General features: G+C 68.5%; 50 protein-coding genes and 1 pseudogene (2 of these 51 running past the window's edge). 26 read left to right on the forward strand and 25 right to left on the reverse strand.

Annotation, left to right across the window (positions count from 1 at the left end):
- Positions 1–578 carry the 3' portion of a polyphosphate kinase 2 gene (ppk2, locus tag DFLDMN_RS17955; RefSeq protein ID WP_423196218.1) on the forward strand. The gene continues 361 nt to the left of window position 1, outside the view, so 578 of the gene's 939 nt are visible here — the last part of the coding sequence; its start codon lies beyond the left edge, outside the window; the stop codon is at positions 576–578.
- Positions 579–616: 38 nt separating this feature from the next.
- Here the strand turns inward: ppk2 and DFLDMN_RS17960 are convergent, their stop codons facing one another.
- The gene (locus DFLDMN_RS17960; RefSeq protein ID WP_423196219.1) at positions 617–1,705 is read right to left on the reverse strand and encodes a substrate-binding domain-containing protein; all 1,089 of its coding nucleotides are present in this window, start codon (positions 1,703–1,705) and stop codon (positions 617–619) included.
- Positions 1,706–1,896: 191 nt separating this feature from the next.
- Between DFLDMN_RS17960 and DFLDMN_RS17965 the strand changes: the two genes are divergently transcribed.
- From DFLDMN_RS17965 to DFLDMN_RS17985, 5 genes are read left to right on the forward strand one after another with little or no spacing between them, the layout of a single operon-like run.
- Positions 1,897–2,487: a formate dehydrogenase subunit gamma gene (locus tag DFLDMN_RS17965; protein WP_423196220.1), complete on the forward strand. Its 591-nt coding sequence runs from the start codon at positions 1,897–1,899 to the stop codon at positions 2,485–2,487.
- Positions 2,484–4,040: a formate dehydrogenase beta subunit gene (locus DFLDMN_RS17970; RefSeq protein ID WP_423196221.1), complete on the forward strand. Its 1,557-nt coding sequence runs from the start codon at positions 2,484–2,486 to the stop codon at positions 4,038–4,040. Before DFLDMN_RS17965 ends, DFLDMN_RS17970 begins: the two co-directional genes overlap by 4 nt.
- 52 nt (positions 4,041–4,092) lie before the next feature.
- The gene (gene fdhF / locus DFLDMN_RS17975; RefSeq protein WP_423196222.1) at positions 4,093–6,975 is read left to right on the forward strand and encodes a formate dehydrogenase subunit alpha; all 2,883 of its coding nucleotides are present in this window, start codon (positions 4,093–4,095) and stop codon (positions 6,973–6,975) included.
- A 28-nt stretch (positions 6,976–7,003) separates the two neighbouring features.
- Entirely contained in the window at positions 7,004–7,867 is an 864-nt protein-coding gene (fdhD, locus tag DFLDMN_RS17980) for a formate dehydrogenase accessory sulfurtransferase FdhD (RefSeq protein ID WP_423196223.1), read from the forward strand.
- Positions 7,868–7,878: 11 nt separating this feature from the next.
- On the forward strand, positions 7,879–8,151 hold the full coding sequence (locus DFLDMN_RS17985) for a formate dehydrogenase subunit delta (protein WP_423196224.1): 273 nt from the start codon (positions 7,879–7,881) through the stop codon (positions 8,149–8,151).
- Position 8,152: 1 nt separating this feature from the next.
- On the opposite strand, the gene DFLDMN_RS17990 is transcribed toward DFLDMN_RS17985, so the two are convergent.
- Positions 8,153–8,623: an MgtC/SapB family protein gene (locus DFLDMN_RS17990; RefSeq protein WP_423196225.1), complete on the reverse strand. Its 471-nt coding sequence runs from the start codon at positions 8,621–8,623 to the stop codon at positions 8,153–8,155.
- A 99-nt stretch (positions 8,624–8,722) separates the two neighbouring features.
- Entirely contained in the window at positions 8,723–9,418 is a 696-nt protein-coding gene (locus DFLDMN_RS17995; protein ID WP_423196226.1) for a transglycosylase domain-containing protein, read from the reverse strand.
- Between the two features lie 230 nt (positions 9,419–9,648).
- Between DFLDMN_RS17995 and DFLDMN_RS18000 the strand changes: the two genes are divergently transcribed.
- The 4 genes from DFLDMN_RS18000 to DFLDMN_RS18015 all read left to right on the forward strand — a co-directional run bounded on the left by DFLDMN_RS18000 (position 9,649) and on the right by DFLDMN_RS18015 (position 12,686).
- Positions 9,649–10,389, forward strand: a complete 741-nt coding sequence (locus DFLDMN_RS18000; protein ID WP_423196227.1) for a tyrosine-protein phosphatase — start codon at positions 9,649–9,651, stop codon at positions 10,387–10,389.
- Between the two features lie 224 nt (positions 10,390–10,613).
- Positions 10,614–11,399, forward strand: a complete 786-nt coding sequence (locus DFLDMN_RS18005) for a TOBE domain-containing protein (protein ID WP_423196228.1) — start codon at positions 10,614–10,616, stop codon at positions 11,397–11,399.
- 136 nt (positions 11,400–11,535) lie between these two features.
- Positions 11,536–12,150 (forward strand): LysE/ArgO family amino acid transporter, encoded by a 615-nt coding sequence (locus DFLDMN_RS18010; protein ID WP_423196229.1) that lies wholly within the window; start codon positions 11,536–11,538, stop codon positions 12,148–12,150.
- Positions 12,151–12,161: 11 nt separating this feature from the next.
- A complete protein-coding gene (locus tag DFLDMN_RS18015) occupies positions 12,162–12,686 on the forward strand; it encodes a class IV adenylate cyclase (RefSeq protein ID WP_423196230.1) in 525 nt (174 codons plus the stop codon).
- Here the strand turns inward: DFLDMN_RS18015 and DFLDMN_RS18020 are convergent, their stop codons facing one another.
- From DFLDMN_RS18020 to modA, 3 genes are read right to left on the reverse strand one after another with little or no spacing between them, the layout of a single operon-like run.
- The gene (locus DFLDMN_RS18020; RefSeq protein WP_423196231.1) at positions 12,687–13,409 is read right to left on the reverse strand and encodes a sulfate/molybdate ABC transporter ATP-binding protein; all 723 of its coding nucleotides are present in this window, start codon (positions 13,407–13,409) and stop codon (positions 12,687–12,689) included.
- A gap of 7 nt (positions 13,410–13,416) precedes the next feature.
- The gene (modB, locus tag DFLDMN_RS18025; RefSeq protein ID WP_423196232.1) at positions 13,417–14,136 is read right to left on the reverse strand and encodes a molybdate ABC transporter permease subunit; all 720 of its coding nucleotides are present in this window, start codon (positions 14,134–14,136) and stop codon (positions 13,417–13,419) included.
- A 20-nt stretch (positions 14,137–14,156) separates the two neighbouring features.
- Positions 14,157–14,942, reverse strand: coding sequence for a molybdate ABC transporter substrate-binding protein (gene modA, locus DFLDMN_RS18030; RefSeq protein WP_423196233.1), 786 nt, complete (start codon positions 14,940–14,942; stop codon positions 14,157–14,159).
- Positions 14,943–15,262: 320 nt separating this feature from the next.
- Here modA and DFLDMN_RS18035 point away from each other — a divergent pair, with 320 nt between their 5' ends.
- Positions 15,263–15,565, forward strand: coding sequence for a hypothetical protein (locus tag DFLDMN_RS18035; protein WP_423196234.1), 303 nt, complete (start codon positions 15,263–15,265; stop codon positions 15,563–15,565).
- 299 nt (positions 15,566–15,864) lie between these two features.
- Positions 15,865–16,419 (forward strand): nucleoside 2-deoxyribosyltransferase, encoded by a 555-nt coding sequence (locus DFLDMN_RS18040; RefSeq protein ID WP_423196235.1) that lies wholly within the window; start codon positions 15,865–15,867, stop codon positions 16,417–16,419.
- 14 nt (positions 16,420–16,433) lie between these two features.
- On the opposite strand, the gene DFLDMN_RS18045 is transcribed toward DFLDMN_RS18040, so the two are convergent.
- From DFLDMN_RS18045 to DFLDMN_RS18070, 6 genes are all read right to left on the reverse strand, one after another.
- Complete coding sequence (locus DFLDMN_RS18045; protein WP_423196236.1) at positions 16,434–17,117, reverse strand: PqiC family protein; 684 nt, start codon at positions 17,115–17,117, stop codon at positions 16,434–16,436.
- Positions 17,117–18,751, reverse strand: coding sequence for an intermembrane transport protein PqiB (locus DFLDMN_RS18050; RefSeq protein ID WP_423196237.1), 1,635 nt, complete (start codon positions 18,749–18,751; stop codon positions 17,117–17,119). The genes DFLDMN_RS18045 and DFLDMN_RS18050 overlap by 1 nt, the downstream gene beginning before the upstream one ends.
- Positions 18,732–19,469: a paraquat-inducible protein A gene (locus DFLDMN_RS18055; RefSeq protein WP_423196238.1), complete on the reverse strand. Its 738-nt coding sequence runs from the start codon at positions 19,467–19,469 to the stop codon at positions 18,732–18,734. The genes DFLDMN_RS18050 and DFLDMN_RS18055 overlap by 20 nt, the downstream gene beginning before the upstream one ends.
- Positions 19,466–20,146 (reverse strand): paraquat-inducible protein A, encoded by a 681-nt coding sequence (locus DFLDMN_RS18060; protein WP_423196239.1) that lies wholly within the window; start codon positions 20,144–20,146, stop codon positions 19,466–19,468. The genes DFLDMN_RS18055 and DFLDMN_RS18060 overlap by 4 nt, the downstream gene beginning before the upstream one ends.
- Positions 20,143–21,246 (reverse strand): AI-2E family transporter, encoded by a 1,104-nt coding sequence (locus DFLDMN_RS18065; RefSeq protein ID WP_423196240.1) that lies wholly within the window; start codon positions 21,244–21,246, stop codon positions 20,143–20,145. The genes DFLDMN_RS18060 and DFLDMN_RS18065 overlap by 4 nt, the downstream gene beginning before the upstream one ends.
- Before the next feature lie 168 nt (positions 21,247–21,414).
- Positions 21,415–22,503: an HPP family protein gene (locus DFLDMN_RS18070; protein ID WP_423198462.1), complete on the reverse strand. Its 1,089-nt coding sequence runs from the start codon at positions 22,501–22,503 to the stop codon at positions 21,415–21,417.
- A 293-nt stretch (positions 22,504–22,796) separates the two neighbouring features.
- On the opposite strand from DFLDMN_RS18070, the gene DFLDMN_RS18075 reads away from it, so the two are divergent.
- Positions 22,797–24,497, forward strand: coding sequence for a chloride channel protein (locus DFLDMN_RS18075; RefSeq protein WP_423198463.1), 1,701 nt, complete (start codon positions 22,797–22,799; stop codon positions 24,495–24,497).
- Between the two features lie 31 nt (positions 24,498–24,528).
- Here the strand turns inward: DFLDMN_RS18075 and DFLDMN_RS18080 are convergent, their stop codons facing one another.
- On the reverse strand, positions 24,529–24,951 hold the full coding sequence (locus DFLDMN_RS18080; RefSeq protein ID WP_423196241.1) for an Lrp/AsnC family transcriptional regulator: 423 nt from the start codon (positions 24,949–24,951) through the stop codon (positions 24,529–24,531).
- Positions 24,952–25,085: 134 nt separating this feature from the next.
- Here DFLDMN_RS18080 and DFLDMN_RS18085 point away from each other — a divergent pair, with 134 nt between their 5' ends.
- Both DFLDMN_RS18085 and DFLDMN_RS18090 read left to right on the forward strand, forming a co-directional pair.
- On the forward strand, positions 25,086–25,970 hold the full coding sequence (locus DFLDMN_RS18085) for a dimethylarginine dimethylaminohydrolase family protein (protein WP_423196242.1): 885 nt from the start codon (positions 25,086–25,088) through the stop codon (positions 25,968–25,970).
- A gap of 27 nt (positions 25,971–25,997) precedes the next feature.
- Entirely contained in the window at positions 25,998–27,095 is a 1,098-nt protein-coding gene (locus DFLDMN_RS18090) for an ornithine cyclodeaminase (RefSeq protein ID WP_423196243.1), read from the forward strand.
- A gap of 111 nt (positions 27,096–27,206) precedes the next feature.
- Here the strand turns inward: DFLDMN_RS18090 and DFLDMN_RS18095 are convergent, their stop codons facing one another.
- The 5 genes from DFLDMN_RS18095 to DFLDMN_RS18115 all read right to left on the reverse strand — a co-directional run bounded on the left by DFLDMN_RS18095 (position 27,207) and on the right by DFLDMN_RS18115 (position 36,661).
- Positions 27,207–27,806 (reverse strand): helix-turn-helix domain-containing protein, encoded by a 600-nt coding sequence (locus DFLDMN_RS18095; RefSeq protein WP_423196244.1) that lies wholly within the window; start codon positions 27,804–27,806, stop codon positions 27,207–27,209.
- Positions 27,807–28,329: 523 nt separating this feature from the next.
- The gene (locus DFLDMN_RS18100; RefSeq protein WP_423196245.1) at positions 28,330–29,688 is read right to left on the reverse strand and encodes a sigma-54-dependent transcriptional regulator; all 1,359 of its coding nucleotides are present in this window, start codon (positions 29,686–29,688) and stop codon (positions 28,330–28,332) included.
- Complete coding sequence (locus DFLDMN_RS18105) at positions 29,681–31,555, reverse strand: sensor histidine kinase (protein ID WP_423196246.1); 1,875 nt, start codon at positions 31,553–31,555, stop codon at positions 29,681–29,683. Before DFLDMN_RS18105 ends, DFLDMN_RS18100 begins: the two co-directional genes overlap by 8 nt.
- 110 nt (positions 31,556–31,665) lie before the next feature.
- Positions 31,666–32,976 (reverse strand): dicarboxylate/amino acid:cation symporter, encoded by a 1,311-nt coding sequence (locus DFLDMN_RS18110; protein WP_423196247.1) that lies wholly within the window; start codon positions 32,974–32,976, stop codon positions 31,666–31,668.
- A gap of 271 nt (positions 32,977–33,247) precedes the next feature.
- Positions 33,248–36,661: a diguanylate cyclase gene (locus tag DFLDMN_RS18115; protein WP_423196248.1), complete on the reverse strand. Its 3,414-nt coding sequence runs from the start codon at positions 36,659–36,661 to the stop codon at positions 33,248–33,250.
- 356 nt (positions 36,662–37,017) lie between these two features.
- Between DFLDMN_RS18115 and DFLDMN_RS18120 the strand changes: the two genes are divergently transcribed.
- From DFLDMN_RS18120 to DFLDMN_RS18130, 3 genes are all read left to right on the forward strand, one after another.
- Positions 37,018–37,911 (forward strand): c-type cytochrome, encoded by an 894-nt coding sequence (locus DFLDMN_RS18120; protein WP_423196249.1) that lies wholly within the window; start codon positions 37,018–37,020, stop codon positions 37,909–37,911.
- A 202-nt stretch (positions 37,912–38,113) separates the two neighbouring features.
- Positions 38,114–38,572: a (2Fe-2S)-binding protein gene (locus DFLDMN_RS18125; protein WP_423196250.1), complete on the forward strand. Its 459-nt coding sequence runs from the start codon at positions 38,114–38,116 to the stop codon at positions 38,570–38,572.
- Between the two features lie 10 nt (positions 38,573–38,582).
- Entirely contained in the window at positions 38,583–40,880 is a 2,298-nt protein-coding gene (locus DFLDMN_RS18130) for a molybdopterin cofactor-binding domain-containing protein (RefSeq protein WP_423198464.1), read from the forward strand.
- 148 nt (positions 40,881–41,028) lie between these two features.
- On the opposite strand, the gene DFLDMN_RS18135 is transcribed toward DFLDMN_RS18130, so the two are convergent.
- Together DFLDMN_RS18135 and DFLDMN_RS18140 are read right to left on the reverse strand one after the other, a co-directional pair.
- Entirely contained in the window at positions 41,029–41,916 is an 888-nt protein-coding gene (locus tag DFLDMN_RS18135) for an anti-sigma factor family protein (RefSeq protein WP_423196251.1), read from the reverse strand.
- Entirely contained in the window at positions 41,903–42,472 is a 570-nt protein-coding gene (locus DFLDMN_RS18140; protein WP_423196252.1) for an RNA polymerase sigma factor, read from the reverse strand. The genes DFLDMN_RS18135 and DFLDMN_RS18140 overlap by 14 nt, the downstream gene beginning before the upstream one ends.
- A gap of 208 nt (positions 42,473–42,680) precedes the next feature.
- Between DFLDMN_RS18140 and DFLDMN_RS18145 the strand changes: the two genes are divergently transcribed.
- On the forward strand, positions 42,681–43,580 hold the full coding sequence (locus DFLDMN_RS18145) for a metallophosphoesterase family protein (RefSeq protein WP_423196253.1): 900 nt from the start codon (positions 42,681–42,683) through the stop codon (positions 43,578–43,580).
- 11 nt (positions 43,581–43,591) lie between these two features.
- Positions 43,592–43,978 carry a cupredoxin domain-containing protein gene (locus DFLDMN_RS18150; RefSeq protein ID WP_423196254.1) on the forward strand — a complete coding sequence of 129 codons (387 nt, stop codon included), beginning with the start codon at positions 43,592–43,594 and terminating at the stop codon, positions 43,976–43,978.
- Positions 43,979–44,061: 83 nt separating this feature from the next.
- Here DFLDMN_RS18150 and DFLDMN_RS18155 read toward each other — a convergent pair whose 3' ends face one another.
- From DFLDMN_RS18155 to DFLDMN_RS18165, 3 genes and pseudogenes are all read right to left on the reverse strand, one after another.
- Positions 44,062–47,250 (reverse strand): efflux RND transporter permease subunit, encoded by a 3,189-nt coding sequence (locus DFLDMN_RS18155; RefSeq protein ID WP_423198465.1) that lies wholly within the window; start codon positions 47,248–47,250, stop codon positions 44,062–44,064.
- Positions 47,251–47,385: 135 nt separating this feature from the next.
- Positions 47,386–48,495 (reverse strand): annotated as a pseudogene (locus DFLDMN_RS18160) (efflux RND transporter periplasmic adaptor subunit); the annotation flags it as partial.
- Positions 48,496–48,500: 5 nt separating this feature from the next.
- Positions 48,501–50,072 carry an efflux transporter outer membrane subunit gene (locus DFLDMN_RS18165; protein ID WP_423196255.1) on the reverse strand — a complete coding sequence of 524 codons (1,572 nt, stop codon included), beginning with the start codon at positions 50,070–50,072 and terminating at the stop codon, positions 48,501–48,503.
- 275 nt (positions 50,073–50,347) lie between these two features.
- Here DFLDMN_RS18165 and DFLDMN_RS18170 point away from each other — a divergent pair, with 275 nt between their 5' ends.
- From DFLDMN_RS18170 to groL, 5 genes are all read left to right on the forward strand, one after another.
- Positions 50,348–50,758 (forward strand): ArsR/SmtB family transcription factor, encoded by a 411-nt coding sequence (locus DFLDMN_RS18170; RefSeq protein WP_423196256.1) that lies wholly within the window; start codon positions 50,348–50,350, stop codon positions 50,756–50,758.
- Positions 50,755–51,192 (forward strand): SRPBCC family protein, encoded by a 438-nt coding sequence (locus DFLDMN_RS18175; protein ID WP_423196257.1) that lies wholly within the window; start codon positions 50,755–50,757, stop codon positions 51,190–51,192. The genes DFLDMN_RS18170 and DFLDMN_RS18175 overlap by 4 nt, the downstream gene beginning before the upstream one ends.
- Before the next feature lie 22 nt (positions 51,193–51,214).
- Positions 51,215–51,895: a DUF899 family protein gene (locus DFLDMN_RS18180; protein ID WP_423196258.1), complete on the forward strand. Its 681-nt coding sequence runs from the start codon at positions 51,215–51,217 to the stop codon at positions 51,893–51,895.
- Between the two features lie 284 nt (positions 51,896–52,179).
- Positions 52,180–52,470 carry a co-chaperone GroES gene (gene groES / locus DFLDMN_RS18185; protein ID WP_423196259.1) on the forward strand — a complete coding sequence of 97 codons (291 nt, stop codon included), beginning with the start codon at positions 52,180–52,182 and terminating at the stop codon, positions 52,468–52,470.
- A gap of 39 nt (positions 52,471–52,509) precedes the next feature.
- On the forward strand, positions 52,510–54,153 hold the full coding sequence (groL, locus tag DFLDMN_RS18190; RefSeq protein WP_423196260.1) for a chaperonin GroEL: 1,644 nt from the start codon (positions 52,510–52,512) through the stop codon (positions 54,151–54,153).
- A gap of 141 nt (positions 54,154–54,294) precedes the next feature.
- Here groL and DFLDMN_RS18195 read toward each other — a convergent pair whose 3' ends face one another.
- A complete protein-coding gene (locus DFLDMN_RS18195; RefSeq protein WP_423198466.1) occupies positions 54,295–55,776 on the reverse strand; it encodes a YncE family protein in 1,482 nt (493 codons plus the stop codon).
- Positions 55,777–55,804: 28 nt separating this feature from the next.
- On the reverse strand, positions 55,805–56,248 hold the full coding sequence (locus DFLDMN_RS18200; RefSeq protein WP_423196261.1) for a DUF305 domain-containing protein: 444 nt from the start codon (positions 56,246–56,248) through the stop codon (positions 55,805–55,807).
- 296 nt (positions 56,249–56,544) lie between these two features.
- On the opposite strand from DFLDMN_RS18200, the gene DFLDMN_RS18205 reads away from it, so the two are divergent.
- Positions 56,545–56,644 carry the beginning of an RNA polymerase sigma factor gene (locus tag DFLDMN_RS18205; protein WP_423196262.1) on the forward strand. It continues 452 nt past the right edge of the window, so only the first 100 of its 552 coding nucleotides appear in the window; it begins with the start codon at positions 56,545–56,547; its stop codon lies off the right edge, out of view.

The following is a 56,644-nucleotide window of genomic DNA, read 5'->3' on the forward strand; positions in this document are numbered from 1 at the left end:
CGGCCCCCAACGATCGCGAGCGCACGCAGTGGTATTTCCAGCGCTATGTCTCGCACCTGCCGGCCGCCGGCGAGATCGTGCTGTTCGACCGCAGCTGGTACAACCGCGCGGGCGTGGAGCACGTAATGGGGTTCTGCAGCGACGACCAGTACGAGGAATTCTTCCGCTCGGTGCCCGAGTTCGAACGCATGCTGGTGCGCTCGGGCATCCAGCTCATCAAGTACTGGTTCTCGATCTCCGACGACGAGCAGCACATGCGCTTCCTGAGCCGGATCCACGATCCGCTCAAGCAGTGGAAGCTGAGCCCGATGGATCTGGAATCGCGCCGCCGCTGGGAAGACTACACGCGCGCGAAGGAAGTCATGCTGGAACGCACCCATATCGCCGAAGCCCCGTGGTGGGTGGTCCAGGCCGTCGACAAGAAGCGTGCGCGCCTGAACTGCATCCACCACCTCCTCCAGCAGATGCCCTACGTGGAGCCGGCCCAGCCGAGCATCGTGCTGCCGGAACGCGAACGCCACGCCGACTACGTGCGCCAGCCGGTGCCATCGAACATGATCGTGCCGGAGATCTATTAAGACCGCACGGCGGGTTCACTCGCGGGCGGGCCGGTCTCCTACAGTGCCCGCGGAAAGGCCTGCTCCATGGTCTGTACCACCCCCGTGAACTCGCCGTCGTACCCCGGCAGCGCATCCACGCGCTCGCGGAACGATTTGCTCTTGAGCGCGGAGACGGCGCCGGCCAGGGCCGGGCTTTGCAGCATCTTTTCCTCGATGGCGAAGAAGTAGCGCTCCTTCAGGACCGGGACGAATTCGAGGCCGAAGCGGCGCGCGGCGGTTTCCACGCCGAAGCCGACGTCGGCCATGCCGCTGCCGATATAGGCTGCCACCGCGGCATGCGTGAATTCGCCATTGCTGTAGCCGTCGATATGGTTGGGATCGATGTTGCGCCGCGCCAGCATCAGGTCGAGCAGCAGACGGGTGCCGGACCCCACCTGGCGATTGACGAAGCGCACGTCCGTGCGCACCAGATCTTCCAGGGACTGCACGCCCAGCGGGTTGCCGGGGCGGACGAAGAGCCCCTGGGTGCGGACCGCGAGGTGGATCAGGCAATGGGTATCGGGGCGCAGCCACGTCATGATGCGACGCAGCATATCCTGCTCGAGCTCGCCCATCGGCACGTGAAAGCCGGCAATGTCGCAGGCGCCTTCCGCGAGCGCGGCCACCGCTTCGAGGCTGCCGCAGTACTTGAGGTCGTGGCGCACCTTGTGCTCGTCGAGAAACTCGCGCAGCGCCGCCACGGCGAACCCGTGGCTGGCATGGAGCCGGACCGCGGGGTCGGATTCCGCCATCAGTTTCTTCAGTTCGATCTCGAGTTCCGACGCCAGGCTGTCGAGCGTGGGCGACAGGCGTGCGGCAATACGCTTGCTGGCCCACACCAGCTGCTGCGCCAGCGGCGTCAGCGTCGACCCGCGGCCACGGGTCTTGGCGATCAGCGCGCCGCCAAACAGCGTCTCGGCGTCGCGCAGGATGCCCCAGGCGTAGCGGTATGACAACGCCACGGCTTCGGCGGATTGCGCGATGTTGCCGGTGGCTTCGATATGGCTCAGCAGGGCCACGAGACGGGACACATCCAGCGTGGGCGCGGGTGTCGCGGCCGCATCGTCGCGGATCTGCAGATGGGGGAGGATCGATATGCGTAGCATATGCGGAAAATAGCATATTGATGGCCGCAAAACACGGGCCTATAGTCGCACAAACGAGACGGAAAGCCTGAAAAGCTGTCTCGTAATATGAAAAAAAGAGCCTATATCGCGCCGCCTGGGCGGTGCGTCGGGCCGGTAGGAGACACCCCCACCGGCGCCGGGCTTCGACGACACAAGAGCACGGAGACGCCATGCCAGAGAACGTCATCCCCACAAGCAGCACCGGTGCGACCACCGGCACCCCGGGCAGCGGCACCGTCGCGACTGTCACCATCGAGGCCGCGCGGCAACTCGTGTCGATCGCGCAGACCGTGAACGCGCGCCGCGATCTGCCTGGCGCGTTGCTGCCGATCCTTCATGACCTGCAGGACAAGCACGGTTTCATTCCGCCCGAATCGGTGCCCGTCATCGCGCAGGCATTGAACCTGTCGCGCGCCGAGGTGCATGGGGTCATCACCTTCTATCACCACTTCCGCGAGAAGCCGGCTGGCCGGCATGTGGTGCAGGTCTGCCGCGCCGAGGCATGCCAGTCGGTGGGCGCCGATGCGCTCGTCGACCATGCCAGGCGCGTGCTCGGCTGCGATTTCCACGAGACCACCGCCGACGGCAACTTTACGCTGGAGCCGGTGTTCTGCCTGGGCCAGTGCGCATGCGGTCCGGCCGTGATGATCGATGACCAGTTGCACGGTCTGGTCGATGCGAAGCGCTTCACGCGCCTGATCGAATCCCTGCGCGAATCGATGCGCGCCGAACCTGCCAGCCACGCGGAGGCCCACGCATGAGCATCACCGTTTTTGTTCCGCGCGATTCCACCGCGCTGGCGCTCGGCGCCGAGGACGTGGTTCGCGCGCTGGAGCGCGAGGCTGCCGCGCGCGGTGCCGATCTGCGTATCGTGCGCAACGGTTCGCGCGGCATGTTCTGGCTCGAGCCGCTGGTCGAGGTGAAGACCGACGCCGGCCGCATCGGTTATGGCCCGGTGACGGCCGACGACGTGCCGGCGCTGTTCGATGCCGGCTTCCTGCAGGGCGGCCAGCATGCGCTGTCGCTCGGCGTGGTCGACGAGATCCCGTTCCTGAAGCAGCAGGAGCGCCTGACCTTTGCGCGCGTGGGCATTACCGATCCGCTCTCGCTGGAGGACTACATCGCGCATGAAGGCTTTGCCGGCCTCACGCGCGCGCTGGCGATGGCGCCGGAGAAGATTGTCCAGGAAGTCACCGACTCGGGCCTGCGCGGCCGTGGCGGCGCGGCGTTCCCGACCGGCATCAAGTGGAAGACCGTGCTCGGCGCGCAAGCGGCCGTCAAGTACATCGTCTGCAACGCCGACGAAGGCGACTCCGGTACGTTCTCCGACCGCATGGTGATGGAGGACGATCCGTTCATGCTGATCGAAGGCATGACGATCGCCGGCCTCGCCGTGGGCGCGGAGCAGGGCTACATCTATACGCGTTCCGAATACCCGCACGCGATTGCCGCCACCGAGGAAGCGATCCGCATCGCCACCGCGGCGGGCTGGCTCGGCGACAACATCCGCGGCAGCGGCCGCCGCTTCCATCTGGAAGTGCGCAAGGGCGCCGGCGCCTATGTGTGCGGAGAAGAAACCGCGCTGCTGGAAAGCCTGGAAGGCCGCCGTGGCGTGGTGCGCGCCAAGCCGCCGCTGCCGGCGCTGGAAGGCCTGTTCGGCCAGCCCACCGTGATCAACAACGTGATCTCGCTGGCCACGGTACCGATCATCCTGGCCCGCGGCGCCGCGTTCTACAAGGACTATGGCATGGGCCGCTCGCGCGGCACGCTGCCGTTCCAGCTGGCCGGCAATATCAGGCAGGGCGGCCTGGTGGAAAAGGCGTTCGGGGTGACGCTGCGCGAGTTGCTGTACGACTACGGCGGCGGTACGCGCAGCGGCCGCACGGTGCGCGCGGTGCAGGTCGGCGGCCCGCTCGGCGCCTATCTGCCGGAGTCGCGCTTCGATACCCCGCTCGACTACGAAGCCTATGCGGCATTCGGCGCGGTGGTGGGACACGGCGGCATCGTGGTGTTCGACGAGACCGTCGACATGGCAAAGCAGGCGCGCTACGCGATGGAGTTCTGTGCCATCGAGTCGTGCGGCAAGTGCACGCCGTGCCGGATCGGCTCCACGCGCGGCGTCGAGGTCATGGATCGCATCATGGCGGGCGACCAGCCCGTCAAGCACGTGGCGCTGGTGCGCGACCTGTGCGACACCATGCTGTATGGCTCGCTCTGCGCGATGGGTGGCATGACGCCGTATCCGGTGCTGTCCGCCCTCAATGAATTCCCCGAAGACTTCGGCCTGGCGCCGAAGCCGGCCCGCGCCGCCTGACCCGCGCGTCGCAGAGCACCATCCCACAAAACAGAAGACCGGGAGACATCCCTTGAACGCTCGAAACGAACTCGACTACGGTACTCCGGCCAGCGAATCGGAGACGCAGGTTACGCTGGAAATCGACGGCGTCGCCGTTACCGTGCCGGCCGGCACCTCGGTCATGCGCGCCTCGGTGGAAGCCGGCATCAGCGTGCCCAAGCTGTGCGCCACCGACTCGCTGAAGTCGTTCGGCTCGTGCCGGCTCTGTCTCGTGGAGATCGAGGGCCGCCGCGGCTATCCGGCCTCGTGCACCACCCCCGTGGAAGCGGGCATGAAGGTGCGCACGCAGAGCGACAAGCTCGGCGACCTGCGCCGCGGCGTGATGGAGCTCTATATCTCCGACCACCCGCTCGACTGCCTCACCTGCCCCACCAACGGCAACTGCGAACTGCAGGACATGGCCGGCGCGGTGGGTCTGCGCGAAGTGCGCTACAGCGATGGCCATACCGGCACGCCGGCAATCGCCACGCACACGCACATGGCCAAGGACGAATCGAATCCGTACTTCACGTACGACCCGTCCAAGTGCATCGTCTGCAATCGCTGCGTGCGCGCGTGCGAGGAAACCCAGGGCACGTTCGCGCTGACCATCAGCGGCCGCGGCTTCGACTCGCGCGTGGCGGCCGGCACCAGCCAGCCGTTCATGGAGTCGGACTGCGTGTCGTGCGGCGCCTGCGTGCAGGCCTGCCCGACCGCCACGCTGACCGAGAAGACGGTGATCCAGCTGGGCCAGCCGTCGCACGATACGGTCACCACCTGCGCATACTGCGGTGTGGGCTGCTCGTTCAAGGCCGAGATGAAGGGCAACGAGGTCGTGCGCATGGTGCCGTACAAGGACGGCCAGGCCAACGAGGGCCACGCCTGCGTGAAGGGCCGCTTTGCCTGGGGCTACGCCACGCACAAGGACCGCATTCTCAAGCCGATGATTCGCGCGAAGATCACCGATCCGTGGCGCGAAGTGTCGTGGGAAGAAGCGATCGGCTATGCGGCTGCGGAATTCAAGCGGATCCAGGGCAAGTACGGCCGCGATTCGATCGGCGGCATCGTCTCGTCGCGCTGCACCAACGAGGAAGACTACCTCGTGCAGAAGCTGGTGCGCGCCGCCTTCGGCAACAACAACGTCGACACCTGCGCCCGCGTGTGCCACTCGCCGACCGGCTACGGCCTCAAGTCGACGCTGGGCGAATCGGCCGGTACGCAGACCTTCCGCTCGGTGGCCAAGGCCGACGTCATCATGGTGATCGGCGCCAACCCGACCGACGGCCACCCGGTGTTTGCGTCGCGCATGAAGCGCCGCCTGCGCGCGGGCGCCAAGCTGATCGTGATCGATCCGCGCCGCATCGACCTGGTCGACTCGCCGCATATCCGCGCCGACTACCACCTGCAGCTGCGCCCCGGCACCAACGTGGCCGTGGTGACCGCGCTTGCGCACGTGATCGTGACCGAGGGCCTGCTCGACGAGAAGTTCATTGCCGAGCGCTGCGAGGATGTGCCGTTCCAGCAATGGCGCGACTTCGTTGCGCTGCCCGAGAACTCGCCTGAAGCGCTGGAAGCCGAGACCGGCGTGCCGGCCGACCAGATGCGCGGTGCCGCGCGCCTGTATGCCACCGGCGGCAACGCGGCCATCTACTATGGCCTGGGCGTGACCGAGCATGCGCAGGGTTCCACCACCGTGATGGGCATCGCCAACCTCGCCATGGCCACCGGCAACATCGGTCGCGAAGGCGTGGGCGTGAACCCGCTGCGTGGGCAGAACAACGTGCAGGGTTCGTGCGACATGGGTTCGTTCCCGCACGAGCTGCCAGGCTACCGCCACGTGTCGGACTCGACCGTGCGGGGCGAGTTCGAGGCCGCCTGGGGCGTCAACATCAATCCCGAGCCGGGTCTGCGCATTCCCAACATGTTCGATGCCGCCGTGGGTGGCAGCTTCATGGGCCTGTATTGCCAGGGCGAGGACATCGTGCAGTCGGACCCGAACACCCAGCACGTGGCGCAAGCGCTGTCGTCGATGGAATGCATCGTGGTGCAGGACATCTTCCTCAACGAAACCGCCAAGTACGCGCACGTGTTCCTGCCGGGCGCCACGTTCCTGGAGAAGGACGGCACGTTCACCAACGCCGAACGCCGGATTTCGCGCGTGCGCAAGGTGATGCCGCCCAAGGCCGGCTACGGCGACTGGGAAGCGACCATGATGCTGTCGAACGCGCTCGGCTATCCGATGCACTACAACCATCCGTCCGAGATCATGGACGAGATCGCGCGGCTGACGCCGACCTTCGCGGGTGTGAGCTACGCGAAGCTCGACAAGCTGGGCAGCATCCAGTGGCCGTGCAACGACGCCGCGCCGACCGGCACGCCGATCATGCACATCGACGAGTTCGTGCGCGGCAAGGGCAAGTTCATCATCACCAAGTACGTGGCGACGACCGAGAAGGTCAACCGCAAGTACCCGCTGATCCTGACCACGGGCCGTATCCTGTCGCAATACAACGTGGGCGCGCAGACCCGGCGCACGCACAACTCGGAGTGGCACGCCGAGGACCGCCTGGAGATCCATGCGCACGATGCCGAGGAGCGTGGCATCAAGACCGGCGACTGGGTCGGGGTGCAGAGCCGTGCGGGCGAGACCGTGCTGCGCGCGATCGTGAGCGATCGCATGCAGCCGGGGGTGGTGTACACCACGTTCCACTTCCCCGAGTCGGGCGCCAACGTGATCACCACCGACAACTCGGACTGGGCCACCAACTGCCCCGAGTACAAGGTGACGGCGGTGCAGGTCATGCCGGTGGCGCAGCCGTCGACATGGCAGCGCAACTACCAGGACTTCAGCGACCGCCAGATGGAACTGTTGCGCGCGGCCAGCGCGCCGGCCGCGCCGGCTTCGGCCGAGTAGTCCCGGCGCTCCGCACGATGGCCCGGCCATGAAACGCTGCATGCTGCCGCAGGAGACCGCGCCCGACGGGGACGAAGGGGGCGGTCTGCCCGCCACGCACAGCACGTTCGCGGTCCATCGCTGGCGCGACGGCCGGCCGGCGATCGTGCCCGACGAAATCGCGGAAGAAGTCCCGGTCGCGCTCGAGTACAACGGCATCTCGCATGCGGTGATGCTGGCCACGCCGGCGGACCTGGAAGACTTTGCGCTCGGCTTCAGCCTGACCGAGGGCATCGTCGCCGGCCGCCGCGATGTCTACGACATCGAGTGCGAACGCCGCGAGAACGGCGTGGCGGTCAAGCTGGAGATCGCCGCCGAGGCCTTCGTGCGGCTCAAGGAACGACGCCGTGCGCTGGCCGGCCGCACCGGCTGCGGGCTGTGCGGCACCGAGTCGCTCGACGAGGTCATGCGCATGCCGGCCGCGGTGGCCAGCGAGGCCGCCTTCGACCTGCATACCGTGCAGGACGCGTTTCACCGGCTGCAGGAGCGCCAGGCGCTGTTGCGCGATACCGGTGCCACGCACGCCGCCGCCTGGCTGCGCGCCGATGGCACGGTGACACTGGTGCGCGAGGATGTGGGCCGGCACAATGCGCTCGACAAGCTGGTGGGCGCATTGGCGCGTGGCGATGCCGGCCAGGAAGAGATTGCGCGCGGCGCCGTCATCGTGACGAGCCGCGCGAGTTATGAAATGGTGCTCAAGACCGCGACCATCGGCGCCGGCGTGCTGGCTGCCGTCTCGGGCCCCACCGCGCTGGCGGTGCGGCTGGCCGAGGCCGCCGGCGTCACGCTGGCCGGCTTTGTCCGCGACAGCGGTCTCGTGGTCTACGCACACCCCCAACGATTGCACGCCTGAGAGTGCCTGCCATGCATATTGAAAACCTGATCAAGATGGCGAACCAGATCGGCAGCTTCTTCGAAGCGATGCCCAACCGCGAGGAAGCCGTGGCCGATATCGCCAGCCATATCAAACGCTTCTGGGAACCCCGCATGCGTCGCGAACTGCTGGCGCATGTGGATGCGACCGACGGCGGCGTGGGCCTGGACCCGATCGTGCGCGAAGCCATCGCGACCCATCGCGCCAGGCTGGAGCCGGCGCCGGTGGCCGCTCCCGCGGCGGCGCCGACGGCGGCGGCCTGAGCTACTTCTTCAGCCAGTAGAGCACCTGGAGGATCAGCAGGCCGAACAGCGTGGCCACCAGAGCCGTCGATTCGCGGCCGAGCCCGCACGCCACGCCGATGGCCGCCACGGTCCAGATGCTGGCTGCGGTGGTCAGGCCGCGGATATCTGCCTCGCTGTCGAGCTTGATGATGGCGCCGGCGCCGATAAAGCCGATGCCGGCGGTCAGTCCCTGCAGGACCCGGCTCATATCCCCCAGCGCCACGCCGGCCTGCAAGGGGACCAGCACGAACAGCGCCGAGCCGAGCGCGACCATCATGTGGGTGCGCAGGCCCGCGGCCTTGCCGGCCCACTCGCGCTCCATGCCGATCAGCCCGCCCAGCACCACGGCCATGGTCAGCCGCACCAGAATGCGGGTCAGCTCGCCGACATTGGGTACGTCGGCAAACTCCTGGCGCAGCGTGCCGTAGATCTCACCCCACACACCTTCCATGATGTCCTCCTGCCCTGGCGGTACCCGGGTCACCGCGTTGCAAGACGCTAGCACGCGAGCGGGCGGCGCGCAGTCGGACGTCCGCTGACAGGGTCGCGCTCAGCGCAGCCGCAGCGGCTCCAGCAACGCGCTGTCGTACTGCGGCCGTGTGATGCGGCCGAGTTCCAGCATGCGCAGCAGGATATAGGCCTGGCGCTGGCGCGCGCGGCGCGGATTGACCACGGGATTGTTGGCCGAAGGCGCCTTGGGCAGGCCGGCGAGCATCGCGCACTCGGCCAGTGTGAGTTCGCCCACGGGCTTGCCGAAGTAGGTCTCGGCCGCTTCGCCAAAACCGTACGCACCTTCGCCGAGATAGATCTTGTTGAGATACAGCTCGAGGATCTCGTCCTTGCCGAGCGCGCTCTCGATGCGATAGGCCAGCAGGGCCTCGTACAGCTTGCGCGTATAGGTCTTCTTGCGCGACAGGAAGAAGTTGCGCGCCACCTGCATGGTGATGGTGGACGCGCCTTGCGACAGGTCGTCCGACAGGTTGGCGATGCCGGCGCGCAGTACACCCACATAGTCGACGCCGTCATGCAGGTAGAAGCGGTCGTCCTCGATCGCCACCACCGCCTCAGGCAGCGCGGCGGGGAACTGGCGCAGCGGCACATAACCAGGCGAGGCGCGGAACGCGGTGAGCGCATCGAGCGACGGAAGCTGGCGGTCGGCGACGATGACCGCGAAGGCAATGAGCAGCGCGCCACCGACGATGGCGAGCAGCGCGAGCTTGACGAAGGCGGACCAGAGGCGTTGCATGGGCGATATTGTGCCATTGCCGCGCGATGGTTCCTGCATGGCGCCTGCGGGCGCCTGCCACCGGGCGCGCGCGATCTGAAAGATTTGCCGCGGATGTTGCATGTTTTTGCGCTGTACCCGGGACGCAACGCCCGCGCACGCGGTTGGAGCGGACCGCCGCCGCGCGCGATAATGGCGGGTGATCCTGCGCACGATGCCCCATACCCGCGTACTCCATACCCGACAAGCCGATGAGACCCTGCCTGCCGCTCGACACCATCTGCAATGCCCGCGACCTCGGCGGCCTGGTCGGCGCCAACGGCCGCCAGGTGCGGCACGGCCGGCTGTACCGCAGCGCCAACCCCGCGCTGGCCAGCGTGGCGGACCTCGATCGCCTGCATGCGCTCGGGCTCGATATCGTGGTGGACTTCCGCGCGGCCGACGAAAAATCGGCGCAGGAACGCGCGTTTGCCGAACGCTTCCGCTGGATCCCGGTGCCGGTGCTGGAAGGCAATATGGCGATGGACACGGTGTTGCAACACCTGCGCGACAAGTCGCCCGCGCACGTGGAGGCGTTCCTGCTGAACGTCTATCGTGAGTTTCCGCTGCGCTACGCCGATGCCTTCGGCGACTTCCTGCGCCATGCGGAACAGGGGGCGACGCTGCTTTACCACTGTACCGCGGGCAAGGACCGCACCGGGTTTGCCTCGTTGCTGCTGCTGTCCGCGCTTGGCGTGGCGCAGGACGATATCCTGGCCAACTATCTCGAATCGAACCACTGGAACCGCGCTTTCAACGAGGCTCTGCTGACGCGCGCCGCGCACGCTGGGGTGCGGGCGGAAGTCATGATGCCGCTGCTCGAAGTCCGTGCCGACTACCTGGCGGCGTCGCTCGATACCATCGAGCGTATGCACGGCAGCGTGGCGCGCTATGTCGGCGACGCGCTCGGAGTCGATGTGTCGCGCTTGCGCGCGCATTACCTGGAGGCCTGACCGCCGCGGGCGAACCTGGCCCAGCCTGAGCCGACCTTGCCCACGTGGCCGCGTCGCCCATATGACCCACATCGCCCACATGGCCCGGCCCGGCGCAACCGGAGGCCCACCCAGACCAGGGTGCAGGCAATGTGCCAGGGGCAGAGGCGCTACGGGGCGCAACGTGGTGGGATGCGGCGCGACAGCGGTAACATGGCGCCATCGTCCATTTTCTCCACATCTCCATGCTCGAACTCGAAGGCGCCATCTGGTTCCGCGCCGGTGCCCGCGACTGGGGCGGCAAGGACCGCATCGCGCTGCTGGCTGCAATCGGCGAGCACGGCTCGATCACCGCGGCCGCGCGCGCGGTCGGCCTCAGCTACAAGGCCGCGTGGGATGCCATCGACGCGATGAACAACAGTGCCGGCGAGGCGCTGGTCGAGCGCGCCGCGGGCGGCAAGGGCGGCGGCGGCACGCGCCTGACCGCGCGTGCCGAGCGGCTGATCGCGACCTATCGCGCGCTGGAAGCCGAGCACCAGCGTTTTGTGGCGTGGCTGGGCACGCGCGCCGATGCCGAGGACCTCGATGTCATGCGGCGCTTCATGGTCAGGACCAGCGCGCGCAACAAGCTGTTCGGCACGGTCGAGGCCATCAGTGCCGGCGCCGTCAATGACGAGGTCACGCTGCGGCTGGCAGGCGGGCAGGCCATCGTTTCCACCATTACGCACGAGAGCGCCGAGACGCTCGGGCTGGCACCGGGCGTCGAGGCGTTTGCGCTGGTCAAGGCGTCGTCGGTGCTGGTGGGGGTGCCCGATCCCCGCGCGTTGCTGTCGGCGCGCAACCAGTTGCCGGGCGTGGTCGCGCGCATCGTGCCGGGCGCGGTCAGCGCCGAGGTGGTGCTCGATCTCGCCGGCGGCGGTACCGTGGCCGCCATCGTGCCCGATACCGCGATCGCGGACCTCGGCCTGGCGGAGGGCAGGCCGGCGCTGGCGATCTTCAAGGCGTCGAGCGTGATCCTTGGCACCCTGTAGAATTCGCGGTTTTGCCGCTTGCAGGGGATGCCATGGATAGGGACGCAGGCTGGGCGGGGTGGAACGGTGCCGGCCGGCACGGTGTGGCCGCGACCGGTGTGGCTGCAAGAGGTACGGCCGCGAGCGATGTGGGCGCATGGGTGTAGACCGCTTCGATGCCGCCATGGCCGGCTTCAGCCTGGGCCTGTCGCTGATTCTCGCCATCGGATCGCAGAACGCCTTCGTGCTGCGCCAGGGTTTGCGCCGCGAGCATGTGTTCTGGGTCTGTCTGGTCTGCGCGGTGTCCGATGCCGCGCTGATCGCGATGGGCGTCTCGGGCTTTGCCGTCGTCATCCGCCAGTTGCCGTGGCTCGGCGCTGCCATGCGCTATGGCGGGGCCGCCTTCCTGCTCTGGTACGGCGCGCGCAGCCTCTGGACGGCGTGGCGCTCGCGTGCGGTGCTGGCACCGAGCGATGCGCCGCCGCGCCCGCTCGGCGCGACGCTTGCCGTCTGCCTTGCCTTCACCTGGCTCAATCCTCACGTCTATCTGGACACGCTGATGCTGATCGGCTCGGTATCGACGCATTTCGCCGGCAGCGAAGTGCAGTTTGCCGTTGGCGCGATGACCGCATCGTTCGTCTTCTTCTTTGCGCTCGGCTATGGCGCGGCGTTGCTGCGCCCGGTCTTTGCGCGGCCGCGCGCCTGGCAGGCGCTGGAGGTCGTGATCGGCATCACGATGTGGGGCATCGCGGCAAAGCTGCTGCTCGGCTGACAAGGAAACGTATGGCACGCAATATCGAGATCAAGGCCCGCATCGACAGCGTGGAGGGCGTGGCGCCGCGCGTGGCGGCGCTGGCGCAGCACGGCCCCGAGCGGATCGAGCAGGACGACACCTTCTTTCCGTGCGCCCGCGGCCGCCTCAAGCTGCGCGCGTTCGACGCGGCGCGCGGCGAACTGATTTTCTACGCGCGGCCCGATCAGGCCGGGCCCAAGGAGAGCTTCTATATCCTCTCGCCGACGGCGTCGCCCGATACGCTGCGTGCGGCGCTGGCCGCCGCGCATGGCGAGGGCGGTCGGGTGCGCAAGGTCCGCACGCTGTTCCTGGTGGGCCGCACGCGCGTGCACCTCGACCGCGTGGAGGGGCTCGGTGATTTCCTCGAGCTGGAGGTAGTGCTCGCCGACGACGAACCGGCGCAGGCGGGGGTGGCGGAAGCCCATGCGCTGATGGACGCGTTGGGCGTCGCACGCGCCGGCCTGATCGAGGGCGCCTATGTCGACCTGCTGGCTGCCGCCGCGCGGGTCGCCTGATCAGACCGCGTGCGGCGACGCCGGCGCGTACACGGGTGGATGCTGGCGGCCATGGCCGCTGCCGAAGATGCGGCCTTCGCGCACCTCGAGCACATGATCGGCCAGCACCTCGACATCGTCGGGGTCGTGCGAGATGACCACCATCGGCACGTCGAGATGGCTTTGCAGCGCGCGCAATTCCTGGCGCATATGCTGGCGCAGCGCCGGATCGAGCGCCGAGAACGGTTCGTCGAGCAGCACGATGTCGGGGCGCGCCACCAGCGCGCGCGCCAGTGCCACCCGCTGTTTCTGTCCGCCCGAAATCTCGGCGGGATACTGGCCGACGATGTTGCGCAGGCCGAACGCATCGATCCAGCGATCCGCTTCCGCATGCCGCGCGCGCCGGGCGGGATTGCGCCAGCCGCGGTCGAGGCCGAACGCCACGTTCTGCGCCACCGTGAGGTGCGGAAACAGCGCGTAGTCCTGGAACAGATAGCCGACGCGGCGCTCCTGCGGGCGGATATCGATGCCCGCGTCGGCATCGAACAGCGTACGGCCGTTGAGCACGATGCGGCCGGCATCGGGTGCCAGCAGACCGGCGATGGCACGCAACGTGAGGCTTTTGCCGGCCCCCGACGGCCCGAACAGCGCGATGCGGCGGCTGGCCGATGCAAAGTCGATATCGAGCGCGAACCGGCGCTCGCCCGAGCGCATCTGCTTGCGGATGGTGACGTGCATGCCCATGGTGGTCTCAGCGGGGGCGGGCGGCACGGGCGCGGAAGCGGCGCCGCTCGTAGACTTCGCCGGCGCCGCGCGCGAGCGGCGGCACCAGGCGGCCCGCCACTACCAGCAGCAGCACGCAGGTGAGCGAGGTCACCAGTACCAGCAGGTTGGCGGTATGGTCGTCGCCGGCCTGCACGGCTTCATAGATCGCCACGGAAAGCGTCTGGGTCCGTCCGGGCAGGTTGCCGGCGATCATCAGCGTGGCGCCGAATTCGCCGAGCGCCCGCGCGAACGCCAGCAGCACGCCGGCGATGATGCCGCGGGCCGCGAGCGGCAACGTGACGCGGAAGAAGATGCCGGTCTCGGAGACGCCGAGCACGCGCGCGGCATTTTCCAGCTGGTGGTCGACGCCCTCGAACGCGGCGCGCGCGGACTTCAGCACGAGCGGAAAGGCGACCACGGTCGAGGCCAGTACCGCACCCTGCCAGGTGAAGACCAACTCGATGCCCAGCGACGCCAGCCAGTCGCCCAACACGCCGCGACGTCCCACCAGCACCAGCAGGTAGTAGCCGAGCACGGTGGGCGGCAAGACCAGCGGCAGGGTGAGGATCGCGTCCACCACGTCGCGTGCCGGCGAGCGCCAGCGCGCCAGCGCAAAGGCGGCGGCAACGCCCAGCACGCCGTTGAGCAGCGTGGCCCAGCCGGCGACCTTGAGCGAGAGCAGCAGCGGTACCCAGACGGCATCCATGGCGGCGCGTGCGAAACGTCTCAGGGCTTGAGGAAGCCGTAGCGCGACAGCACGGCCTGGCCCTCCGCCGACAGCACGTAGTCGACAAAGACGCGGGCCGCGGCGGCCTGCCCGGTCTGGGCCGTTACTGCAATCGGATAGGTCACCGGCGTGCGGCTCGGCACGCGTACGGCTACCTTGACCTTGTCTGGCATGACCGCGGCGTCGGTGGCAAACACGAAGCCGGCGTCGACTTCGCCGCGCGCCACGTAGTCCAGGCTCTGGCGCACGTTCTGCGCCGGCACGCCCTTGGCGGCCACCGCATCCCACAACTGCTCGGCCGCGAGCGCGTCGCGCGTATAGCGGCCGACCGGCACCGACGACGGATTGCCGTAGGCGACGCGCTTGACCTCGGGCCGGGTCAGGTCCTTGAGCGTGGCCAGGCCGAGCTTGCTGTCGGCGGGCACGATCATCACGATCTGGTTGGCGGCGAAGTTCTTGCGCGAGGCGGGCGCGATCACCTTCTCCTGCTCGGCCTTGTTCATCGCCTCCTGGTCGGCCGAGGCGAACACGTCGGCCGGCGCGCCCTTGACGATCTGCTGCATCAGCACGTCGGACGCGCCGAAGTTCAGGACGACCTTGGTGCCCGGGTGGCTTTTCTCGAACTGCCCGGCGAGCGCCTTGAAGGCATTGGTGAGGCTGGCGGCGGCCGAGACCACGAGGTCGGCGGCAAAGACGGGGGACGCTGCCAGGGTCAGCACCGCGAACGCGGCTGCCGCGGCGGCAGGGCGCGCGGCGCGGCGCAGGAAGCCAGGGCGGGCGGGCATGGGCAGGGATGGTCGCATGGATAGGGGCGATGGCAGGGAATGATCTGGCAACAAGCGGTGTCAGGGCGGGCGCAGTGGCACGCGCGCCACAATCGTCGACCATGCGCAATATAAGTCGGTATATAGCGAAGGTCAATCCGGCTGTGGGTGGGGCGGCCGGCCGGGACGCCCGGCCCTGCCGCACACCGACACACCGACACACCGACACACCGACACACCGACACACCGACACACCGACACGCCGATGTCATCCGGGCGCCCGACAATCGCCATGCGGCCCGATGCCGACGCGGTCGCCACCGACTCTGCCCTTCAGCACCATGACCACCGCGACCGCAGCTACCTGTCCGCTTGCCTCGACCCGCCTGACTGACCCGACCGAGCCGATCGAGCCGATCGAGCCGATACGTCCCGCTGCCGCGCGCGGCGAGCGTCTTGTGCACGGGCGGGCTTCCCGCCGGCGGCGGCGGGCGCATCCGCTGCTGCTTGCCACCACGCTCGCGGTGGCCGTGGCGGCGGCGAGCGTGGCCGGTGCGGCGGCGTGGCGCGAGCATGGTGGAGCCGCGCGCACCTTGCCGACAGACACCGCACCCGTCCAGCCGCGCGCGCCGCTCGGCCGCTGATCGGCGCGCACGCATTGCCCGCATATTGCCGGCCATCGCTGGCACCTCGGTCGCCCTGCCGTCGCCGCGCCGTCGCCCCGCAGTCACGATCGCGGGTCGTCCTGCGGTGAACGGTTGCGGTATGCTGGGTCCGCCCGTACCGGCCACAGCTGCCCGATGCCAGCCGGGTGCCGCCGACACGGCACCAGAAGGGCACCCACGGGGCATCCCCGAGGACACCCCTGAGGACACCGGACACCCCTGAGGACACCCCTGAGGACACCCCTGAGGACACCCACAAGCCTACCCATGAGGGCGACATGAAAGCGATCTATCTCGCCGGCTTCGACGTATTCCGCAAGGATGCACGCGCCCATGGCGAGCGGCTCAAGGCGCTCTGCGCCCGCCATGGCTTTGAGGGACTGTATCCGCTCGACAAGTCCGCCCCGGCAGGGCTGTCGGGGCCCGACACCGCGCGCTGGATCTACGAGGCCAATCTGGCATTGATTCGCCGCGCCGATATCGTGATGGCCAACCTCGACGACTTTCGCGGTCCCGGCGAGCCGGACTCGGGCACCGCGTTCGAGGTCGGTTTTGCCGCCGCCTTGCAGAAGCCGGTCTGGGCCTATGCCACCGAGGGCGATACCCTGCGCGACCGTGTCACGGTCAGTGTCGATGCCGAAGGCAATGCGCTCGATGCGCGCGGCTATGTGGTGGAGGATTTCGGGCTGTCGAAGAACCTGATGCTGGCCTGCAGCGTCAAGCTCGTGCAGGGCGACGCGGAGGCCTGCCTGGCTGCGATGGTGGAAGCCGACCGCCGGCGCATGGCACGGCGCGCGGCCGCAGAGGCGTCGCAGGGCGACGCGGAGGATTGAGCAGGCCGATCGCCTTAGCGTCCCAGCGATCTCACGCCCGCGGCGATCTCGTCCGCCGCGCTGGCGACGATCTGGCGGTAAGCGGCCACCATGCCGTCCACCTGGCCCGGCGCCGGCACCTCGGCCAGCGTGCGGCCGCTGACCACCTGGCCATCGGGCAGGCGTCGCACGGTCCAGGTAATGGTGGCGCCGGCCCGTTCGCCCAGGCTGCCGTCCAGGCGCACCACCTCGGTCGTCACGCGGTAGACCGGCGCCACATCCGAGAGTCCCTGCTGGTAGGTATCCACCGCGCCGAGCGTGGCCTGAAGGCGCTGCGACAGCGCATCGCGCAACTCATCGGGCAGCGGCGCGGACCAGCGGTCGAGCTCCAGCAGCCGGAGCTGGCCATCGGCACCGTCGTTCACCACGATCTGCGGGCGATTGAGCCGTTCCGGCACCCGCACCGGGGCCACCTCGATCCATAGCCGCCCCGCGGACGCGGTGCCGGTGCCGGTGGCAGTCGTCACGGCGGACGGCGTCGACACGGGAGTCATCGGCGCGGCCGGCGTGGCCGAAGCGGACGCAGTGGACGCAGTCGACGAAGTCGACGAAGTGGCCAGCGAGTAATAGCGCGGATCCGGCGAAGCGCACGCCGCCAGCAGCGCGACGGTGGTGGCGGCCCGCAGGGTGCCGCGCGAGATCAGCCAGCGTGTGGTCATCAGTCTTTCTCCGCCTTGCCGCGTAGCAGCGCCTCGGGATGGCGCTCGAGATAGTCGGTCAGCGCGCGCAGCGAGACCGCCGTGCGCGTGAGTTCCTGCATCATGCGGCGCGTGTCCTGCTGCAGGGGGGCGTCGGACGCCAGCGTGCCGTTGGCCGCATTGAGCGTGCGGCGCGCGTCCTGCAGCGCGGAGACCACCTGCGGCGCCACGTCGCCGTGCAGTTGCGCCACCAGCTTGTCCGCGTTGTCGAGCATGCGGTTCAGCGAGGCCATCGACGTGCGCAGGTCCTGCCCGATCTGCTCGAACGGCACCTTGTCGATCTTGTTGACGATGTCGCCGAGCTTGGCCTGCAGTTCATCGAACGTGCCCGGCGTGGTCGGCAGCTCCGGCAACGCGGCGTCGATATCGACATTGACCGGCGCCGCCTTCGGGAAGAAGTCGAGCGCCACGTAGAGCTGCCCCGTCAGCAGGTTGCCGGTACGCAGCTGGGCGCGCATGCCGCGCCGGATCAGCGCCTGCACGATATTGCGCTTCTGCTGCTCCTCGGCCACGTCGCGCTGCCGGAAGCCCATGCGCGATGGATAGAGCTCCACCACCACCGGCAGGCGGAACGCCTTCTTGTCGCGCTGGTATTCGATGCCGATCGAGCGCACCTGGCCCACCACCACGCCACGGAAGTCGACCGGAGCCCCGGGGGCGAGGCCGCGCACCGACTGGTCGAAATTGAGCACCGCCAGCGTCGGCGCCAGCTCCTCGGGCTCCTTCATGGCCTCGGACTGGTCGCTCGCGAGCAGGAACTGCGTATTCTCCGCCGCCACCGGCGCGGCGCCGCTGTGATCGGGCGCCTGGAATGCGACGCCGCCGAGCAGCACCGTGACGAGCGATTGCGTCGACAGCTTGAGACCGCTGGCATCGAGCTTGAGGTCGACCCCGCTCGCATGCCAGAAGCGCGTATTGGCCGTCACCAGCCGGTCGTATGGCTTGTTGACGAAGACGCGCAGCGTAATGTCGCGGCCGTTGGGCTCCAGCTGGAACGCCACCACCTGCCCGACCTGCACGCGGCGGTAGTAGACCGGCGAACCGATATCGAGCGAGCCGAGGTCCTGCGCGCGCAGCACGAACTGCTTGCCGGACGCATCGGTGGTGACCACGGGCGGTACTTCCAGGCCCGTGAACGCCGTCTTGCGCTCGGCCGACTTGCCGACGTCGACGCCGATATAGGAGCCCGACAGCAGCGTCTCGAGCCCCGACACACCGCTTACCGCCAGGCGCGGCCGTACCACCCAGAAGCGCGTGTCGGCCACCGCGAAGTTTTCCGCGTCCTTGGTCAGGTCGATGCGCGCGATGACATGCGAGCGATCCTGCGAGAGACGCACCGCCTTGACCAGGCCGATATCGACGTCCTTGTAGCGCACGGGCGTTTTGCCGGGCGTCAGGCCCTCGGCCGTACGGAACGTGACCTCGATCTCGGGCCCGCGCGAGGCGATGGTATTGATCAGCAGCGAGATGCCGACCACCGCGGCGACGATCGGGATCAGCCAGACCAGCGATGGCAGCCAGCGCGCGCGGCGCCGCAGCGCCGGGCGCGGCAGGCCGGAGGGCGGTGGGGGAGTGTCAGGAGGATGGTCGGGCATCGGTGTGTTCGGTTGGTTCCAGCGAATCCCACAGCAGGCGCGGGTCGAAGCTCAGCGATGCGAGCATGGTCAGTACCACCACCGAGCCGAACGCCAGCGCGCCCGGGCCGGGGACGATGGTGGCGAGCGCGCCGGCACGCACCAGCGAGGCCAGCAGCGCCACCACGAAGATATCGAGCATGGACCAGCGTCCGATCAGTTCCACCAGTCCGTATAGCCGGGTTTGCTGCCGCACGCGCCAGGTGGTGCGCAGGTGCACCGAGACCAGCAGCATCGTCAGAATCGCCATCTTCAGCAGGGGCACCACGATGCTGGCGATCAGCACCACGCCGGCCAGCAGGTGCGACCCCGTCAGCCACAGATAGATCACGCCGGAGAAGATGGTGTCTTCCTGGGTGCCGAGCAGCGACTGCGTGATCATCACCGGCAGCAGGTTGGCGGGAATATAGAGGATGTACGCCGCCAGCAGGAAGGCCCATGTGCGTGCCACGCTGGCTGGCTTGCGGTGGTGCAGCATGGCGCCGCAGCGTGGGCAAGGCTCGCCTTCCAGTGTGCGCGGACTGACCAGGTCGCAGGCATGGCACGCGATCAGCCCGAGCGAGGTGGCCGTGGGCACCGCCGCGAGCGGCGTGCGTTCGTCGTCATCGGTCAGCTCCGCCACCGAGCGGTAGACCATATCCGCGGCGGCGCGTCCGGAGCGGGCGAGATGCCGCTTCATTGGTCTGCCTCCGCCGGGGCTTCCAGATACTCCCACAGCGCGCGCGGGTCGAACGACAGCATCGCGGCGAGCACCACCACGAGCGCGCCAAACGACCACAGCGCGACGCCGGGCAGCACCTCGGCCATGGTGGACAGTTTGACCACCGTTACCAGCACGCCGATCATGAAGACTTCGATCATGCCCCACGGCCGCGTCTGGCGGATGCCGCGCACGATGCGATCGAACCCCGGCGGCATGTGCCGGCGCGCCATCGGCACCAGCAGATAGCACATCATCAGCATCTCGCTGAGCGGAAACAGGATCGTGGTGGCGAACACCAAGGCCGCCACCAGATCCATGCGGTCGGCATGCAGGGCCCGCACGGCGCCCAGCAGCGTGGTCTCGGTGCGCACGCCCTGCAGGTCCATGGCGACGATCGGATAGCTGTTGGAGATCAGGAACAGGATCAGCGCGGTGACCACGAGCGGCAACAGGCGCCGGTAGGCGCGGCGGCTTTCGCGATAGAGCGCGCCACCGCAGCGCAGGCATTCGGCGCGCTGGCCCGGTGCCAGGGCGGCGCGCTCGTACACCGCATCGCAGTACTCGCACGCAATGAGCCGGTGCATGGCATCCGGCGCGGCGCCCGCGGCGGGTGGCGGGGGTGGGGTATCGTGCTGGCGCGCGTCGGCGGTCATGCGTCGGAGTCGAGCTGCGGTGGCGGCGTGGCGGACACCGCGGTGATCGGCATGGCGGTCTGCGAGCCGATGGTCCAGTCGCGCAGCAGCGCGTAAGCCACCGCGAGCACGGTCGGGCCGATAAAGACGCCGAGAAAACCGAAGGCCAGCGCGCCGCCGAGCACACCCATCATGATCCAGATGAGCGGCAGGCCGGTGCCCTTGCTGATCAGCAGCGGCTTGATGACGTTGTCGGCCATGCCCACCACGACCACGCCCCACACCACCATGAAGATGGCCCAGCCGGTGCCGCCGGAGTGATAGAGCCACAGTGCGGCGGGAATCCACACCAGCGGCGGGCCGATCGGTATCACCGACAGGAAGAACGTGACAAAGGCGAGAATCGCGGCGCCCGGTACGCCCGCGATCCACAGGCCGATGCCGGTCAGCACGGCCTGGACAAAGGCGGTGCCGAGCACGCCGTAGACCACGCCCTTGACGGTGCTGCCGGCCAGCGCGAGCAGGTGGTCGGCGCGTTCGCCGGCAATGCGGCGCATGCCGCCGCGCAGCCATGCCACGGCCAGTTCGCCACCGGTATAGAAGAAGAACGCGAGCACGATCGAGAGCGCGAGCTGCCCCAGCCCCGCGCCGATCGACAGGCCCGCGCCGAGCAGCACGTGGCCCACCGGCGCCACCAGCTTGCGCAGGTTGGCGATCATTTCGGAATCGGCATGGATTACCTGATTCCAGGTGTTCTGCAGATAGGGGCCCACGTAGGGCAGGCTCGACAGCCACTCCGGCAACTGCGGCACGCCGCGTTCGACGTAGCGGTCCACCAGCGCGGTCAGTTGCGGCAGGTGGGCCGAGAAGCTCGCGCCCGCATAGACGAACGGACCCAGCACGATCACCACGGCCAGCAGCACGCATATCAGCGCGGCCAGCCCGCGCCGGTTGCCGAGCCAGCGCGACAGCACGGTGTACGGATACCACGAACTGAACGCCAGGATCGCCCCCCACAGCAGCGCCGTGGCAAACGGCGCCAGCACCAGCATCGAACCGCCGATCAGCAGGATCAGCGCAAATACCGCGGCAAGCTTCTCAATCAGTTGTCCGGAACTCATTACGCGGATCTCCCTGGGCGGCTCTGGCCCTGCCATGTGACCAATACGGCCGTAAGCATAGCGGAAATCCATGACCGCCCCGCCGCGTCGGCGGGAGGGCGGCTGGCTGCCTTGCAGAGTGTTATAGGCGATGCGGTCAGGAGGCACGCCGCGCGCGCCGGGCTGGCGCTACGCCGTGGTGGCGTGGCTGCGCAGGAGCGCGGCGACCAGGTCGGACTGGGTGACCATGCCGGCCACGCGCTTGTCGGCATCGAGCACGGGCACGTGATGCAGCCCGCCATCGGAAAACGCGCGTGCGAGTTCGACCATGGGCTGGTCGACGCGCGCTACCGTGACCGCGTGGGTCATGAGCTCGCGCACGCTGCCGTTGGCGCGGCGCGAGCCGGCGCGCTGCGCCGCAAAAAAGTCGCTCTGGGTGACGATGCCAAGCAGCCGCCGTTGCGCGTCCACCACCGGCAGCGCCTTGATGTGATGGCGCACGAGCAGGGCCGCCGCCTCGCTCGCGGGCATGTCGGCGGTGGTCAGCACCACGTCGCGCGACATGATGTCGCCGCACAGGATATCGCCAAAGCGGCGCCGGAACGCGCGCAGCTCGGCGGCGACGAGAATGGCCTCGAGGTCGTCTTCCTCGATGTCGAGGAATTCGCCGCGCGCTTTCAGCACCGCATCGAGGTCGCCGCGCGTAAAGCCGACGCGCTGGGTCGGCGGCACATCGCGCGTGTGATGCTGCGTTGCGGTATCGGGCGGGCGGTGCGGGTAGCGCCGCTGCATCAGATTGTTGAAGGCGAGGGCCACCAGCACCAGCAGCATGGAATTGACGGCCACCGGCATCACGATAAAGCCGAACCCCAGCGCCTTGACCGCCGGGCCGCCGAGCACGGCGGTGGCGGCCACCGCGCCGCTGGGCGGATGGACGCAGCGCAGCGGAAACATCAGCGCGATGGCCAGCGCCACCGCGAGACCGGCGGCCAGGCCCGTGTCGGCAATCAGCAGCGCGCATGCCACGCCGACCGACGACGCCACCAGGTTGCCGCCGATGATCGACCACGGCTGCGCAAGGGGGCTGGCCGGTACCGCGAACAGCAGTACCGCCGAAGCACCCATCGGCGCGATAAACCACGGGTTGAAGCCGCCCAGCAGGCGCCGCGAAATCCACTCGGTCAGGAACAGGCCCAGCAGGGCGCCCACGCTGCTCTTGAGCCGCTCATGCCGGCCCGCGACGATCGGGGCGGGCACGAACGTGCGCAGCCACGCCATGAACTGGCGCGGCAACGGTTGCGCCGGAACGACGGGCGCGGACGTCGCGGACGCGCCAGGCGTCTTGGGGGGCACAGCGGACGACTCGGGGGTTGGCGGGGGCATGGGCGGGGACCGGGTAAGTTGTCGTGTCGGATACAGGCAGCTACCAGATGAAGCGGTGAAATATATCATGCCGTGATATATTGTGCGGCTGCCCGTCCCAAAGAGGAGTATCGATCATGTCCGCCCCCGGAGTGCACTTCGAAAAGAGAGACTATACGGTCGACGGGCGGCTGCCGCTGCTGGCCGGCATGGCACTGTTGCTTGGCGGCGTCAGCACGCTCGCGGCCTGCGTGCTGGTCAACCTGATTCGTTTCTTTACCAACGTCTTCTTCTATCAGTCGCTGTCGCTGGCCGAGCGCTCGCCGGCCCATCATACCTTGGGCGCCTGGGTGATCGCCCTGCCGGTCATCGGCGGCCTGATCGTCGGTTGCATGGCGCGTTATGGCAGCGAGAAGATCCGCGGGCATGGCATTCCGGAGGCGATCGAGGCGGTACTGTTCGGCCGCAGCCGCATGTCGCCGAAGGTGGCCATCCTCAAGCCGCTCTCGTCCGGCATCGTGATCGGCAGCGGCGGGCCGTTCGGGGCCGAGGGGCCGATCATCATGACCGGCGGCTCGATTGCCTCGCTGATCGCACAGTTGCTGCACCTGAGCGCCGCCGAGCGCAAGACGCTGCTGGTGGCGGGCGCGTGCGCCGGCATGACGGCGATCTTCGGCACGCCGGTGGCGGCGGTGTTGCTCGCCATCGAGCTGCTGCTGTTCGAATTGCGTCCGCGCAGTCTGTTGCCGGTGGCGCTGGCCTGCGCCGTGGCCGGCTTCCTGCGCCCGTTCCTGTTCGAGGCCGGACCGCTGTTTCCGCTGCAGACCGCGCCGGCGTCCACCGCCGCGCTCGGGTCGTGCGTGCTGGCCGGGCTGCTGTGCGGTGTGCTCGGTGCCGGGCTGACGCTGGCGCTCTATCGCACCGAGGACGCGTTCGGGCGCCTGCGGCTGCACTGGATGTGGTGGCCGGCGCTGGGCGGGCTGGTGGTCGGCATCGGCGGCTATTTCGAGCCGCGCGCGCTCGGTGTCGGGTATGACGTGATTGGCGATCTGCTCAACAATCGGCTCGCGGTGGAAGTCGCGGTGGCGCTGCTCGCGGTCAAGGCGGTGATCTGGATTGCGGCGCTGGGATCGGGCACCTCGGGCGGCGTGCTGGCGCCGCTGCTGATGCTGGGGGCCGGACTCGGCGTGGTGCTCGCGCCGTGGCTGCCGGGCGGCTCGCCGGACCTGTGGGCGCTGGTCTGCATGGCGGGAGTGCTGGGCAGCGTGCTGGGCGCGCCGCTGACGGCGATCGTGTTTGCCTTCGGCCTGACCCACGACAGCGAGGCGTTGCTGCCATTGCTGTTGACCACCGCGGTGGCGTACGGGTTTTCGGTGCTGACCATGAAGCGTTCGATCATGACCGAGAAGATCGCCCGGCGTGGCCTGCATATCTGGCGCGAGTTCGGCGTGGATCCGCTGGAGCGTGCGCACGTGGCGGAGCTGATGACACGCGACGTGGTGGCGATCGATGGCGACCTGCCGGTGGCCGAGGTGGTGGCGCGCTACTTCGGCGCGCAGGCGCCGCATCGCGCCTATCCGGTGGTCAGCGCCGGACGCGTGATCGGCATGCTCGATCGTGCCTCGATCGACGCCGCCACGCGCGCACTGTCCGCCAGCCACGATCCGGCCTCGATGCCCTGTCGCGACCTGATTCCGGCCGGCACGGCGGCGGTCCTGCTGCCGTCCCAGACCGGGCGCACGGCGGCAGGCAGCATGGCGACGCTGAGCGTGGCGCGCCTGCCGGTGGTCGACAGCCTGGCGTCGATGCGGCTGGTCGGCATCGTCTCGCTGCGCGATCTGGTGGCGCCGAGCGGCAAGGTGCTCGACGAGGAAACGCGGCGCGAACGGCCGCTGGCGCGCTTGCGCTGATCGCCCGCGCGCGGCCCGGCAGGCGCCGGGCCTACAGCTTGTGGGTCGACAGCAGGATGCTGGTCTCCGTGGCCGAAATCCCGTCGATCAGGCGAATCCGGTCGAGCGTGCGGTCGAACGCCTCGAGCGTATCCGCGCGCAGCTCCGCGATAATGTCCCAGCGGCCGTTGGTGGTATGCAGCGCCTGCACGTTGGGCTCGCCGCGCAACGCCTGCAGGACCTGGCGCGCCTTGTTGCCTTCCACCGCCACCGTCATCCATGCGCGAATGCGGTGGGCTTCCGCCTCGGGCTTGAGGCGCACGGTATAGCCCACGATCACGCCGTCCTTCTCGAGCCGGTCGATGCGGTTCTGCACGGTCGCGCGCGACACCCGCAGCGCCTTGGCCAGCGTGGTCACGGGCGTGCGCGCGTTATCGCGCAGGAGAGCAAGCAACTGCTGGTCGGTCGCATCCATGGCTTTGGCACATTGCGAGTCATCACTGGCGAAATGTTATGCCGATGGGGCAATTTGTCCAAGATGTGCGCTTCTGGCTGGCGTCGACGCGACGGAGAATGCACGCAATCTCTCCCCACCGACGAGGAACTGCCGTGATCCAACGCCCGACGATTCTGCTGGTTGCGCCCACCTTCTACGACGTTTCCTACAGCATCAACCCCTGGATGGACCCACAGGCGTGGGCGCGCGACCCGCGCGGCATGCATCGCCAGGCCACGCGGGCATTCGCGGCGCTGCGGCAGGCGCTGGCAGACGCAGGCTTTGCGGTGGAGGTGGCGGCGGGCGCGCCAGGCCTGCCGGACATGGTGTTTCCCGCCAATGCCGCCGTCGTGCTGGACGGCAAGGCCGTGCTGGCGCGCTTTCGCTATGCGCAGCGCAGCGGCGAGGAAGCGCCGTTTGCGGCGATCTTCGAGGCGCTGCGCACGCGCGGCTGGCTCGACAGCGTGGTGCAACTGCCTGCGGGCTGCTTCCAGGAGGGCGCGGGCGACTGCATCTGGGATGCCGCGCGCGGCCATTTCTGGGCCGGCTTCGGACCGCGCTCGTCGCGCGCGGCGGCCGATGAGATGGCACGGCACTTCGCACGCGAGGTGGTGGCGCTGGAGCTTGCCACCGCGCACAGCTATCACCTCGACGTGTGCTTCTGCCCGCTGGCCGGCGGCGAACTGCTCTACTATCCGCCCGCCTTCAGCGCGGACGCGCTGCAGGCCATTCGCGCACGCGTGCCGGCGCGCCTGCGCATCGAGGCCACCGAGGACGACCTGCGGCATTTCAGCGTCAACGCGGTCAACCTCGACGATCAGGTGGTGATGACGCGGACCACGCCGCACCTGCGCACCGAGCTGACGCGCCGCGGATATCGCCTGCACGAGGTCGACCTGTCGCCGTTCATGCTGTCCGGCGGCGGCGCGTACTGCATGACGCTGCGGCTCGATCGCACGAGCGTAGCGCCATCCGCGCGCGGTGCCGTGGCGGCCTGACCCCTGGCGTTTGACTGGAGCCCGCTCATGACTGCCCCCGCGCTGCCCCGACCCACCACGCGCTTTCTCGACGCCCACGACGTTGCCGCGCTGGTCCGCGCGGTCGGCGTGACCGACGCGCTGACGCAGCTGACCGAACATGTCCGCGCGGATTTCCTGCGCTGGGGCGCGTTCGACAAGTCGCCGCGCGCGGCCAGTCATTCGCCGCTGGGCGTGATCGAGCTGATGCCCGTCAGCGACGGCGTGCAGTACGCGTTCAAATACGTCAACGGCCATCCGGGCAACGCGCGGCATGGGTTACCCACGGTGATGGCGTGCGGCATGCTGGCCGATGTGCGCACGGGCTTTCCGTTGTTGCTGGCCGACCTGACCCTGGCCACGGCACTACGCACCGCCGCCACCTCGGCGCTGGCCGCGCGCGCGATGGCGCGGCCCGGGGCGGCCACCATGGCGCTGATCGGCAACGGCGCGCAGGCCGAATTCCAGGCGCTGGCGTTCCACACGCTGCTCGGCATCCGCGAGATCCGCGCGTTCGATATCGATCCGCGCGCGACCGCACGGCTGGTGCGCAACCTGGCGCGCGCCGATGCGGGCGCGACATTGCGCGTCGTGCCGGTGCCCTCGGTGGCGGCCGCGCTCGCCGGGGCTGACATCGTTACCACCGCCACCGCCGACAAGGCCCACGCCACCATTCTCACGCCCGCCATGATCCGGCCCGGCATGCATCTCAACGCGGTCGGTGGCGACTGCCCGGGCAAGACCGAGTTGCACGTCGATATCCTGCGGCGCGCGCGCATTGTCGTCGAGTTCGCGCCGCAGACGCGCATCGAGGGCGAGATCCAGCAACTGCCGGCCGATGTTCCGGTCGATGTGCCCGTCGCCGAACTGTGGGAAGTGCTGGCCGGCACGCGCCCGGGCCGCGCCACCCCGGACGAGGTGACCGTGTTCGATTCGGTGGGCTTTGCGCTGGAAGACTACGCCGCCTTGCGCTGGCTGCATGCCGCGGCTGCCATGCACCGGATTGGCAGGCAGGTCGATCTGGTGGCGCTGCCGCCCGATCCGCGCGATCTCTATGGCTGGATGATGCAGGCGGAGGTGAGTGCCGCGGCGATGGCGCTGGCCTGAACCCGCGCGTGCGGCAATGATGTCTGCTGTGACTTAAGTGTGCTGTTACTTAATAGCGCGCCGCAGCCGGCGCGTCCGGTCTCTCCCGCCGTGCGAGAGAGGGACCGGGCATCAGGCGCCGGCGCGCCCCATCATCAGTTGCGCGCGCAGGAAGCCCTTGACCTCTTCCAGCGACGGCGTCTTCAGGAACACCATGATGCCCCAGTGCTGCAGGGCATCGGCCACGCCGTCGTAGGCCTGGCGATTGGTGATCACGGCGAAGATCACACGCTGGCGTGCAAAGAAGTTCTGCAGCTTCTCGATGGTCGCCGATTCCGCGTCGTTCAGTTCCTCCACGTAGTAGAGCACCACGCGTGGACGCGCATCGACCGACGTGATGACGGTGTCCACCACGTCTTCCAGCACCTGGGTCTTCAGCGGCAGTGACCACTTGCCCAGTTGCGCACTGATGCGCTGGGCTTCCTGATGGTTCGGGTGGAACACGACGAGGTCGAGATCGTGCGGCGCCTGCAGGTCCGGCGCGGCGCGCGACGCGAGCAGTCGGTGAACGGTTTCCTTGTGAATGCGGCGATGACCGCCATTGGTCTTCCAGGCACCGAGCTCGCCTCGTTCGACCATCTTCTGGACTGTGCCCAGCGATACATTGAGAAGTTTTGCCGCGGTACGTGTGCTGTAGTACGGCTTGTCAGCCAGTTCCGGATCCAGTTTCATCCAATCACCCGTTGTCTCAATCGGCAGCGCAGCACGGATTCGCGCCTCGTGGCGCTTTCGGGCGCGCCACGCCGGTGTGACACCGGGCTGCCGGATTTTACTGACCCTGATGCTTCGACCCGCTCCCCGCTGGTCGTACTGCTGATACGTCGATACTGCCGACTGTTGGCGGCGATGGTCTCTGCCATCTGCCCGGTGCCATCCTGCACCGTACGTCTTCATAGTAGCCCGTGCATGATCGATTCATGACAGAGGGAAACCATGAGTGACGTCGCACTTTTGTTGTTTAACGTACATCGGTAGTCTCTGGTGGACCGACGCGATTCGCAACAGGCCGAATGTCTGCAGTCATTTGCCCTAGTCCCCTAGTCCTTTTGGATCAGTGACCGTGAGGCACATCACCGCACGACCCACCGCGCGACCCACCGCGCGACCCGCCGATTTCCCGGCGTTTCCGCGCATGCGCAAATGAGGATGATAACGGCTCGCGATGGCCGATCGTGAAAAAAACTCCGCGCGCGACTCACAGACCGTACTTGCGGACCTTGTCGAACAGCGTGGTCTTGGCCACGCCAAGCGCTTCGCTGGCGCGTGTGAGATTGCCGTCGTGGCGACGCAACGCATCGGCGATCAGGGCCCGCTCGAACTGCTCGACGGCCTGTGCGAGCTGCACCGTGCCGTCGGCCGCGTGGCCCTCGCGAGCGCTCTCGTGAGGGCTCGCCTCGCCAGGCTGGCACCCCATGCCGAGCACATGCCGCTCGGCAAGATTGCGCAATTCGCGCACGTTGCCCGGCCACGGATAGGCGATCAGCGCGGCGAGCTCGGCCGGCGTGGCGGGGATGGGCTCGCGCTCGAAGCGCAGCGCGGCCTGTGCCACGAAATGTTCAAACAACTGCGGAATGTCCTCGCGCCGTTCGCGCAACGGCGGCAAGGCCAGCGTGATCACGTTGAGCCGGTAGTAGAGATCGGCGCGGAACTGACCGGCGTCGGCCAGCGCGCGCAGATCGGCCTTGGTGGCGGCCACCACGCGTGCATCCACCGCGACCGGCTGGTTGGAGCCGAGGCGTTCCACCACGCGCTCCTGCAGTACGCGCAGCAGCTTGATCTGCATCGACATCGGCATGCTCTCGATCTCGTCGAGAAACAGCGTGCCGCCGGCGGCGTGCTCGATCTTGCCGATGCGGCGGCGCGCGGCTCCCGTGAACGAGCCGGCCTCGTGGCCGAAGATTTCCGATTCAAACAGGTGTTCGGGCAGGCCGCCGCAGTTGATGGCGACAAAATGACGCGCATGGCGCGTGCTGGTCTCGTGCAGGCAACGCGCGACCAGCTCCTTGCCGGTGCCGGTCTCGCCATGGATCAGCACGTTGGCCGCGGTATCGGCCACGTCGGCGATCCTGGCCCGCAGGCGCTCGATCGCCGGCGAATTGCCGATCAGGCGCGCGGCCAGACGGTCGCGGCCGGCCAGGCGTGCACGCAGGTCGGCGACCTCGAGCGTGAGCCGGCGCTGTTCCAGCGCGCGCCGGCACGCGTCGACCAGCCGCTCGGGCGAGAACGGCTTTTCCAGGAAGTCGTACGCGCCTTGTTTCATCGCCTGCACCGCGAGGTTCACGTCGCCGTGGCCCGTGATCATGATCACGGGCAGCGTCGGGTCCTGTGCGCGCAGGTCGGCCAGCAGGGTCATGCCGTCGCGTCCAGGCAGGCGGATATCGCTGACCACCGCGCCCACGGGCTGGCCGGCCCCGGAGCGATCCTGCAGTTCGCGCAGCGCGGCCTCGGCGCTTGCCGCCGTGCGGGTGGCGATGCCTTCCAGCCGCAACGCCTGCTCGCAGCCGAGCCGCACATCGGGATCGTCCTCGACGATCATCACCGTCAGCTCAGACATGAGGTACCTCGCGCACGGCCTGCGGCAGCCCGAGCGTGAAACAGGCGCCGCCGTCCGGATGATTGATCGCGGTCAGCGTGCCGCCGTTCTCGTTGAGGATACCGGCCGACAAGGTCAGCCCGAGGCCGAGGCCCTCGCCCGCGGGCTTGGTGGTGAAGAACGGTTCGAACAGCCGCGCAAAGGCTTCCTCGGACAGGCCCGGACCGTTGTCGCGCACGGTGAGGTGCACCAGGCCGCCGCTTTCGTACGCGCGCAGCCATAACCGGGGCGGGTGCTGGCCGCGCATGGCGTCGAGCGCGTTGCCGATCAGGTTGACCAGCACCTGTTCGAGGCGGTTGGGGTCGCATGCCACCACGAGCGTCGGGTCGATATCGCGCTCGATCACGGGCGCGGTGGCCACCACGCGGGTATCGAGCAGGAACAGCGTATTGTCGATCGCGTCGACCAGGCGCGCGGCACGGCGCGGACCGCTGGCGGGATTGCGCGCGAACGACTTGAGCGCGCCGGTAATGCGGCCCATGCGCTCGACCAGCGCGATCATTTTTTCGAGATTGTCGCGCGCGGTGTCCTGGTCGCCGCGCTCAAGAAACTTGCAGGCATTGCCCGACAGCGTGCGCAGCGCGGCCAGCGGCTGGTTCAGTTCGTGCGCGATGCCGGTGGACATCTGGCCGATGGCGGCCAGCTTGCCGGCCTGCATCAGACCGTCCTGGGCCTGGCGCAGGAAGGCCTCGGCGCGCACGCGTTCGGCCACTTCGGCATGCAGCAGGTGGTTGGCCGCGGACAGGTCCGCGGTGCGCTCGGCCACCTTGCGCTCGAGTTCGCTGTTGGCGGCTTCCAGCGCGCTGCGCGTGGCCAGGCGCTCGCTGACGATGCGCCGTCGCACGTTCCACGCCGCGGCCAGCAGCAGCACGAAGGCGGTGGCAACTCCGGCCAGCGCGGCACTGTTGAGCGCCGCCATGCGGGCCTGCGAGGTATTGGTCAGCAGCGTGAGGTCCCACTCGGTGCCGGGCAGGACCGCGCGCTGCGCCAGCATGGGCGGCCCGAGCCGCAGCTTGACCAGCGCATCGCCGCCCTGGCCCGGGCCGCTGCCGAGCGTGCGCACCGTCGACAGCTCCAGCGTGGGCAGCGGCGCACGGTTGTACTGCCGCGTGCGTTCGAGCCGCGCGCGCAGCTCGGGCGGAATCGGCCGCAGCGCGGCGAGCTTCCACGACGGATCGGAGGCAAGGATCACCACGCCGTTCTCGTCGGCCAGCAGCATCTGGCTGTCCGCGCCCTGCCAGCGGTTCTCGAGCGGTTCGAGGCCGATCTTGACCACCGCCACGCCGCGCGGATGGTCGCGGTTGCCGAGCGGGGCCGACAGGTAGTAGCCCGATTCGCTGCGCGTGGTGCCCACGCCGTAGAAGCGGCCGAGCTGGCCCTCGATGGCCGTATGGAAGTACGGGCGGAAGCTGAGATCCTCGCCGACGAAGCTGTCCGGGCGCTGGTAGTTGCTTGCCGCCAGCACCTTGCCGTGGGCGTCCAGTACATACACCACGCGCGTGCCGGCGCGCGCGTTGAGCGCGGCCAGGTAGATATTGGCGTCGTTGACGCGCGCGGGCGCGGCGGGATTGGCCAGCAGCGCGTCGATGCGGGCATCGAGCGAGAGCAGGCTCGGCACGTAGTCGTAGCGCGCCAGTTCGCTGTCGAGCGCCTGGGCGTAGAGCCGCAGCTGTACCTGGCCGCGTTCGGCCTGGCGCGCCAGCGCGTTGTCGTACGTGTAGCGGTAGCCAAACCAGCTGGCCGCGGCGATCAGGGCGGCCAGTACCAGCAGGGCCAGCAGCGTGAGTGCGGCGCGAGGTCTGGCGGAAGCGGAAAGGGGGGACGGCATGGCGGGGTCTTCGTGCTGCATGGCAGCCTTTTACCACAATGCCGCCAGCGCCGAAAAAAGAAAGCCCTGGCACCGGGTCGGCGACAGGGCTGGGGCACATCCCGGCGCGGTTATTTGCCGGCCAGGGCCTGGATCGTACCCAGGGTTCCGCCCGGTGCGGAGACGGGATCGTCCTCCTCCGCCAGGTCGGGTGCGCCGATGGCGTTCTCGCTCTTGGCGACAACGGTCGTGGCCACGGCATTGCCGAGCACATTGGTAACGGTGCGGCCCATATCGAGGATATGGTCGATGCCGAGCACCAGCAGGATGCCGGCTTCCGGCAGGCCGAACATCGGCAGCACGGCCGCCACCACCACCAGCGAGGCGCGCGGCACGCCGGCGATGCCCTTGCTGGTTACCAGCAGCACCAGCAGCATCGTGATCTGTTGCGTGAGTGACAGGTGGATGCCGTAGACCTGCGCGACGAACAGCGCCGCGAACGAGGTGTACATGATGGAGCCGTCCAGGTTGAACGAGTAGCCGAGCGGCAGCACGAAGCCCGTGATGCGGCGCTTGACGCCAAAGCGCGTGAGCTGCTCGATCACCTTGGGGTAGGCCGACTCGCTGCTGGCGGTGGCAAAGCCGATCATCAGCGGCGCGCGCAGGACCCTGATCAGGCGGAACACGTCCTTGCCGAGGAAGCACCAGCCGCCCGCCAGCAGCGCGGCCCACAGCAGCGCCAGCGCCAGGTACATGCTGCCCAGCAGCTTGGCGTAGATCACCAGCACGCCGAGCTCCTGCGCGGTGATGACCGCCGCGATCGCGCCGAACACGCCCACCGGCGCGAACGCCATCACGTAGTTGGTGACCTTCAGCATGACCTCGCCGAGGCCTTCGATACCGGCCAGCACGGGCTTGCCCACGCCATCCTTGACGGTGCCGAGCGCAAAGCCGAAGAACAGCGAGAACACCACGATCTGCAGGATCTCGTTGGTGGCCATGGCCTCGACGAAGCTCCTGGGAAACATGTGGGCGATAAAGTCGCGCAGGTTCAGCGAGCCGGTCTTGACGCTGGAGGCGGCATCGGCCGCCGGCAGCGCGAGGTCCATGCCGTGGCCGGGGGTGAGCAGGTTGGCCATGACGAGGCCGAGCAGCAGCGAGGTGATCGAGGCCGCGAGGAACCACGCCATCGCCTTCAGGCCGATGCGGCCCACGGCGCGGCCGTCGCCCATGCCGGCGATGCCCGCGACCAGCGTGGCAAATACCAGCGGCGCGATGATCATCTTGATCATGCGCAGGAAGATGTCGGTGAGGATCGACAGGTGATCGGCGATCGCCTTGGCGGTGGCGGCATCTGGCGCCAGGTGGTGCGCGGCGGCGCCGGCAAGCACGCCAAGCAGCATGGCGATGAAGATCAGGGTGGGCAGGCGGTTGCGTTTCATCGTGTTGGTTGTCTTCCTTTGGTATGGGCATGGGCCGGCATGCGGCGGCCCGCCGATGGCCGTGCGAACGGTGCGCACGCATTTGCTCGGGGCCTGCAATCGCACGACGCGTGCCAACACGAAGGCCCCTCAAGGCCCATGTAAGGTCATGAATACAAAGGGGAAAACCACAGATGCGCAGGCCGGCGTCCGGGAACCCGAACGCCGGTGAAGGGGGCGCGTTCGGATTTCCGAACGCGCGGTCCCCGGGGTGACCGCGCAGGCAGCCGGGTCAGGCGTGACCCGAGGTCGGCTGGGTCGGCTGGGCGGCACTTTCGCGCCGTTCGCAGCCGTCGAGAAAGGTTTCGAGCGGCATCGGCATGCCGATGGCGTAGCCCTGCGCGTAGTCCACGCCAATGGCGCGCAGGGTGTGGACGGTCTGCTCGTCCTCGACCGACTCGGCCACGGTGCAGACCCCGAGGCGATGGCCGATATCGTTGATCGAGCTCACGATCTCGCGATCGACCACGTTGTCGGCCAGATTGCGGATAAAGCTGCCGTCGATCTTCAGGTAGTCGACCGAGAACTGCTTGAGATAGGCAAACGAGGACAGGCCCGCGCCGAAGTCGTCGAGCGCCACGGTGCAGCCCGCGCGGCGCATTTCCGTGACCAGGCGATTGGCGGCCGACATGTTGTTGATCAGCGCGGTTTCCGTGATCTCCAGGCGGATGCGGCTGGCCGGCAGCACCGAATCGTCGAGCGCGGCGTGGAGGAACGGCAGCAGGAACGGTTCGCCGAGCGAGTTGGCCGACAGGTTGATCGACACCGACAGGCCCGGCACGGCGGCCAGGCGCGGGCCGAAATCGTGCAGCACGGTGCGGATCACCCAGCGGTCGATATGGCCCATCAGGTCATAGCGCTCGGCGGCGGGGATGAACGCGCCCGGCATGACCAGCGTGCCGCTCTCGTCGACCATGCGCACGAGGATCTCGATATGGCTGACGTGTTCCTCCTCGGCGCGCAGCGCACGGATCTCCTGCGCATAGAGGCGGAAGCGGTTGGCCTCCAGCGCCGAGTGGATGCCAGCGGCGACTTCGAGCTCGCGGTGATGGCGGCGCGCATCGCTTTCGTCGCGGCGATAGATCGATACGCGATTGCGCCCGGCCGCCTTGGCCGCATAGCAGGCCACGTCGGCACGGCTCATGAGTTCGCCCACGGGCGGGGCCTCGCTGTCGATGGCGGCAATGCCGATGCTGGCGCCGACATCGTAGACGCGGCCGTCCCACGGAAAGCGGCGGCCGCGAATCGCGTCGATGACCTTCTGGCACACATGATCGGCCTGATCGACCGTGCAGTCCTTGAGCAGCAGCGCAAACTCGTCGCCGCCCAGGCGCGCGAGCAGGTCGTCGGGGCGCACATGATGGCGGATCACGTAGCCGAGCTCGCGCAGCAGCACGTCGCCGGCACCATGGCCGGCGGTATCGTTGACGATCTTGAAGCGGTCGAGGTCGATAAAGCAGAGCGCGCTGCGGTGCCCCTGCTGGCGCGCCGCGTCGCACGCTTCGCGCAGCCGCTTCTCGAACCAGGCGCGGTTGGGCAGGCCGGTCAGCGCATCGTGCGTGGCCGAGTGGGCCAGCTCGCGTTGCAGCGCGCGCGAGGTGGTGATGTCCTGGAACACGAGCACGGCGCCGAGGACATCGCCATTGCCCGTCAGCACCGGTGCCGCGGAATCCTGCACGTCGTGACGCTCGCCGGTCAGGCTCTGCAGTACCGCGCCCTCCTGCAGGTACGCCGGGCGCAGCGACTGCAGGCACTGTTCCACCGGGCTCGGGATGACCTCGCCGGTCAGTTCGTCGACGATGCGAAAGACCTGTTCGAGCGGCTGCCCCATCGCGGCGTCCATGCTCCAGCCGGTCAGCTGCTCGGCAATCGGATTCAGGAAGGTCACGCGCATGACCGCATCGGTGCAGATCACCGCGTCGCCGATCGAGCGCAGCGTGATATGGAGGCGTTCCTTCTCCTCGAACAGCGCCGAGGTGAGGCGGCGCTGTTCGGTGATATCCCAGTTGGTGCCCACCAGCGCGCGCGTCATGCCGCCTTCGCGCTCGCCGTCCTCGTGGCGCGACACCATGGCCATCGCGCGCACGTGGCGCACCTCGCCGGTCGGCCGCACGATGCGGTATTCGGTATCGAAGCGCTGCAGGCCGCGGATGGCCTGGCGCATCTCGCTGCTAACGCGGCTGACATCCTCGGGATGGAGCATCGCGATCCATTGCGCCAGCGTGGGCGTGCCGAGCTCCGGCGTGGTGCCGTGCAGCGCATGCATGCGCGCATCCCAGGCAATGGCGGCATTGGTGAAGTCCCATTCCCAGATGCCCACGCCGCCGGCCTCGACCGCCAGCTGGGTGCGCCGCGTCAACTGCTCGAGCTGCTCCTGCGCCAGCCGCCGGGTATGGATGTCTTCCACCTGCGAGATAAAGTGGTCGGGCGCGCCGGTCGCTTCGTCGCGAACCAGCGATACCGCCAGCAGGGTCCACAGGTAGTGGCCGTCCTTGTGGCGGTAGCGCTTCTCGAGCCGGTAGGAGTCGATCTCGCCCGCCAGCAGGCGTTCCACCTGGCGCAGGTCGGGCTGCAGGTCGTCCGGATGCGTGATTTGCTGGAACGGCAGGCTGCGCAGCTCCTCGGCGCTGTAGCCGAGCAGTTCCGTCATGGCGCGGTTGACCACCTGCCAGCGGCCGTCGAGCCCGACCAGCGCCATGCCGATGGCCGAATGCTCCATCGCCTGGCGGAAGCGACGTTCGCTGCTGCGCAGATGGGCGCGCCCGGCGCGGTTCTGTTCGGTCATGAGGGCGATGCAGACCGGAAACACCATGATCACCGCCGCCGACAGCGGCAGCTTCTGCATGGCCACCGCCGGCGCGCCGGCGGCGAGCGCGAAGATCTCGGCCGAGAGCGTGGACAGCAGCGTCAGCAGCGCGGTGGCAAACGGGTTGCTGATCAGCGCGGCGACCACGAGCGGCAGCGACATCGCCACGAACGGGTCGTGCGCCTGCATGACGGCGACCGTGCCGATCGCCACGCACAGCGCCAGCAGGATGCACAGGCGCAGCAGCAGGCCGCGCTGCAGCGTGGCGTGGATACGGGCCGGCGTCACCGACACCATCAGCGGCAGCAACATCACCATGCCGAGCGCACTGGCATTCCACCAGGTCCACCACACCCGTGTGAACGCGGTGCCATAGAAATGGGCGAGCACGGCCGCCCCGCACAGCGCGCCGACCGCGGGGCCGACCGAGGCCGCCACGCCCAGCGTCAGCGCGAAATTCGCCAGCCGCCCGGGCAGCACCGTGCTCATGCGCGCGTTCATGAACCGCAGCAGCGCGACGGAGCAGCCGATCTCGACCAGGTTGGCGGTGGACAGCAGCACGGCAACGGCCATGCCGTCGCCGCCGACCCAGTTGGCCAGCACATGGCCGCCGAACATGATGGCCAGCAACCAGCGGGCCTCGCGCGCCGGGCGCTGCAGCACCATGCCAAGGCCGAAGGCGTTGGCGAGCCATAGCGCGGCGGCATTGCCGGGCAGGCGGGACAGCCAGATGCCGAAGGTCGCAAGCACGAACGCCCCCACGGCGGCCAGCAGCAGGGGGCGCCAGCGCAGGGCCGGGACGGGGGCGGTCATGGTTTGGGCGGCCTTATCGGACGTCATGCAATGGGCGTCATGCGAATCATTCTTGTCTGCGCCGCGATGCGGTGGCCGGCGCCGGGATCGGGCAGGGGGCCGCATCCGGCGAGATAGGGTCACACCCCGCCGAGGCTAGGGGGCACTGTAAGCCCGTTGACGGCGGTTTGAGAACGGAGATAGGCGGTGCGCGGGTTCGTTGTTGGGACTGGCGTCTTTTGTCGTTTTTTGGTAGGGCGCAGGTCGCGCAAAGCGTGCGGAGCCGCAAAAAGCCCCGGCCGTGCGCCTGCCGATGTCTGTACCATCGCGCACAGAAGACCCGCGGCCGACCGGCTGGAATCGGGCGCACCGGGATCAGGGGCACAAGAACAGAAGGGATCTCCATGGATATCGCGCGTTTTTTCCGGATCGCCTCCGCGGCGCTCGTCACCTTTGCGATCGTGGTCGTGGTCGCAGTCGGCACCACCTGGCTCTGGGGCGGCCGCAAGATGCAGCGCGACGTCGCGTTGCCCGCGCTCCAGCCGGTGGCCTATCGCGACGACGCGGGGTCCCTCGCGCTCGGCAAGTATCTCTATCAGTCGCGCGGCTGCATGGAGTGCCACGGCGCGGCCGGCGAGGGCAAGCAGGTATTCGACGAAGCCAACGGCTTCCGCGTGCGGGCCCCCGACCTGACGCAGGCCAATCCCGAGATCGGGCGCTACCGGCCTGAGGACTGGGATCGCGCCATCCGCCACGGCGTGGCGCCGTCGGGACGTCCGCTGCTGATCATGCCGAGCGAGGACTACAACCGCCTGTCCAACGACGACTTCGCCGCGCTGGTGGCCTACGTGCGCAGCCTGCCGCCCACGCCTGGTGGGGCCAGGCCGGGCGAGATAACGCTGCCATGGTTCGTGCGCGGTCTCTATGGGGCGGGCGTCATCAAGGATGCCGCCGAGAAGATCGACCACAGCCTCCCGCCGGCGGCCGCCGTGCCCGCCGCGGTCACCGTGCAACGCGGCGCGTACGTGGCCGGCATGTGCATGGGCTGCCATGGCGCCAGCCTCAAGGGCGGCAACATTCCCGGCGCGCCGCCCGACTGGCCGCCCGCGGCCAACCTGCACGCCGACGCGCGCGCGATGCAGCCCTACGGCAATGCCGCCAGCTTCGTGACGATGATGCGCACCGGCAAGCGGCCCGACGGCAGCGAGGTCAGCCGCGTGATGCCGTTTGCCTCGTTCGAACACTGGAACGATACCGATCTCAACGCGCTGTATCTGTACCTGCGCGGGCTGAAGTAGGTCGTTGCCCGGGCGTTGCCTGGGCCTTGCCCGGGTGTCGCCTGGCCGATGCCCGCATGCCCGTTTCCGGTGCATCCGCGCGCGTATGAGGCGCGCGACGCACGCATTGGCGTTTTGCACTATCCTCCTTGCGTTTCCGCGCCCGCGGAGCAAGCACGTCGAAGCAAACAACGACCCGGGCCAAGACCCAAGGAGCCGCCCCATGACCACCCTCAACATCAACGGCAAGACGATCGACGTCGATGCCGATCCTTCCACGCCCCTGTTATGGGCGTTGCGCGACAACCTCGGCATGACGGGCACCAAGTTCGGCTGCGGCATGGCGGCGTGCGGCGCGTGCACGGTCCATATCAACGGCCAGGCCACGCGCAGCTGCGTGATGCCGATTTCGGCAACCAACGGCGTGCGCATCGGCACCATCGAGGGCATGGGCGACGACCGCGTCGGCCGCGCCGTGCTCGACGCCTGGCTGCGGCATGACGTGGCGCAATGCGGCTACTGCCAGAACGGACAGGTCATGAGCGCCGTCGGGCTGCTGCGTAACAAGCCGCGGCCGACCGATGCCGATATCGACCAGGCCATGGCCGGCAATATCTGCCGCTGCGGCACCTATCAACGGATCCGCGCGGCCATCAAGGATGCCGCCCGGGCACTGGCGTAAGGAGGGCATGATGCGAATCGAACGTATGCGTGGCCTCGAAGCGCTGGCCGGCGGCAACAGCCCCGCCCAGGGGCATGACGGCACGGCGACACCGGCCATTGGCGCCGGCGCGACGCTGTCGCGCCGTGGTTTCCTCAAGCTGAGCGGCCTGGCCGGCGGCGGCCTCGCGCTCGGCGTGACCGGCCTGGCCGATGCCGACGAGGTCTCCAAGGACGCTGCCAGCGACGCCGCGGCGCCGGCCGCCGCGCCGCAGGCGTTCCTGATCATCGCGCCGGACAACACCGTGACCGTGGCGGTGAACCGGCTCGAATTCGGTCAGGGGGTGCACACCGCGCTGCCGATGGCCCTGGCGGAAGAGCTCGATGTCGACTGGAAGAACGTGCGCGCGGTGCTGGCCCCGGCCGGCGATGCGTACAAGGATCCGGCCTTCGGCATCCAGATGACGGGCGGCTCCACCGCGCTCAACCATTCGTTCCAGCAGTACCGCGAACTCGGCGCGCGCGCCCGCGCGATGCTGGTTGCCGCCGCCGCGCGCCAGTGGGAAGTCGACCCCGCCAGCTGCACGGTGGCGCAGGGCGTGGTCACCTCGGGCACGCATCGCGCGACGTTCGGCGAGCTGGCACCCGCGGCCATGAGCCTGCCGGTGCCGCGCACCGTCACGCTCAAGGATCCGGCGCAGTTCCGCATCGTCGGCAAGCCCACGCCGCGGCTCGATGCCGCGTCCAAGCTGCATGGCGACGGCGTGTTTGGCCTCGACGTGCGCCTGAAGGACATGGTGGTGGCCGTGGTGGCGCGTCCGCCGCGCTTTGGCGGCAAGGTGAAATCGTTCAACGCGGACAAGGCGCGCGCGATCAAGGGCGTGGCGGACGTGATGCTGGTGCCGGTCGATCGCGGCGGCACCGGCGTGGCGGTGGTGGCCGATGGCTACTGGCCCGCGAAGCTCGGCCGCGAGGCGCTGCAGATCGAATGGGAAGACACAGGCTCGACGGTCGGCACGCAGGCACTGTATGAGGCGTACAGCAAGCTCGCGGCGCAGCCCGGCACGGTGGCGCGGCCGCTCGAGAGCGGCAATATCGAGGCCGCGCTGGCCGGCGCCGCGCGCGTGATCGAGGCCGAGTACCGGCTGCCGTATCTGGCGCACGCGCCGATGGAGCCGCTCAATTGCACCATGCAGGCCGAGATCAGCGGCAACAAGGCCACCGCCGTCAAGGTATGGGTGGGTTCGCAGTTCCAGACCATCGACCAGGCCGCGATGGCCCGCACGCTGTCGCTGACGCCCGACAAGGTCACGCTGAACACGATGATGGCCGGCGGTGGCTTCGGCCGGCGCGCGGTGCCGACGTCCGACTATCTGGTCGAGGCGGCCGGCGTGCTGCGCGCATGGATCGCCAACGGCCATACCGAGCCGCTCAAGGTCATGTGGAGCCGCGAGGACGATATCAAGGGCGGCTATTACCGGCCCCTGCACGTGCATCGCGCGCGCATCGGCGTCGATGGCGCGGGCCAGGTGGTGGCATGGCAGCACACCATCGTCGGCCAGTCGATCATCACTGGCACGCCCTTCGAGCCGATGATGGTCAAGAACGGCGTGGACGCGACCATGACCGAAGGGATTGTGGAGAACGACTACGCATTACCGCTGCACCTGGCCGTGCATCATCCCAAGGTCGAGGTGCCGGTGCTGTGGTGGCGTTCGGTCGGCAATACGCACACGGGCTTCGTCAAGGAAACGCTGGCCGACGAGATGGCGGTCGCCGCGAAGCAGGACCCGGTGGCATGGCGCATGGCGCGGCTCGACGCGCAGAAGCACGCGCGCCATCGCGCCGCGCTGCAGCTGGCGGTGGACAAGTCCGGCTATGGCAAGCGCAAGCTGCCCAAGGGGCATGCGTGGGGCGTGGCCGTGCACGAGTCCTTCCACTCGGTGGTGGCCTATGTGGTGGACGTGTCGATCGTCAAGGGCGAGCCGCGCGTACATCGCGTGACCGCCGGCGTGCACGCGAACCGCGTGGTCAATCCGCTCTCGGCGGCGGCGCAGATCCAGGGCGGCTGCGTGTTCGGGCTGTCGATGACGCGCCCCGGGTTTGCCATCGAGATGGAAAACGGTGTGGTCCGCAACAGCAATTTCCCGGACTACCCGCCGCCGCGCATGCCGGACGCGCCGCAGGTCGACGTGTTCTTCGTACCGTCCGAAGACAACCCGACCGGCCTTGGCGAGCCGGGTGTGCCGGCGCTGGCGCCGGCGGTGGCCAACGCGCTGTTCCGGCTGACCGGCAAGCGGCAACGCCAGTTGCCGTTCGTGCTGACCTGACGTGCGGACCCGAGGCGGTGACCCGAGGCGGTGACCCGAGGCGGTGACCTGAGGCGGTGACCTGAGGCGGTGACCTGAGGCGGTGACCTGAGGCGGTGAGCGGCGGGCGGGCCGGTCCCGCCTCGCAAGGTCATCACCGTGCCGTCCGCTATTCTCGCGCCGCTCTCCAGGCTGTCACGAACTGCTGCAGGTCCTGCGCGGAGGCATCGGTGATCGCCAGGTAGCGCATGCCGCCGCTGCGCCAGCTTTCCATGTTGTACCCCTGCACCACGCGCGTGCCGCTGCCGATCGCATCGCTGCCGGGCAGCACATACACCTCCAGCGGATGCTGCCCGCGCCGGTAGACCAGCACCGCCACCCGCCGGCCATCGACGTAGTCGAGTCGCCCCCCCACCAGCGGAAAGCCCTCGGCCTTCAGGTCGCGCACGTCGGGCGCGTAGTCGATGCGGCCGTTGAACCACGGCTTGACGGTATGACGATCCGTGGATACCACATCGATCTCGCGCGACGACAGCAAGGCCCGCACATGGCCAGCCACCACGGCGTCGGCGGTCACGTCGCCGGGCGCGGGGCGCAGCGCGACGGTGGTCAATCCCAGGCCCACGGCGGCCACCGTCAGCGCCGTCATGGCCGCGTTGACGGCGGGCGACCACTCGAACCAGCGGCGCCAGCCGCCCGCCGGTGCGGGCCGGGCGGGCGCGGACGGCCGCGTCCCGGCGCTTCTGCCCGTGCCATCCGCGCCGTCCACGCCATTCACCTCACCCGCTGCCCGCGCGCCGGCCGCGCGCGTGTCAGTCACTGCCGCATCATCGGCCGTCTGCGGCAACGCCGCCAGCACGCGCGCGCGCAGCGCGGGGCCTGCGCGGTGATAGATCGCACCGTGCCGCACTGTCCTGCGCAGCGCCTGCAGGTCGCGCAGCGCCGCCACGCAATCCGCGCAGTCCTCGAGGTGCCGTTCCAGCCGGACGCTGTCGGCCGCGCCGAGTTCGCCGTCGGCGCAGGCCTGCAACAGCAGGCGTGCATCATCGCAATTCATCGCCGGTCTCTCCCATCGTGCGGACGGACGCGTCGCGTAGCGTCACGATCTCCGCGGCAAGCATGCGCCTGCCGCGCGCAAGGCGCGACATCACGGTGCCGACCGGGATGCCGGCGATCGCCGCGATATCGCGATAGTGCAGGTCTTCGAGCTCGCGCAGCACGATGACTTCGCGAAACACCACGGGTAGCCGTTCCAGCGCCGCGTGCACGAGCCGGATATCGTCCTCGCGCAGCAGCGCCTGTTCGGGGCTGGCCAGCGTGCCATGCCACTCGGGCAGCGTGGTATCCGGAACGTCGTCGTCATAAGCGGTTTCTGCCGCGGACCTGCGTTGCCGATACAGCGTGAACCACGCATTGCGCACGATCGCGAGCAGCCACGGCCGCGGCTGCTCGCCGCGGAAGCTCGCGAAGAGGCGATACGCGCGCAGAAAGGCTTCCTGCACCACGTCGTCGGCATCCGTGGTGCCCCCGCACAGCCACCGCGCAAGGTTGTACGCGGCGTCCAGATGCGGCAGCACCAGTGCATCGAAGCGGCGGCGCTCGCTGGCGTCCACGTCAGAACTCGTGGCGCCGCGCCACGGGGTAGGGGCGGTCGTGATTCGGTCGGTTCATGCTTGGCTCTCGCTTGTCATACCGGCGGCACGCTGAGTTTATTCCCGCCCCGGGCGCTTTGCCGTCTTTTTTTCGCATTGCCCGGCTGGTGGGAATAAACCGGCGCGTGGGCCAGTCAGACGGTCAGGATGACCACGCCAAGGAGGCATCATGACCCATCCCTTCCCGTCTTTTGACTGCAAGCGGCGCGACTTCCTGCGCCTGGCCGGCGCGGGCGCCGGTGCGGTGTTCGCGTCCGGACTGCCCGGCTGGGCCGCGGCGCGCGACGCCGACTTTTTCTTCGTGCAACTGTCGGATACGCACTGGGGTTTCCAGGGCGCCGCCAATCCCGACGCGCGCGGCACGCTGCCGCGCGCCGTGGCCGCGGTCAATGCGTTGCCGCGCCAGCCCGACTTCATCATGTTCACCGGTGACCTCACCCATACCACCGACGATCCCGCCGAACGGCGCCAGCGCATGCGCGAGTTCCAGGCCGCCGTCGCCCCGCTCAGGGCCGGCAAGGTGTACCTGATGCCCGGCGAGCACGATGCCAGCCTGGACCAGGGCGAGGCGTATCGCGAGCTGTTCGGCCCCACGCACTACACGTTCGACCACAAGGGCCTGCACGCGATCGTGCTCGACAACGTGTCCGATCCCGGCGGACAGGTCGGCGAGGCGCAGCGGCAATGGCTGGCCGAGGATCTCGCGCGCCAGCCGCGCGATGCGCGCATCGTGGTGTTCACGCACCGGCCGCTGTTCAACCTGTATCCGCAGTGGGACTGGGCCACGCGCGATGGCGACAAGGTGGTGGAGCTGCTGCTGCCCTATCCCAACGTGACGGTGTTCTACGGCCATATTCACCAGGAACATCATCACCTCACGGGCCATATCGAGCATCACGCGGCGCGCTCGCTGATGTTTCCGCTGCCGCCCGCGGGCTCGCAGCCGCGCCGCGAGCCGGTGCCGTGGGACGCCGCGCATCCATACCGCGGCCTGGGCTGGCGCGAAGTGACCGCGCTGCGGCAGCCTGCCGCCTATCGCCTGGCTGAACGACCCGTTACCGACGCTTGAGGAGACGCGACATGACCATCGACACCAATCCCCGCCGCCGCCAGTTGCTCGGCTGGACCGTGGCGGCCGTGGCGGCGCCGCTTGCCGTCACGCTCGGCGCCACGCAGGGCGATGCCGCCACGCCGCGCGAAATCGTCATCCGGGCGCGGCGCTTTGTCTTCACGCCGGACAAGATCGCGCTCAAGGCGGGCGAGCCCGTGGTGCTCGTGCTGATCGCCGAGGACGTGGTGATGGGACTCAGCGCGCCGGACCTCGGCGTGCGCGCCGGCATGCCGCCGGGGCGGACCGTGCGCGTGCCGCTGACGCCGGCGAGGCCCGGTACCTACGGCTTTCTGTGCGACATCTTCTGCGGCTCGGGGCACGAGAACATGAGCGGGACGTTCGTCGTCACGGCCTAGCGCCGTTGCGACCGGTGACGCGCGCCCGGGGGCTTGCCGCCGGGGCCTGGTCCCGACCTTCGCCCGAACCTTCGCGCGGGTCTTCACTCGCGCTCGGTGCCGGCGAGCTCCCGTGCACGCGCGCCGTGCGCGGCGGCTGCGCGCCCTTTGCGCGCAGCCTTGCGGCACATGTACCAGTAGTGCGCGCGATCGAGGTAGAGGTAGACCACCGGAGTCGTGAACAGCGTCAGCAGTTGCGACACCAGCAGGCCACCCACCATCGCGTAACCGAGCGGACGCCGCAGCTCGGAGCCGGCGCCATGGCCGAGCATCAGCGGCAGGCCCGCCAGCAGTGCGCACATGGTGGTCATCATGATCGGGCGGAAGCGCAGCAGGCAGGCCTCGCGGATGGCCTCCTGCGGCGACAGGCCGCGCTCGCGCTCCGCCTGCAGCGCAAAGTCGACCATCATGATGCCGTTCTTCTTGACGATGCCGATCAGCAGGATCACGCCGATCAGCGCGATTACCGTGAAGTCGTACCCGCCGAGCAGCAGCACGAGGATGGCGCCGACCCCGGCCGACGGCAGCGTCGACAGGATCGTGAGCGGATGGATATAGCTCTCGTAGAGCAGCCCCAGCACGATATAGACCGCAATCAGCGCCGCCGCGATCAGGTACGGCTGCGACGCCAGCGAGGCGCTGAAAGCCTGCGCGGTGCCCTGGAACGCGCCCGTCAGCGTGGCCGGCTTGCCCATGCTGGCCAGGGTCTGGTTGATCGCGCTCACCGCTTCGCCGAGCGAGGCGCCTTGCGCCAGGTTGAACGAGATCGTGACCGCCGGGAACTGCCCCTGGTGACTGATCGACAGATACGCGGTGTGGCTGGTGTCGAGCTTGACGAACGATGACAGCGGCACCTCCTGGCCGGTGAGCGGCGAGGTGATGTAGAGCTTGTCGAACAGGCGCGGGTCCTGCTGCAGCCTGGGCGTGACCTCCAGGATCACGTGGTAGCTGTTGATCTGCGTGAAGTACTGTGCCACCTGGCGCTGGCCGATGGCGTCGTACAGCGTGGCGTCCACCAGCGCCGGTGTAATGCCAAAGCTCGAGGCGCGCGCGCGGTCGATGGTGAGCGTTGCCGCCGCCGCGGCGTTCTGCTGGTCCGAGGCCACGTCCGCCAGTTGCGGCAACTGCCGGAAGCGCTGCAGGATGCGGGGGGCCCAGTCGTTGAGCTCGGTCAGGTTGGCATCGGTCAGCGTGAACTGGTACTGCGTGCGCGACAGGCGGCCGCCCACGTTGATGTCCTGGCCGGCCTGCAGGAACAGGTTGGCGCCTTCCACCTGCGCGAGCCTGGGCCGCAGGCGGGCGATGACCTGATCGGCGGTGGCGGTGCGGCCCTCGTCCTTGGGCTTCAGGCTGATAAAGAAGTTGCCCGTGTTGACGGTGTTCTGGCCGCCGGTCATGCCCACCGCGGCCACGTCGGGATCGCTGCGCACGATATCGGCGAGCGCCACCATGCGCGCGTTCATCGACTTGAACGAGGCATCCTGCGCCGATTCCGCAAAGCCGAACAGGAAGCCCGTGTCCTGCTGCGGGAAGAAGCCCTTGGGGATATAGACGAACAGCGCCACCGTGGTCAGCACGGTCAGGATGAACACGCACAGTGTCAGGAACTGGTGCCGCATGACCCGATCGAGCCCGCGGCGGTACGCGTCGAGCATGGCCTCGAAGCCGGCCTCGAACCAGCGGAACAGGCGGCTGTGCTGCTGGGGGTGCGCGGTCGTGTGCGGCTGCAGGAAGCGCGAGCACAGCATCGGCGTGAGCGTCAGCGAGACAATGACCGAGACGGCGATGGTCAGCGTGACGGTCACCGCGAATTCGCGGAACAGGCGGCCGACAATGCCTCCCATCAGCAGCAGCGGGATAAACACCGCCACCAGCGAGACCGAGATCGAGACGATGGTGAAGCCGATCTCGCCGGCGCCCTTGAGCGCCGCTTCCATCGGCGCCATGCCGTCCTCGACGTGGCGGTAGATGTTCTCCAGCATCACGATCGCGTCGTCGACGACAAAGCCCACCGCGATGGTCAGCGCCATCAGCGACAGGTTGTCGCGCGAATAGCCGAGCAGGTACATGCCGCCTGCGGTGCCGAGCAGCGCCAGCGGCACCGTCACGCTCGGGATCAGCGTGGCCGGCACGTTGCGCAGGAACATGAAGATGATCATCACCACCAGTGCGATGGTCAGTACCAGCGTGAATTCGACATCGGCCTCGGACGCGCGGATGTTCTGCGTGCGGTCGGCCAGGATATTGACGCTGACCGAGGCGGGGATCGACGCGCGCAGGCGCGGCAGCGCGGCCTTGATGCGGTCCACGGTCTCGATCACGTTGGCGCCCGGTTGCTTGGTCACCGCCAGGATGATGGCGCGGCCGTTGCGGATGGTGCTGTCCCGGGGCGCCGCCACGCCGCCGAAGGCCCAGCCGGCCAGCCTGGCATTCTCCGGGCCGTCCACCGCCACGCCCACATCGCGCACGCGCACCGGTGCACCGTTGCGGTAGGCCAGCACCATGTCGTTCCATGGCGCGGCCCGGGTCAGCTGGTCGTTGGTGTAGACGTTGAAGGCCTTGCTGGGGCCGTCGGTGCTGCCGGTCGGCGAATTCACCGTGGTCGCGGCGATGGTGCCCCGGATGTCCTCCAGGCTCAGGCCCATGGCCGCGAGCTTGCCGGGGTCGACCTGGATCCGCACCGCGGGCTTCTGCTGGCCGCCGATATTGACCAGGCCCACGCCGGCGATCTGGGAGATTTGCTGCGCGAGGATGTTGTCGGCGTTGTCGTTGACCGTGGTCAGCGGTACCGCGTCGGACTGCACCGCCATGACCAGGATCGGCGCGTCGGCCGGGTTGATCTTGCGGAACGAGGGCGCGGTCGGCAGGTTGCTCGGCAATTGTCCGCTGGCCGCGTTGATGGCGGCCTGCACATCGACGGCGGCGGCATCGATGCTGCGGTTGAGGTCGAACTGCAGCGTGATCTGCGTGGTGCCTTGCGCGCTTTGCGACGTCATCTGCGACAGCCCCGCGATCAGCGAGAACTGCCGCTCGAGCGGCTGCGCCACGTTCGACGCCATGGTCTCCGGATTTGCCCCGGGTAGCGAGGCCGAGACCTGGATGGTCGGAAAGTCGACCTGCGGCAGCGGGGCGATCGGCAGCAGCGGCCATGCGGCCAGTCCGACCAGCAGCAGGGCCAGCGCCAGCAGCGAGGTGCCGATCGGGCGCTTGATGAAGGCGGCGGAAATGCTCATGGGCGGGCGCCGGGCGCGGAGGTGACCGCGGAGGTGGCGGCGGAGGGGGGCCGCGGAGGTGGGGGGTGGGGGGCGGGGGGTGGCTGCGGTCGTGGCAACGGGGGCGGCGCCGGGCGGCGCCGTCGCGGCGATCTTCGCCCCCGGCCGCAGTTTGTACTGGCCATCGACCACCACGCGGTCGCCACTCGCAATGCCCTTGGCGATCACCGCGCGATCGCCCTGCAGCTCGGCCACCTCGACCGGCTGGATGCGTACGGTATCGTCAGGCTGCACCGCATACACGTAGGTGCCTGCCTGGTTGCGCTGGAGCGCCGACGACGGCACGGTCACGGCGTGTGCGCGCCGGCCCAGCACGAGCCGCGCATTGACATACTGGCCGGGCCAGAGCGCATGGTTGGGGTTCGGAAAGCGCGCCTTGAGCTGGATCGTGCCGCTCGTGGTATCGATAGTGTTGTTGACGAGAATGAGCTTGCCCTGGCCCAGCAGCGTGTCGGACTCGCGTTCGTTGGCGTCGACCACCAGCGGCTGCGGGCTGGCCTGCATGGCGCGGTTGATGCGGCCGAAGGCATCGTCGGGCAGCGTGAATACCACGTCGATCGGGTCGACCTGCCGGATCACCACCAGACCGCCGGTATCGGTGGCATGCACGATATTGCCCGGGTCGACCAGGCGCGCGCCCACGCGGCCCGAGAGCGGCGCCGTGATGGTGGTGAAGTCGAGCTGCACGCGCGCGAGCGCGATCTGCGCGTCGTCGGTGCGCACCGCGGCCTGGAGCTGCGCGACGGTGGCGCGCTGTGTGTCGAGCGTCTGTTGCGTGGTGGCGTTGTCCTTGATCAGGCCCTCGAAGCGCGTGAGGTCGAGCTTTGCATTGGCGAGGCTGGCTTCGTCGCGGGCCTTGGTCGCCTGCGCCTGCTGCAGCTGCGCCTGGAACGTGCGCGGGTCGATGCGCGCGAGCACCTGGCCGGCCTTGACGTCCTGGCCCTCGACAAAGCCCACGCTTTCCAGCTGCCCGTCGACGCGCGGCGTGACCGTGACGGTCTGCATGGCCTGCACGGTGCCGACGCCGGCCAGACCGATGTCGACATCCTGCGCCTGCGCCCGCGCGACGGTCACGCCCACGGGCGGCACCGGCGCCTTGGTGGGGGACGGCGCAGACAGACGCGCAAGACCGAACGCGAGCGCGAGCAGGACGACAACGGCGATGCTCGCAATCAGCCGCTTGTGGGACCGGGCAGTGGCAGACATGGGGACTAGGACCTGGAAGGAGACGAACGGCTGGCGTCGGGGAGCGCGGCCGCGGCGGGCGTCCGCGCCGGGGCGGCAGCAGGCGGCCGCGCCAGTGCGTCGGCATCCCAGCCGCCGCCGAGCGCCGTGACCAGCGCCACGCTTGCGGCGAACTCGCGCCCGCGCAGCTGGATGGCGGTGCGCTCGTTGGTCAGTGCCAGCTGCTGCGCGGTAATGACCGACAGATACTGCGCGGTGCCCGCGCGATACTGGGCCAGCGTCACGCGCTCGGCATTGCGCGCGGCCGCCACGGCGCGATCCTGCACCACCACTTCCTGGTCGAGCACGCGCAGCGCGGCGAGGCTGTCCTCCACTTCCTGCAGAGCGGACAGCACGGTCTGGCGATAGGCGCCGGCGGCCTGGTCGTAGGCCGCCACGGCCTGATCGTTGCGCGCGCCGCGCAGGCCGCCGTCGAACAGCGTCTGCGCCAGCCCCGCGCCAAGCGACCACACGCGGCCCGGCGCGCCAAACCAGCTGGCCAGGCTCGCGCTGCTGAAGCCACCGCTGGCGGAGAGCGTCAACTGCGGATAATAGGCCGCGCGCGCCACGCCGATCTCCGCGTTGGCGGCGGCCATGCGGCGCTCGGCCGCGGCGATATCGGGGCGCCGCTCGAGCAGCGCGGAAGGTAGTCCCGGTGGCACCGCCAGCACGCGCATCGCAAGCGGCGTGACGGGATCGGCCGGCGGCAGCGCAAAGGCGGCGGGCGCCTGGCCGGTCAGCACCGCCAGCGCATGTTCGAACTGCGTGCGCTGCACATCGAGGTCGATGCCCTGCGCGCGCGCCGACTCGAGCGTGACCTGCGCCAGCGAGACGTCGGCGGCGGTCGCCACGCCGGCGCGGAACTGGCTCTGCGTGAGCTTCAGCGATTCCTCGTCGGCCGCCACGGTGCGCGCGAACAGGTCCTTGAGCACATCGGTGATGCGCAGCTGGATATAGTCCTGCGCCACTTCGGCCTGGATGCTCAGGCGCGCCGCGGCGAGGTCGGCGGCAAAGGCCTGCTCGGTATCGCGCGCGCCTTCCACGGCGCGGCGCACCAGGCCCCAGAGATCCACTTCCCAACTGGCGTCGAACAGCGCGGCATGGCTGTTGGCCACGCTCGGCGCGCCGTTGCCGAACGCGCGGGCGCGGCCGCTCGTGACGTTGGCGTCGAGCGTGGGAAACAGCCCGGCGCGCGCCTGCTGCGTGAGCGCGCGTGCCTGGCGGTAGCTCGCCTCGGCCTGGCGCAGGGTCTGGTTGGCGGCCATTGCCGCCTCGATCAGTCCGTTCAGCGTGGAGTCGCCGTACGCGGCCCACCAGTCCTGGCTGGCATCGATGGAGGCCGGCTGCGCTACCTTCCACTGGTCGTTGGCCGGCTGGGTCTCGCGCCACGTGTCGGGCAGCGGCGTATCGGGACGGACGTAATCGGGACCGACCGTGCAGCCGGCCAGGCTCGCGACCAGCGCGGCAAACAGCGCGGCGAGGGCGAGCGCGGCCGCCTGGCGCAGCGGATGCGGCGGGCTAGGGTGGCGCGGGGCAACGCCCGGGGCGGGCACGGTCATGGGAGGGACTCGGTGGGCAAGCAGGCGGCGACGGTCTGCCTCGGGGCAGCCATCGCGCGGGCACAAGCTTACGGCGCGGACTGTATGGCAGTTACGCCCGGTGTATTACCGTCTGTTTCAGTGCGTTACGCGATTTTTACCGCTGTAATACAGAGCGCCGCAAAGCCGTACGTTGCCGTGGCGGCCTGAAATGCGGGGTGGCGCGGTGGCGTCGCCGCCTGCCGCTCGTGTGGCGCCCAATGGTGTCCCGTGGCGTCCCCTGGCAGCGGCGCGCGGTGGATCGCGCCACGCACCCGGCGGTTGACATTGCGCGTGCGCCGTCTATATTCAACCATATGGTTGAATATGCGAATGACGCGCGCCTGACGTCGATTTTTCAGGCCCTGGCCAGCGACACCCGCCGCAGCATGCTGATGCGCCTGCTGCAGGGGGAGTTGCCGGTGACCGAGCTGGCGCGTCCGCTCGCCATGTCGCTGAATGCCGTCTCCAAGCACATCAAGGTGCTGGAAGCGGCCGGCCTGGTCCGCCGCCGGACCGAGGGCGTCTATGCCTATCTGTCGCTGAACCCCGAGACGCTCGCCGAAGCCGAGCGGTGGATGGCGTTCTACCGGCCGTACTGGGAAGCGCGCCTCGATGCCCTGGCGGCGGAATTGTCCCAAGACGATCCGTCACCGGAGTCCTCATGAACGATGCAAGAGACGATTACAAGGTGGAGGTGGTGCGGCAGCTGTCCGCGCCACCGGCCAGGGTATTTGCCGCCTGGCGCGATATCGAACGGATGCGCCGCTGGTTCTGTCCGACCGGCATGACCGTGCATCGGGTGGAGGTCGACTTCCGCGTGGGCGGCGAATACCTGCTGCAGATGCAGGGCGACACGCTCCACACCATGCGTGGCGAGTATCGCGAGATCGTGCCCGATCGCCGGCTCGTGTTTACGTGGTGCGCCGAGGATTTCGGCTTTCACGAGACGCTGGTTACCATCGACCTGACGCCGCGCGGCGACGGTACCGAACTGCGCCTCGAACATCGCTACTTCCTCGACGACGACGAGCGCGCGCGCCACGCCACGGGCTGGGACGCCTGCCTCGACCACCTTGCCGCGCAGCTTCCCGCGCTGTGACAGGCCATTGCCGGAGACCGCCATGAGCACCTTGCACGATCGCCGTTTTCCCGCCGAGTCCGCCGCCTATCGCGCCGCCCGCGACCAGCTGCTCGCGGCCGAGCTCGACCTCCGTCGCCGTACCGAGGCGGTGGCCGCCATGCGCCGCGCGCTGCCGCCGGGCGGGCTGCTCGCCACCGACTACGTGTTCGACCAGGCCATGCCCGGCGCACCCGGCCAGGTGCGCCTGTCCGAGCTGTTTGCGCCGGGACAGGACACGCTGGTGCTGTACAGCCTGATGTACGGCCCCGCCATGAAGCAGGCCTGCCCGTCCTGCACCTCGATCCTCGATGCGCTCGACGGCGCCGTGCCGCGCGCGCAGCAGCGCATGGGCTTTGCGGTGGTGGCGCGCTCGCCGATCGAGCGCCTCACCGCATACGCCCGGCAGCGCGGCTGGACCCGCATGCGGCTGCTGTCCTCGGCGCGCAACACCTACAACGCCGACTATCACGGCGAAGACGCCGAGGGCCGGCAGACGCCGATGCTCAACGTGTTCACGCGCCGCGGCGGCGAGCTGCGCCATTTCTACGGTACCGAACTGATGTTCACGCCATGCGACCCGGGCCAGGACCCGCGCCATGTCGATCCGGTGTGGCCGCTCTGGAACCTGCTCGACTACACGCCCGAAGGCCGCGGCGACTGGCACCCTTCGCTGTCCTATTGAAGCCGTGCCGGAGCGCCCGGCACCCGGCCCGGGCCATTCCTTGCAAAAAAAAATCGGTAACTAAGGGAAAACCCGTATCAAGTTGCCGCCTTGAAAACGAAATACCCCGTCCCTATAATTAGCACTCGCCGGGCTTGAGTGCTAACAGCTCTCCCCGCAGGTACGATTGTGACGTACCGATAACTTCTGATCTTCCGATCAAACCTTGATGGCCGCCCCGACTGCTAAGACGGGACGGACGGCCATTTGCGAAACAAAACTCACTTTTTGTACTAGGAGTCAGTATGAATCTGCGTCCTTTGCACGACCGTGTGATCGTGAAGCGTCTGGACAACGAAACCAAGACCGCGTCCGGCATCGTGATTCCCGATAACGCCGCAGAGAAGCCCGACCAGGGCGAAGTGCTGGCCATCGGCCCGGGCAAGCGCGACGACAAGGGCAATGCGATCGCTCTCGACGTGAAGGTGGGTGACCGCGTGCTGTTCGGCAAGTATGCCGGCCAGGGCGTGAAGGTGGATGGCCAGGAACTGCTGGTCATGCGCGAAGAAGACATCATGGCCGTGGTCAACAAGTAATCCGCGTCTACCCCGTACAGCATTCAGGAGATTCAGAACATGGCAGCAAAAGACGTAGTGTTCGGCGACGCCGCCCGTGCCAAGATGGTCGAAGGCGTGAACATCCTCGCCAACGCGGTTAAGGTGACCCTGGGTCCGAAGGGCCGTAACGTGGTGCTGGAGCGCAGCTTCGGCGGCCCGACCGTGACCAAGGACGGTGTGTCCGTGGCCAAGGAAATCGAGCTCAAGGACAAGCTGCAGAACATGGGCGCGCAAATGGTCAAGGAAGTGGCTTCCAAGACCAGCGACAACGCCGGTGACGGTACCACCACCGCGACCGTGCTGGCCCAGTCGATCGTGCGCGAAGGCATGAAGTTCGTTGCCGCCGGCATGAACCCGATGGACCTGAAGCGCGGTATCGACAAGGCTGTCGGCGCCGCCGTGGAAGAGCTGAAGAAGATCAGCAAGCCCACCACCACCAGCAAGGAAATCGCCCAGGTTGGCGCCATCTCGGCCAACAGCGACACCTCGATCGGCGAGCGCATCGCCGAGGCCATGGACAAGGTCGGCAAGGAAGGCGTGATCACCGTGGAAGACGGCAAGTCGCTGGCCGACGAGCTCGAAGTCGTGGAAGGCATGCAGTTCGACCGTGGCTACCTGTCGCCGTACTTCATCAACAACCCCGAGAAGCAGGTGGTTGCCCTGGACAGCCCGTTCGTGCTGCTGTTCGACAAGAAGATCTCGAACATCCGCGACCTGCTGCCGGTGCTGGAGCAAGTGGCCAAGGCTGGCCGCCCGCTGCTGATCATCGCTGAAGACGTCGAGGGCGAAGCCCTGGCGACCCTGGTGGTCAACAACATCCGTGGCATCCTGAAGACCGCCGCCGTCAAGGCTCCGGGCTTCGGCGACCGCCGCAAGGCCATGCTGGAAGACATCGCCATCCTGACCGGCGGCACCGTGATCGCCGAGGAAGTGGGTCTGACCCTCGAGAAGGCCACGCTGCAGGACCTGGGCCAGGCCAAGCGCATCGAGATCGGCAAGGAAAACACCATCATCATCGACGGTGCCGGCGACGCATCGGCCATCGAAGGCCGCGTGAAGCAGATCCGCGCCCAGATCGAGGAAGCCACCTCGGACTACGACCGTGAAAAGCTGCAAGAGCGCGTGGCCAAGCTGGCCGGCGGTGTTGCCGTGATCAAGGTTGGCGCTGCCACCGAAGTCGAAATGAAGGAAAAGAAGGCACGCGTGGAAGACGCGCTGCACGCTACCCGCGCTGCCGTGGAAGAAGGCATCGTCCCGGGCGGTGGTGTTGCGCTGCTGCGTGCCCGTGCCGCGATCGCTGGCCTGAACGGCGACAACCCCGACCAGAACGCCGGTATCAAGATCGTGCTGCGCGCCATGGAAGAGCCGCTGCGCCAGATCGTGCTGAACGCCGGTGAAGAAGCCTCGGTCGTGGTGGCCAAGGTCATCGAAGGCAAGGGCAACTACGGCTACAACGCGGCCACCGGCGAGTACGGCGACCTCGTGGAAATGGGCGTGCTGGACCCGACCAAGGTGACCCGCACCGCGCTGCAGAACGCCGCTTCGGTCGCATCGCTGATGCTGACCACGGACTGCGCCGTGGCCGAAACGCCGAAGGAAGAGTCGGCACCGGCAATGCCGGGCGGCATGGGTGGCATGGGCGGCATGGACGGCATGATGTAATTTGCCGGACTGCTGAACCTGTTCAGCCTGTTCGTAAAAAACCCCCGCGGGCGCGAGCCCGCGGGGGTTTTTGTTTGAGCTCTCGTCTGAGCTCTCGTTGCTCTCGTTGCGCTGCCCGGGCGACCGGGCAGGGTGCCATGCTTACAGCTTTTGCACCTGCACGGGCGCGCCGGGCTTGCCGTCGACCTGTGGCGCGACCATCAGGTAACGGCGCTGGTCGGCGCTTGCGCTGGCATTGCTGCCACCATTACCGGGCGTGACCACCTGCCGGATCGGCCCGATCGAGTTGACGATGGCCGAGCCCGCCGGATTGGTCATGAACGCGGCCAGCGGCTGAACGTTGCCGCTGCCATCGGGCCGGTCCGCCAGCGCCAGCACATAGCCCGTCTTGGGCTGCAACCCGGTGACCGACGCCTGCAGCACCTGCACGAGGCCCTGGTCGAACAGCGTGACGCTGGTCGGCGCATCGCCCTTGCCGCCTGCCGTCGTCAGCACCAGATGGCTGGCCTGACCGGCCACGCCAAGCGGCTGCAGGTTCTGCATGCCGTCGCCTTCCGGGACCGCCTCGGGCACGTAGGCAATGGCCTGCGGCGCCTGGCCGATGGGCACATTGGCGATCACCTGGTTGCTGGCGGTATCGATGGCCGCGAGCGCATCGGCGTTTTCCAGCCCCACATAGATGCGCGTGCCATCGGCGGACGGCCAGACGCCATGGGGCAGGTTGCCGACCGGGATGGTCGCCACCTGCGAGAAATCGTCGGTGCGGAAGACCTTGACCTGGTTCAGCCCGCCCACGGTGATATAGGCAAAGGTGCCCTTGGCCGTGTGGGCAAAGTTCACGTGATTGGTGATCGGACCGGTGTCGAGGGTCTTGATCAGCGCGAACGGCGGGCGCGCGTCGAATACCTGCGTGCGGCCCACGTCCTTGAGCGTGAACCAGACCTGCCGGCCATCGGGCGTGGCCGCGATATTCGGGCAGAACGGGCTTTCCTGCCGGACGGTGCCGACGATCTTGTGGTCGGCCACCGAGACCACCTTGGTCTCGGGATTGAACGACGAGCAGATGTAGCCGTACTTGCCGTCCGGCGAGAAGATCTGCATGCCCGGTCCGGCCGGCGTGACGATGCGCGTCTTCTCCTCGAAGGTCCTGGCATCGAGCACCGCCACGTAGTTCTCGCCGCGCACCGTGACCCAGACTTCCTTGCCGTCCGGCGTGTAGAACGCCTCGTGCGGAGAGCGGCCGACATAGGTGGTGTGCTTGACCGTATTGGTCTGGGTATCGATGAAGGTGACCGAATTGGAACCGATCGACACGATCGCCAGCGTGCGGTGGTCGGGCGAGAAACCCATGCCGTGCACAAGCACCTGGCCGCGATAGAGCGGGCTGAAGTTGCCCGGCGACGGATCGCCCAGGCGGATCACGCCAAGCAGCTTGTGGTCGACCGGATCGGTGACGGACACCGTATTGGAGAACTGCTCGGCGGCGTAGATGCGGTCCTTGTGGCTGACCGGAATGTCGGCGGCCGCCAGCGCGCCGGGCGCCTGGCCGGCCCAGGCGCCGGTGGCGCCGGCAGTCAGTGCCGCCGCGCAGGCGAGCAGGGCGGGGAGGATGGTGCGGGTCATGCGGGTCATGCGGGCTCCTGTCGAGGTGTTATTCGTGGTGGGACATGTGCATGCCGTGCGCCATGGCGCCGGCGGTCGGCGCGGGCGCCGCGTCGGTGCCGGCGGCGGTGGGCGCCGGCGCGGAGGGCGGCAGCGGCTGGCCCAGCGCCAGCCGCATGGCGGCAATCTCCTGTTGCTGATCGACGATGATTTCCTGCGCGATGCGGCGCAGCTGCTCGTTCTTGCCGTGGCGCAGGACGGCCTGGGCCATGGCGATGGCGCCCTGGTGGTGGGGAATCATCATCGCCACGAAGTCCTTGTCGACGTCGCCGCTGGGGGGAACGTCCATGTCGTTCATCATGCGGGTCATGGCGGCATCGTTCTCGGCCCAGAAGGCGGCTTCTCCGGCGGGCGGGACGGGTGGGGCGGCCTGCGCGGCGCAGGCGGCCAGCGCCAGCGCGCCGGCCAGCAGGTATCGGTGCATGGATGGCATGTGAGTTTCTCCCTGAGTGGTGGCCCGCGAAGGGGCGTTATCGGCGTATACACATCGCGGCCACGTCTATTCCGGCGGCGTGAAAATTCTGCGCGCGGGTGGCACCGGCGGGCTTGCGGAAAAACTTCTGGCCGCGGTGGAATAAACTCCCATCGACCTGTGTATGCACCGGTAAGCACGGCCGCGGTGGCCGGGCAGCGGGTGCGTCGCGGGGAGTCACGGTGTGGCACCATGCGTCACGTTGGTGCGGCGCCCCGTGCATTGGCGGCCAGGTTGGCCCGCGTTGGGAACGGACGATGAATATCCGGGATGTCTTGATCGATCATGTGCCGCGCTTGCGGCGCTATGCCCGCGCGCTGATCCACAACCGGGAGCTCGCCGACGACCTGGTGCAGG

Origin of the sequence: Cupriavidus sp. H19C3, from assembly GCF_049393815.1 — a bacterium.
Lineage (GTDB): Bacteria > Pseudomonadota > Gammaproteobacteria > Burkholderiales > Burkholderiaceae > Cupriavidus.

Coding starts and splice junctions, on each gene's coding strand:
- DFLDMN_RS17960 (WP_423196219.1), bottom strand. CDS start 1,705: ATGCTACGCATATCGATCCTCCCCCATCTGCAGATCCGCGACGATGCG.
- DFLDMN_RS17965 (WP_423196220.1), top strand. CDS start 1,897: ATGCCAGAGAACGTCATCCCCACAAGCAGCACCGGTGCGACCACCGGC.
- DFLDMN_RS17970 (WP_423196221.1), top strand. CDS start 2,484: ATGAGCATCACCGTTTTTGTTCCGCGCGATTCCACCGCGCTGGCGCTC.
- fdhD (WP_423196223.1), top strand. CDS start 7,004: ATGAAACGCTGCATGCTGCCGCAGGAGACCGCGCCCGACGGGGACGAA.
- DFLDMN_RS17985 (WP_423196224.1), top strand. CDS start 7,879: ATGCATATTGAAAACCTGATCAAGATGGCGAACCAGATCGGCAGCTTC.
- DFLDMN_RS17990 (WP_423196225.1), bottom strand. CDS start 8,623: ATGGAAGGTGTGTGGGGTGAGATCTACGGCACGCTGCGCCAGGAGTTT.
- DFLDMN_RS17995 (WP_423196226.1), bottom strand. CDS start 9,418: ATGCAACGCCTCTGGTCCGCCTTCGTCAAGCTCGCGCTGCTCGCCATC.
- DFLDMN_RS18000 (WP_423196227.1), top strand. CDS start 9,649: ATGAGACCCTGCCTGCCGCTCGACACCATCTGCAATGCCCGCGACCTC.
- DFLDMN_RS18005 (WP_423196228.1), top strand. CDS start 10,614: ATGCTCGAACTCGAAGGCGCCATCTGGTTCCGCGCCGGTGCCCGCGAC.
- DFLDMN_RS18010 (WP_423196229.1), top strand. CDS start 11,536: ATGGGTGTAGACCGCTTCGATGCCGCCATGGCCGGCTTCAGCCTGGGC.
- DFLDMN_RS18015 (WP_423196230.1), top strand. CDS start 12,162: ATGGCACGCAATATCGAGATCAAGGCCCGCATCGACAGCGTGGAGGGC.
- DFLDMN_RS18020 (WP_423196231.1), bottom strand. CDS start 13,409: ATGGGCATGCACGTCACCATCCGCAAGCAGATGCGCTCGGGCGAGCGC.
- modB (WP_423196232.1), bottom strand. CDS start 14,136: ATGGATGCCGTCTGGGTACCGCTGCTGCTCTCGCTCAAGGTCGCCGGC.
- modA (WP_423196233.1), bottom strand. CDS start 14,942: ATGCCCGCCCGCCCTGGCTTCCTGCGCCGCGCCGCGCGCCCTGCCGCC.
- DFLDMN_RS18035 (WP_423196234.1), top strand. CDS start 15,263: ATGACCACCGCGACCGCAGCTACCTGTCCGCTTGCCTCGACCCGCCTG.
- DFLDMN_RS18040 (WP_423196235.1), top strand. CDS start 15,865: ATGAAAGCGATCTATCTCGCCGGCTTCGACGTATTCCGCAAGGATGCA.
- DFLDMN_RS18045 (WP_423196236.1), bottom strand. CDS start 17,117: ATGACCACACGCTGGCTGATCTCGCGCGGCACCCTGCGGGCCGCCACC.
- DFLDMN_RS18050 (WP_423196237.1), bottom strand. CDS start 18,751: ATGCCCGACCATCCTCCTGACACTCCCCCACCGCCCTCCGGCCTGCCG.
- DFLDMN_RS18055 (WP_423196238.1), bottom strand. CDS start 19,469: ATGAAGCGGCATCTCGCCCGCTCCGGACGCGCCGCCGCGGATATGGTC.
- DFLDMN_RS18060 (WP_423196239.1), bottom strand. CDS start 20,146: ATGACCGCCGACGCGCGCCAGCACGATACCCCACCCCCGCCACCCGCC.
- DFLDMN_RS18065 (WP_423196240.1), bottom strand. CDS start 21,246: ATGAGTTCCGGACAACTGATTGAGAAGCTTGCCGCGGTATTTGCGCTG.
- DFLDMN_RS18070 (WP_423198462.1), bottom strand. CDS start 22,503: ATGGCGTGGCTGCGCACGTTCGTGCCCGCCCCGATCGTCGCGGGCCGG.
- DFLDMN_RS18075 (WP_423198463.1), top strand. CDS start 22,797: ATGGCACTGTTGCTTGGCGGCGTCAGCACGCTCGCGGCCTGCGTGCTG.
- DFLDMN_RS18080 (WP_423196241.1), bottom strand. CDS start 24,951: ATGGATGCGACCGACCAGCAGTTGCTTGCTCTCCTGCGCGATAACGCG.
- DFLDMN_RS18090 (WP_423196243.1), top strand. CDS start 25,998: ATGACTGCCCCCGCGCTGCCCCGACCCACCACGCGCTTTCTCGACGCC.
- DFLDMN_RS18095 (WP_423196244.1), bottom strand. CDS start 27,806: ATGAAACTGGATCCGGAACTGGCTGACAAGCCGTACTACAGCACACGT.
- DFLDMN_RS18100 (WP_423196245.1), bottom strand. CDS start 29,688: ATGTCTGAGCTGACGGTGATGATCGTCGAGGACGATCCCGATGTGCGG.
- DFLDMN_RS18105 (WP_423196246.1), bottom strand. CDS start 31,555: ATGCCGTCCCCCCTTTCCGCTTCCGCCAGACCTCGCGCCGCACTCACG.
- DFLDMN_RS18110 (WP_423196247.1), bottom strand. CDS start 32,976: ATGAAACGCAACCGCCTGCCCACCCTGATCTTCATCGCCATGCTGCTT.
- DFLDMN_RS18115 (WP_423196248.1), bottom strand. CDS start 36,661: ATGACGTCCGATAAGGCCGCCCAAACCATGACCGCCCCCGTCCCGGCC.
- DFLDMN_RS18120 (WP_423196249.1), top strand. CDS start 37,018: ATGGATATCGCGCGTTTTTTCCGGATCGCCTCCGCGGCGCTCGTCACC.
- DFLDMN_RS18125 (WP_423196250.1), top strand. CDS start 38,114: ATGACCACCCTCAACATCAACGGCAAGACGATCGACGTCGATGCCGAT.
- DFLDMN_RS18130 (WP_423198464.1), top strand. CDS start 38,583: ATGCGAATCGAACGTATGCGTGGCCTCGAAGCGCTGGCCGGCGGCAAC.
- DFLDMN_RS18135 (WP_423196251.1), bottom strand. CDS start 41,916: ATGAATTGCGATGATGCACGCCTGCTGTTGCAGGCCTGCGCCGACGGC.
- DFLDMN_RS18145 (WP_423196253.1), top strand. CDS start 42,681: ATGACCCATCCCTTCCCGTCTTTTGACTGCAAGCGGCGCGACTTCCTG.
- DFLDMN_RS18150 (WP_423196254.1), top strand. CDS start 43,592: ATGACCATCGACACCAATCCCCGCCGCCGCCAGTTGCTCGGCTGGACC.
- DFLDMN_RS18155 (WP_423198465.1), bottom strand. CDS start 47,250: ATGAGCATTTCCGCCGCCTTCATCAAGCGCCCGATCGGCACCTCGCTG.
- DFLDMN_RS18165 (WP_423196255.1), bottom strand. CDS start 50,072: ATGACCGTGCCCGCCCCGGGCGTTGCCCCGCGCCACCCTAGCCCGCCG.
- DFLDMN_RS18175 (WP_423196257.1), top strand. CDS start 50,755: ATGAACGATGCAAGAGACGATTACAAGGTGGAGGTGGTGCGGCAGCTG.
- DFLDMN_RS18180 (WP_423196258.1), top strand. CDS start 51,215: ATGAGCACCTTGCACGATCGCCGTTTTCCCGCCGAGTCCGCCGCCTAT.
- groES (WP_423196259.1), top strand. CDS start 52,180: ATGAATCTGCGTCCTTTGCACGACCGTGTGATCGTGAAGCGTCTGGAC.
- groL (WP_423196260.1), top strand. CDS start 52,510: ATGGCAGCAAAAGACGTAGTGTTCGGCGACGCCGCCCGTGCCAAGATG.
- DFLDMN_RS18195 (WP_423198466.1), bottom strand. CDS start 55,776: ATGACCCGCACCATCCTCCCCGCCCTGCTCGCCTGCGCGGCGGCACTG.
- DFLDMN_RS18200 (WP_423196261.1), bottom strand. CDS start 56,248: ATGCCATCCATGCACCGATACCTGCTGGCCGGCGCGCTGGCGCTGGCC.